The organism is Streptomyces sp. CC208A (assembly GCF_030010625.1).
In the GTDB taxonomy this organism is placed as follows: Bacteria; Actinomycetota; Actinomycetes; order Streptomycetales; family Streptomycetaceae; genus Streptomyces.
On record NZ_JASCXN010000026.1, the window covers coordinates 1 to 54,740 of the forward strand.

The 54,740-nt window shown below is 72.6% G+C and carries 56 protein-coding genes, 2 pseudogenes and 1 riboswitch (1 of these 59 running past the window's edge); of the genes and pseudogenes, 30 read left to right on the forward strand and 28 right to left on the reverse strand.

The features are described from left to right. The first annotated feature begins 214 nt into the window (after nt 1–214). On the forward strand, nt 215–1,108 hold the full coding sequence (locus QK442_RS25075; RefSeq protein ID WP_282696315.1) for an NAD(P)-dependent oxidoreductase: 894 nt from the start codon (nt 215–217) through the stop codon (nt 1,106–1,108). A gap of 18 nt (nt 1,109–1,126) precedes the next feature. On the opposite strand, the gene QK442_RS25080 is transcribed toward QK442_RS25075, so the two are convergent. The 4 genes from QK442_RS25080 to QK442_RS25095 are packed head-to-tail and all read right to left on the reverse strand — an operon-like array spanning nt 1,127 to nt 3,722. After that, entirely contained in the window at nt 1,127–1,594 is a 468-nt protein-coding gene (locus QK442_RS25080; protein ID WP_282696316.1) for a DUF1801 domain-containing protein, read from the reverse strand. 53 nt (nt 1,595–1,647) lie between these two features. After that, a complete protein-coding gene (locus tag QK442_RS25085) occupies nt 1,648–1,935 on the reverse strand; it encodes an AraC family transcriptional regulator (protein ID WP_282696317.1) in 288 nt (95 codons plus the stop codon). A gap of 21 nt (nt 1,936–1,956) precedes the next feature. Continuing rightward, entirely contained in the window at nt 1,957–2,367 is a 411-nt protein-coding gene (locus QK442_RS25090; protein ID WP_282696318.1) for a VOC family protein, read from the reverse strand. Between the two features lie 5 nt (nt 2,368–2,372). Next, a complete protein-coding gene (locus tag QK442_RS25095) occupies nt 2,373–3,722 on the reverse strand; it encodes a hypothetical protein (RefSeq protein ID WP_282696319.1) in 1,350 nt (449 codons plus the stop codon). 95 nt (nt 3,723–3,817) lie between these two features. Here QK442_RS25095 and QK442_RS25100 point away from each other — a divergent pair, with 95 nt between their 5' ends. Beyond that, nucleotides 3,818–4,792 carry a D-2-hydroxyacid dehydrogenase family protein gene (locus tag QK442_RS25100; protein WP_282696320.1) on the forward strand — a complete coding sequence of 325 codons (975 nt, stop codon included), beginning with the start codon at nt 3,818–3,820 and terminating at the stop codon, nt 4,790–4,792. On the opposite strand, the gene QK442_RS25105 is transcribed toward QK442_RS25100, so the two are convergent. Continuing rightward, nucleotides 4,789–5,145 carry a GntR family transcriptional regulator gene (locus QK442_RS25105; protein ID WP_282696322.1) on the reverse strand — a complete coding sequence of 119 codons (357 nt, stop codon included), beginning with the start codon at nt 5,143–5,145 and terminating at the stop codon, nt 4,789–4,791. The genes QK442_RS25100 and QK442_RS25105 overlap by 4 nt on opposite strands. Nucleotides 5,146–5,147: 2 nt before the next feature. Then, entirely contained in the window at nt 5,148–6,152 is a 1,005-nt protein-coding gene (locus QK442_RS25110; RefSeq protein WP_282696323.1) for a DUF1648 domain-containing protein, read from the reverse strand. A gap of 186 nt (nt 6,153–6,338) precedes the next feature. On the opposite strand from QK442_RS25110, the gene QK442_RS25115 reads away from it, so the two are divergent. Then, nucleotides 6,339–7,058 carry an ATP-binding cassette domain-containing protein gene (locus tag QK442_RS25115; protein WP_349239681.1) on the forward strand — a complete coding sequence of 240 codons (720 nt, stop codon included), beginning with the start codon at nt 6,339–6,341 and terminating at the stop codon, nt 7,056–7,058. Here the strand turns inward: QK442_RS25115 and cobN are convergent. Further along, nucleotides 7,055–10,720, reverse strand: coding sequence for a cobaltochelatase subunit CobN (cobN, locus tag QK442_RS25120; RefSeq protein WP_282696325.1), 3,666 nt, complete (start codon nt 10,718–10,720; stop codon nt 7,055–7,057). The genes QK442_RS25115 and cobN overlap by 4 nt on opposite strands. A gap of 59 nt (nt 10,721–10,779) precedes the next feature. After that, nucleotides 10,780–10,858: riboswitch (cobalamin riboswitch) on the reverse strand. A gap of 115 nt (nt 10,859–10,973) precedes the next feature. Between cobN and QK442_RS25125 the strand changes: the two genes are divergently transcribed. The 3 genes from QK442_RS25125 to QK442_RS25135 are packed head-to-tail and all read left to right on the forward strand — an operon-like array spanning nt 10,974 to nt 14,336. Next, nucleotides 10,974–12,197, forward strand: coding sequence for a cobalamin biosynthesis protein CobG (locus tag QK442_RS25125; protein WP_282696326.1), 1,224 nt, complete (start codon nt 10,974–10,976; stop codon nt 12,195–12,197). Between the two features lie 13 nt (nt 12,198–12,210). Then, a complete protein-coding gene (locus QK442_RS25130; protein WP_282696327.1) occupies nt 12,211–12,846 on the forward strand; it encodes a precorrin-8X methylmutase in 636 nt (211 codons plus the stop codon). Nucleotides 12,847–12,851: 5 nt separating this feature from the next. Further along, nucleotides 12,852–14,336, forward strand: coding sequence for a precorrin-2 C(20)-methyltransferase (locus QK442_RS25135; RefSeq protein ID WP_282696428.1), 1,485 nt, complete (start codon nt 12,852–12,854; stop codon nt 14,334–14,336). Nucleotides 14,337–14,575: 239 nt separating this feature from the next. Here QK442_RS25135 and QK442_RS25140 read toward each other — a convergent pair whose 3' ends face one another. The 3 genes from QK442_RS25140 to QK442_RS25150 form a co-directional block, all read right to left on the reverse strand. Next, nucleotides 14,576–14,881 carry a helix-turn-helix transcriptional regulator gene (locus QK442_RS25140; RefSeq protein ID WP_282696328.1) on the reverse strand — a complete coding sequence of 102 codons (306 nt, stop codon included), beginning with the start codon at nt 14,879–14,881 and terminating at the stop codon, nt 14,576–14,578. Then, nucleotides 14,878–15,276, reverse strand: a complete 399-nt coding sequence (locus QK442_RS25145; RefSeq protein WP_282696329.1) for a type II toxin-antitoxin system RelE/ParE family toxin — start codon at nt 15,274–15,276, stop codon at nt 14,878–14,880. The genes QK442_RS25140 and QK442_RS25145 overlap by 4 nt, the downstream gene beginning before the upstream one ends. 153 nt (nt 15,277–15,429) lie before the next feature. Continuing rightward, nucleotides 15,430–16,161, reverse strand: a complete 732-nt coding sequence (locus QK442_RS25150; RefSeq protein WP_282696330.1) for a cobalt-precorrin-6A reductase — start codon at nt 16,159–16,161, stop codon at nt 15,430–15,432. Between the two features lie 12 nt (nt 16,162–16,173). Between QK442_RS25150 and QK442_RS25155 the strand changes: the two genes are divergently transcribed. Then, nucleotides 16,174–17,292, forward strand: coding sequence for a cobalt-precorrin-5B (C(1))-methyltransferase (locus tag QK442_RS25155; RefSeq protein WP_282696331.1), 1,119 nt, complete (start codon nt 16,174–16,176; stop codon nt 17,290–17,292). A 330-nt stretch (nt 17,293–17,622) separates the two neighbouring features. On the opposite strand, the gene QK442_RS25160 is transcribed toward QK442_RS25155, so the two are convergent. Beyond that, nucleotides 17,623–17,829: a hypothetical protein gene (locus QK442_RS25160; RefSeq protein ID WP_282696332.1), complete on the reverse strand. Its 207-nt coding sequence runs from the start codon at nt 17,827–17,829 to the stop codon at nt 17,623–17,625. 175 nt (nt 17,830–18,004) lie between these two features. Between QK442_RS25160 and QK442_RS25165 the strand changes: the two genes are divergently transcribed. The 5 genes from QK442_RS25165 to QK442_RS25185 all read left to right on the forward strand — a co-directional run bounded on the left by QK442_RS25165 (nt 18,005) and on the right by QK442_RS25185 (nt 22,801). Further along, complete coding sequence (locus tag QK442_RS25165; RefSeq protein ID WP_282696333.1) at nt 18,005–19,252, forward strand: Twin-arginine translocation pathway signal; 1,248 nt, start codon at nt 18,005–18,007, stop codon at nt 19,250–19,252. 1 nt (nt 19,253) lies between these two features. Further along, entirely contained in the window at nt 19,254–19,574 is a 321-nt protein-coding gene (locus QK442_RS25170; protein WP_282696334.1) for a 4a-hydroxytetrahydrobiopterin dehydratase, read from the forward strand. 268 nt (nt 19,575–19,842) lie between these two features. Further along, nucleotides 19,843–20,982, forward strand: a complete 1,140-nt coding sequence (locus tag QK442_RS25175) for a tyrosine-type recombinase/integrase (RefSeq protein WP_282696335.1) — start codon at nt 19,843–19,845, stop codon at nt 20,980–20,982. Next, nucleotides 20,979–21,305 carry a helix-turn-helix transcriptional regulator gene (locus QK442_RS25180; RefSeq protein WP_282696336.1) on the forward strand — a complete coding sequence of 109 codons (327 nt, stop codon included), beginning with the start codon at nt 20,979–20,981 and terminating at the stop codon, nt 21,303–21,305. Before QK442_RS25175 ends, QK442_RS25180 begins: the two co-directional genes overlap by 4 nt. A gap of 227 nt (nt 21,306–21,532) precedes the next feature. Beyond that, a complete protein-coding gene (locus QK442_RS25185; RefSeq protein ID WP_282696337.1) occupies nt 21,533–22,801 on the forward strand; it encodes a hypothetical protein in 1,269 nt (422 codons plus the stop codon). 16 nt (nt 22,802–22,817) lie between these two features. Here the strand turns inward: QK442_RS25185 and QK442_RS25190 are convergent, their stop codons facing one another. From QK442_RS25190 to QK442_RS25225, 8 genes and pseudogenes are all read right to left on the reverse strand, one after another. Continuing rightward, nucleotides 22,818–23,456: an SMI1/KNR4 family protein gene (locus tag QK442_RS25190; RefSeq protein WP_282696338.1), complete on the reverse strand. Its 639-nt coding sequence runs from the start codon at nt 23,454–23,456 to the stop codon at nt 22,818–22,820. A 125-nt stretch (nt 23,457–23,581) separates the two neighbouring features. Continuing rightward, complete coding sequence (locus QK442_RS25195; RefSeq protein WP_282696429.1) at nt 23,582–24,823, reverse strand: helix-turn-helix transcriptional regulator; 1,242 nt, start codon at nt 24,821–24,823, stop codon at nt 23,582–23,584. A gap of 110 nt (nt 24,824–24,933) precedes the next feature. Beyond that, on the reverse strand, nt 24,934–25,293 hold the full coding sequence (locus QK442_RS25200; protein WP_282696339.1) for a transcriptional regulator: 360 nt from the start codon (nt 25,291–25,293) through the stop codon (nt 24,934–24,936). A 52-nt stretch (nt 25,294–25,345) separates the two neighbouring features. Beyond that, a pseudogene (locus QK442_RS25205) lies at nt 25,346–25,993 on the reverse strand (hypothetical protein). Nucleotides 25,994–26,038: 45 nt separating this feature from the next. After that, nucleotides 26,039–26,359 (reverse strand): type II toxin-antitoxin system prevent-host-death family antitoxin, encoded by a 321-nt coding sequence (locus QK442_RS25210; protein ID WP_282696340.1) that lies wholly within the window; start codon nt 26,357–26,359, stop codon nt 26,039–26,041. Between the two features lie 216 nt (nt 26,360–26,575). Next, nucleotides 26,576–27,325 (reverse strand): precorrin-4 C(11)-methyltransferase, encoded by a 750-nt coding sequence (gene cobM / locus QK442_RS25215; RefSeq protein WP_282696341.1) that lies wholly within the window; start codon nt 27,323–27,325, stop codon nt 26,576–26,578. Beyond that, nucleotides 27,322–28,569 carry a precorrin-6y C5,15-methyltransferase (decarboxylating) subunit CbiE gene (cbiE, locus tag QK442_RS25220; RefSeq protein ID WP_282696342.1) on the reverse strand — a complete coding sequence of 416 codons (1,248 nt, stop codon included), beginning with the start codon at nt 28,567–28,569 and terminating at the stop codon, nt 27,322–27,324. Before cbiE ends, cobM begins: the two co-directional genes overlap by 4 nt. An 82-nt stretch (nt 28,570–28,651) precedes the next feature. Continuing rightward, nucleotides 28,652–29,873: pseudogene (locus tag QK442_RS25225) on the reverse strand (transposase). 28 nt (nt 29,874–29,901) lie between these two features. Here QK442_RS25225 and QK442_RS25230 point away from each other — a divergent pair. Beyond that, on the forward strand, nt 29,902–30,138 hold the full coding sequence (locus QK442_RS25230; RefSeq protein WP_282696343.1) for an Arc family DNA-binding protein: 237 nt from the start codon (nt 29,902–29,904) through the stop codon (nt 30,136–30,138). 43 nt (nt 30,139–30,181) lie between these two features. Here QK442_RS25230 and QK442_RS25235 read toward each other — a convergent pair whose 3' ends face one another. Continuing rightward, a complete protein-coding gene (locus tag QK442_RS25235) occupies nt 30,182–30,322 on the reverse strand; it encodes a DUF6126 family protein (RefSeq protein ID WP_282696344.1) in 141 nt (46 codons plus the stop codon). Nucleotides 30,323–30,421: 99 nt separating this feature from the next. Here QK442_RS25235 and QK442_RS25240 point away from each other — a divergent pair, with 99 nt between their 5' ends. The 3 genes from QK442_RS25240 to QK442_RS25250 all read left to right on the forward strand — a co-directional run bounded on the left by QK442_RS25240 (nt 30,422) and on the right by QK442_RS25250 (nt 32,631). Further along, on the forward strand, nt 30,422–31,516 hold the full coding sequence (locus QK442_RS25240; RefSeq protein WP_282696430.1) for an LLM class flavin-dependent oxidoreductase: 1,095 nt from the start codon (nt 30,422–30,424) through the stop codon (nt 31,514–31,516). 2 nt (nt 31,517–31,518) lie between these two features. After that, complete coding sequence (locus tag QK442_RS25245; RefSeq protein ID WP_282696345.1) at nt 31,519–32,151, forward strand: FMN reductase; 633 nt, start codon at nt 31,519–31,521, stop codon at nt 32,149–32,151. Nucleotides 32,152–32,259: 108 nt separating this feature from the next. Further along, complete coding sequence (locus QK442_RS25250) at nt 32,260–32,631, forward strand: VOC family protein (RefSeq protein ID WP_282696346.1); 372 nt, start codon at nt 32,260–32,262, stop codon at nt 32,629–32,631. A 3-nt stretch (nt 32,632–32,634) separates the two neighbouring features. Here QK442_RS25250 and QK442_RS25255 read toward each other — a convergent pair whose 3' ends face one another. The 3 genes from QK442_RS25255 to QK442_RS25265 are packed head-to-tail and all read right to left on the reverse strand — an operon-like array spanning nt 32,635 to nt 34,947. Continuing rightward, nucleotides 32,635–33,498 (reverse strand): ABC transporter permease, encoded by an 864-nt coding sequence (locus QK442_RS25255; protein ID WP_282696347.1) that lies wholly within the window; start codon nt 33,496–33,498, stop codon nt 32,635–32,637. Beyond that, nucleotides 33,495–34,508, reverse strand: coding sequence for an ATP-binding cassette domain-containing protein (locus tag QK442_RS25260; RefSeq protein WP_282696348.1), 1,014 nt, complete (start codon nt 34,506–34,508; stop codon nt 33,495–33,497). The genes QK442_RS25255 and QK442_RS25260 overlap by 4 nt, the downstream gene beginning before the upstream one ends. 34 nt (nt 34,509–34,542) lie before the next feature. After that, a complete protein-coding gene (locus QK442_RS25265; RefSeq protein ID WP_282696349.1) occupies nt 34,543–34,947 on the reverse strand; it encodes a hypothetical protein in 405 nt (134 codons plus the stop codon). A gap of 154 nt (nt 34,948–35,101) precedes the next feature. On the opposite strand from QK442_RS25265, the gene QK442_RS25270 reads away from it, so the two are divergent. The 7 genes from QK442_RS25270 (at nt 35,102) to QK442_RS25300 (ending at nt 42,474) form a co-directional block, all read left to right on the forward strand. Further along, nucleotides 35,102–35,587 carry a hypothetical protein gene (locus QK442_RS25270; protein ID WP_282696350.1) on the forward strand — a complete coding sequence of 162 codons (486 nt, stop codon included), beginning with the start codon at nt 35,102–35,104 and terminating at the stop codon, nt 35,585–35,587. Beyond that, nucleotides 35,584–36,039, forward strand: a complete 456-nt coding sequence (locus QK442_RS25275) for a hypothetical protein (RefSeq protein ID WP_282696351.1) — start codon at nt 35,584–35,586, stop codon at nt 36,037–36,039. The genes QK442_RS25270 and QK442_RS25275 overlap by 4 nt, the downstream gene beginning before the upstream one ends. 20 nt (nt 36,040–36,059) lie before the next feature. Then, a complete protein-coding gene (locus tag QK442_RS25280) occupies nt 36,060–37,100 on the forward strand; it encodes an endonuclease/exonuclease/phosphatase family protein (RefSeq protein WP_282696352.1) in 1,041 nt (346 codons plus the stop codon). 17 nt (nt 37,101–37,117) lie between these two features. After that, on the forward strand, nt 37,118–37,354 hold the full coding sequence (locus QK442_RS25285; RefSeq protein ID WP_282696353.1) for a DUF2630 family protein: 237 nt from the start codon (nt 37,118–37,120) through the stop codon (nt 37,352–37,354). 356 nt (nt 37,355–37,710) lie between these two features. Further along, nucleotides 37,711–39,696, forward strand: a complete 1,986-nt coding sequence (locus QK442_RS25290) for an FUSC family protein (protein WP_282696354.1) — start codon at nt 37,711–37,713, stop codon at nt 39,694–39,696. Between the two features lie 272 nt (nt 39,697–39,968). After that, nucleotides 39,969–41,441 (forward strand): APC family permease, encoded by a 1,473-nt coding sequence (locus tag QK442_RS25295; protein WP_282696355.1) that lies wholly within the window; start codon nt 39,969–39,971, stop codon nt 41,439–41,441. Nucleotides 41,442–41,484: 43 nt separating this feature from the next. After that, nucleotides 41,485–42,474 carry a hypothetical protein gene (locus QK442_RS25300; protein WP_282696356.1) on the forward strand — a complete coding sequence of 330 codons (990 nt, stop codon included), beginning with the start codon at nt 41,485–41,487 and terminating at the stop codon, nt 42,472–42,474. Nucleotides 42,475–42,504: 30 nt separating this feature from the next. Here QK442_RS25300 and QK442_RS25305 read toward each other — a convergent pair whose 3' ends face one another. Next, the gene (locus tag QK442_RS25305) at nt 42,505–44,583 is read right to left on the reverse strand and encodes a PhoX family phosphatase (RefSeq protein ID WP_282696357.1); all 2,079 of its coding nucleotides are present in this window, start codon (nt 44,581–44,583) and stop codon (nt 42,505–42,507) included. A gap of 250 nt (nt 44,584–44,833) precedes the next feature. Here QK442_RS25305 and QK442_RS25310 point away from each other — a divergent pair, with 250 nt between their 5' ends. The 7 genes from QK442_RS25310 to QK442_RS25340 all read left to right on the forward strand — a co-directional run bounded on the left by QK442_RS25310 (nt 44,834) and on the right by QK442_RS25340 (nt 51,348). Next, nucleotides 44,834–46,489 (forward strand): VWA domain-containing protein, encoded by a 1,656-nt coding sequence (locus tag QK442_RS25310; RefSeq protein WP_282696358.1) that lies wholly within the window; start codon nt 44,834–44,836, stop codon nt 46,487–46,489. 78 nt (nt 46,490–46,567) lie between these two features. Further along, on the forward strand, nt 46,568–48,175 hold the full coding sequence (gene metG / locus QK442_RS25315) for a methionine--tRNA ligase (protein WP_282696359.1): 1,608 nt from the start codon (nt 46,568–46,570) through the stop codon (nt 48,173–48,175). A gap of 131 nt (nt 48,176–48,306) precedes the next feature. Further along, a complete protein-coding gene (locus tag QK442_RS25320; RefSeq protein WP_282696360.1) occupies nt 48,307–48,810 on the forward strand; it encodes a hypothetical protein in 504 nt (167 codons plus the stop codon). Nucleotides 48,811–48,887: 77 nt separating this feature from the next. Further along, nucleotides 48,888–49,247, forward strand: coding sequence for a hypothetical protein (locus tag QK442_RS25325; protein WP_282696361.1), 360 nt, complete (start codon nt 48,888–48,890; stop codon nt 49,245–49,247). Nucleotides 49,248–49,320: 73 nt separating this feature from the next. Continuing rightward, the gene (locus QK442_RS25330) at nt 49,321–49,569 is read left to right on the forward strand and encodes a hypothetical protein (protein WP_282696362.1); all 249 of its coding nucleotides are present in this window, start codon (nt 49,321–49,323) and stop codon (nt 49,567–49,569) included. Nucleotides 49,570–49,699: 130 nt separating this feature from the next. Further along, nucleotides 49,700–49,969: a hypothetical protein gene (locus QK442_RS25335; protein ID WP_282696363.1), complete on the forward strand. Its 270-nt coding sequence runs from the start codon at nt 49,700–49,702 to the stop codon at nt 49,967–49,969. A gap of 518 nt (nt 49,970–50,487) precedes the next feature. Beyond that, nucleotides 50,488–51,348 carry a helix-turn-helix domain-containing protein gene (locus QK442_RS25340; protein ID WP_282696364.1) on the forward strand — a complete coding sequence of 287 codons (861 nt, stop codon included), beginning with the start codon at nt 50,488–50,490 and terminating at the stop codon, nt 51,346–51,348. Between the two features lie 55 nt (nt 51,349–51,403). On the opposite strand, the gene QK442_RS25345 is transcribed toward QK442_RS25340, so the two are convergent. The 4 genes from QK442_RS25345 to QK442_RS25360 form a co-directional block, all read right to left on the reverse strand. After that, nucleotides 51,404–52,609, reverse strand: a complete 1,206-nt coding sequence (locus QK442_RS25345) for a M20/M25/M40 family metallo-hydrolase (protein ID WP_282696365.1) — start codon at nt 52,607–52,609, stop codon at nt 51,404–51,406. Between the two features lie 52 nt (nt 52,610–52,661). Beyond that, nucleotides 52,662–53,534: a DMT family transporter gene (locus QK442_RS25350; protein ID WP_282696431.1), complete on the reverse strand. Its 873-nt coding sequence runs from the start codon at nt 53,532–53,534 to the stop codon at nt 52,662–52,664. 165 nt (nt 53,535–53,699) lie between these two features. After that, nucleotides 53,700–53,858: a hypothetical protein gene (locus QK442_RS25355; RefSeq protein WP_282696366.1), complete on the reverse strand. Its 159-nt coding sequence runs from the start codon at nt 53,856–53,858 to the stop codon at nt 53,700–53,702. A 268-nt stretch (nt 53,859–54,126) separates the two neighbouring features. Next, nucleotides 54,127–54,740: the 3' portion of a helix-turn-helix transcriptional regulator gene (locus QK442_RS25360; RefSeq protein ID WP_282696367.1), read on the reverse strand. The gene runs 394 nt beyond the window's last position; only the last 614 of its 1,008 coding nucleotides appear in the window; its start codon lies off the right edge, out of view; the stop codon is at nt 54,127–54,129.

The following is a 54,740-nucleotide window of genomic DNA, read 5'->3' on the forward strand; positions in this document are numbered from 1 at the left end:
GACACAGCGCCCTCGATGACGCGACACCCTCGACGGCCGGACGGCGACGCACGGTACGCCTCCGGCCTCGGCGGTGCCGGTGCACGCGAACGGACGGGGTGGACCCTCCGGACACAGCGAATGTGACGCGGATCACTCCCGCACGGGCGGGGTGGCTGTCACGGACAGGGCTCCTGCCCGGTTCTCCGCTGCGTCACCCACCTGGAGGTCCCTCATGAGAATCCTGCTCGCCGGAGCCACCGGCGCCATCGGCCGTCCGCTGACCCGTGTCCTCGTCCGGGACGGGCACGAGGTGCTGGCGCTCGCCCGGTCGGAGGGGTCGGCGGCGGCGGTGCGGGCGCTGGGGGCGGTGCCCGTACGGGCGGACGCGCTCGACCGGGACGGGCTGCTGCGGGCGCTGGACGGGACGTCCGCCGACGCGGTGGTCCACCAGCTGACCGCGCTCAAGTCGCCCAAGCTGAAGCTCACCGCCGACGACCCCAGCAACGTGCTGCGCGAGCGCGGCACCGCGCACCTCCTGGAGGCGGCGGGGGTGCTCGGGGCCGGGCGGTTCGTCACCCAGTCGCTGGTCCTCGGCTACGGCTACCGCGACCACGGCGACCGCTTCCTCACCGAGGAGGATCCTTTCGGCGTGCGCGGCGGCACCGTCGCGGACCACGTGATCACCGGTCTCGTCGAGGCCGAGGACCGGCTCTTCGCCGCCGACCACGTGGCGGGCGTCGCGCTGCGGTACGGCGTCTTCTACGGGCCCGGCACCTGGTTCGACCCGACGCCCGCGGGCCGGCCCTTCCCCGTGCCCCTGGGCGGCGGCGGGACGATGTCGTGGGTCCACGTCGAGGACGCCGCCGAGGCGACGGCCGCCGCGATCGAGCGGGGCCGGGCGGGCGAGGCGTACAACATCGTCGACGACCGCCCCTCCACCTGGGGCGAGCTGGCCGCCGCCCGCGGCCGCCGGCTCGTGCTCCCCGGCCGCCTGCTTCGCCTGGCGGTCCCCTACCTCGGCGACCTCATGCTCGACACCCGTCTCCGCGTCTCGCACGCCAAGGCCACCCGCGAGCTCGGCTGGACCCCGCTCTTCCGGGACCACCGGGAGGGGATGCGGGCCTGACCGGCGGGGCGGGGCTCGTCAGGCGGTCGCCTTCGCGATGAGCGCCTCGATGCGGGCCTCGACCTCGGGGGTGAGGGCGGAGAGGGCGAAGGCGGTGGGCCACATGTCGCCGTCGTCGAGGGTGGCCGGGTCGTTGAAGCCGAGGGTGGCGTAACGGGCCTTGAACTTGGCGGCGCTCTGGAAGAAGAGGACGACCTTGCCGTCCTTGGCGTAGGCGGGCATGCCGTACCAGGTCTTGGGGGTCAGGCCGGGGGCGACCTTCTTGACGAGGGCGTGGACGCCCTCGGCGAGCACGCGGTCCTCGTCGGCCATCTCGGCGACCTTCGCGAGCAGGTCGGCCTCACCGTCGGCCTTGGCCGCGGCCTTGGAGCGGGTGCCGCGGGCCTTCGCGCCCTTCAGCTCCTTCGCGCGCTCCTTCATCGCCTCCCGCTCGTCCTCGGTGAAGCCGTCGTAGGACTTGGCGGTGCCGGTGCTCTTGGTGGCCATGTTCGTTCCCCTCGTTCGCGGTTCTTCCTGGTCTTTCCGTACTGCTCTCAACCCTAGGTTCCCGGTGTTCCCGTGTGCTTCTCGGAAACTGCCCGGCTGCCGACCGCCGCCGGCCGGCTCGTGCGGAGCGCCGTGACGAAGGCGTACGGGGTCGTGCCGTACGCCCGGGTGAACCTCCGGTGCAGCGTCTCCGCCGTCAGGCCCGCCTCCCGGGCCAGGGCCGGGACGTCCAGCGGGCTCGCGTACGTACGGTCGATGCGGTCGCGGACCCGGCGCAGGTCCTTCAGTTCCCGGAGCCGTACCGCCGCCGTGCGGGCGGCCGCCCATCCTGGCTGGCACATGTCTGCCCCTCCCCCTGGGTCTCAGCGCACTTCCTGGATGCGGATCAGGTTGCCCGCCGGGTCGCGGAAGGCGCAGTCGCGGACGCCGTACGGCTGCTGCGTCGGCTCCTGGACGACCTCGGCGCCTCCCGCGGAGACCTTCCCGAAGACGGCGTCGAGGTCGGGGGTGGCGAGCAGGATCCAGCCGTACGTGCCCTTGGCCATCATCTCGGTGATGGTGCGGCGCTCGTCCTCCGTGACGCCCGGGTCCACGGCCGGCGGGGCGAGCAGGATCGAGGTGCCGGGCTGTCCGGGCGGGCCGACGGTGATCCAGCGCGTCTTTCCCTGACCGACGTCGGAACGGACCTCGAAGCCGAGGACGTCACGGAAGAAGACGAGGGAGGCGTCGGGGTCCTCGTGCGGGAGGACGGTGGTGTGAATCGTGAGGTCCATACCGGTCAAGGTAGTTGGCCGGGGGGCGGGACGCTTCTCGAATCCTGACTTTCCCCCTCCCTTCTTTCCTCCCCCTCCCTTCTCGCCTCCCCCGCCAGGAAGTCCGTCACCGCCAGCGCGAACAGCAGCGCCAGCGCCAGGCCGGCCACGCCCCAGCCCGTCGGGTACGGCCACAGGACGAAGGCGAGGGCCGCGCCCGCCACCAGGATCCACACGATCCAGGTGTGGAAGCGGCGTACGAACCCGTCCACCGGGCCCAGCCGCATCCCCGCCCGGTCCGCCGTCGAGCGGGCCGCCCCGATGCCCGCGTGCCACATCCTGCGCGTCACGACCGCCGGGCGGCTCGGCCCGGACAGCCAGGCGGCCAGGGCGACGAGGACGCCGAGGACCGCGCAGACCCGGACCGAGACGCGCAGGAAGCGGACCAGGGTGTCGTAGACCGAGCCGGCGGCGGCCGGGGAGACCGAGGAGGGCAGGGCGTTGAGGTAGACCGTACGGAAGACGGTGAGCGCGACGCCGAGGAGCACGGCCGCCACCGCGAAGGCCAGCGCGGCGGCGACCAGCGCCCGGCGGCGGCGCACCGCGAGCAGCACCCCGCCGGCCACGAGCAGCACGGAGATCACCGGCAGCCACAGGCCCAGGGACTGGAGGAGCGCGAAACCGGTCTTCGCCTTCCCGATGTCGTCCGCCTTGAGGACGGTGAAGTCGGTGTGCACGTCGGGGATCTTCGCGGCGACGGTGAGCCCCGAGTCGACGAGACGCTGCTTGACCTGCGCGATCACCGGCGCCAGGTCGATCGTCACCGTGTCCGTCTCGATCTTCACCGCCCCGTCCTGGTCGCCCGTGAGCGCCCGGTCGAGGGAGGTGTGGACCGCCCGGTTGGCGTCGGTCCAGATCGTCTCGAAGGCCGGGGAGGCGACGACCTCCTGGGCCTTCTCCTGGACGAAGCTGCCGACCGCGCCCTCCAGGGCGCCGCCGAGCTTCCCCAGCGCCTTCTCAAGCCGTGGCCTGTCGGCGGGGGCCACGTCGTCGAGGAGCGCCGGGAGGTCGAGGTGCTCCGTGACGGCGTCGGACGCCCGCTTGGCGACGGCGGCCTGCACGTCCGCGTCGGAGGCGAGGGGCTTCACCGTCTGCACGTACCGGTCGGTGTCGCCCAGGAGGTCCGCGGTCCAGGCGGCGACCAGGGCCGGCGGCACGAGGAGACAGCCGATCACGATCAGCAGCCCGGCGACGAAGGAGCGGAAGCGGTGGTGCTCCCGGCGCGGCGCGCCCTTCCCCGTGCCCTCCTCCAGGGCCGCGATCCGGGCCCGGAGCGCGGTGAGTTCGTCGTCGGTCCCGCCGGCTGGTGCTCCCATGGGGACAGCCTGCGGGCGGGGCGGGGGTCCCGGCGTCCGGGGCGGGCCGAACGGGTGAGCACGCTCCCGGCGGCGGACTGCGCGATCATGCCGTCATGACTTCGCTGCCGCGCTGTGCCGTGCTCGACGACTACCAGGGTGCCGCCCTCGCCTCCGCCGACTGGAGTCCGCTCCACGGGCGCGTGGAGGTACGGGTGCTCCGCGACCATCTGACGGACCCGGACGAGCTCGTGGCCGCCGTGGCGGACTGCGAGATCCTGGTGGTCATGCGCGAGCGGACGCCGCTCGGCGCCGGGCTGCTCGGCCGGCTGCCCCGGCTGCGGCTCGTCGTCACCTCGGGGATGCGCAACGCCTCGATCGACCTGGCCGCCTGCCGGGAGCGCGGGATCACCGTCTGCGGCACCGCCAGCGGCTCCGAGCCGCCCGCCGAACTCGCCTGGGCGCTGATCCTGGGTCTCGTCCGGCACCTCCCGGAGGAGGCGCGGGCACTGCGCGAGGGCGGGCCGTGGCAGTCGACCGTCGGCGGCGACCTCGCGGGCCGCACCCTGGGCCTGCTCGGCCTGGGGAAGATCGGCGGCCGGGTCGCCGCCGTCGGCCGCGCCTTCGGCATGGACGTCCTCGCCTGGAGCCCGAACCTGACGGAGGAGCGGGTCGCCGAGCACGGGGACGGCGTACGGCTCGCGAAGGACAAGGCGGAGCTGTTCGCGGCGAGCGACGTCGTCTCGCTGCACCTGGTGCTCTCCGACCGCACCCGCGGCATCGTCGGCGAGCCGGAGCTGCGGGCGATGCGGCCGGGGGCGTACCTGGTCAACACCTCCCGGGCCGGGCTCGTGGACGGTACGGCGCTGCTGCGGGCGCTGCGCGAGCGCTGGTTCGCGGGGGCCGGGCTCGACGTGTACGAGACGGAACCGCTGCCGGCCGACGACCCCCTGCGCACCCTCCCGAACGTCCTCGCGCTGCCCCACCTCGGGTACGTCTCCGAGGCCAACTACGCCCGGTACTTCGGGCAGGCGGTGGAGGACATCGAGGCGTATCTGGCGGGCGGCCCCGTTCGCGTCCTGGCCCCCTAGCCCATGCTGGTACGGGCCAGGTCGAGGAACTCCTCCTCGGTGAGGCCCAGTTCGCGGGCCTCGGCGGCGGCCTCGCGGAGGCGGGTGACGAGGCGGGCGCGGTCGGGGGCGGCGGCGCCGGGGACGATGAGGGCGCCCCGGCCCCGGCGGAGTTCGATGAGGCCCTCCTCGCGCAGGCGCTGGTAGCCGCGGAGGACGGTGTGGACGTTGACGCCGAGGGAGTCGGCGAGTTCGCGGGCGGCCGGGAGGCGTTCGCCGGGGGCGGCGGTGCCGTCGGCGAGGGCGCCGCGGACGCAGGCGGCGATCTGGTCGCCGAGCGGGACGGAGGAGGCGGGGTCGACGCGGAAGAGCACGGTCAGAGCTTTCCACGAGGGTCGGGGTGGGTGTTCTCGGCGAGGGTGTTGAGGAGGGCGGCGGCCGTACGGGCGTCGGGGACGGTGACGGCGAACTCGCGGCCGTTGCCGCGGCGGACGACCAGGGCCTCGCCGGAGCGGAGGATCACACCGGTGCGGCGGGCGCGGATCCGGTAGCCCCAGCCGCCGAACTCGCCCATGGCGCGCACGTCCCGGGCGTCGGCGCCGGCGATCTCGGCGAGCGGCACGTGGACGCGGGGCCGGGGGACGAGCGTGGAGCGGACGGTGAGGCCGTGGCGGTCGACGGTGACCCGGACGCGGGCGAGGGCGAGCCCGGGGACGGCGATGGCGACGGCGACCAGGAGCAGCGGCCACGCGCCGAGGAACACGGCGAGGACACCGGCGGCGAGGAGCAGCAGGCCGAGGGCGGTGAGCGGGGCGGAGGCGGTGGCGCGGGACCAGCCGGCGACCTCCCCGGCGCCGAGGTCGAGGCGGGGCGCGTCCGGTTCGATGTCCGTGCCGTTCGCGGTGGCGTCCTCGGGCGGGACGAGCCGGGAGAGGGCGTGTCCGGCGAGGGCGAGGACGGCGCCGACGGCGAGGGCGACGGCGAGGTTCGAGAGCGGGGAGCGGACGTCGGCGGGGTCGGCCGCGTCGAGGTTGTCCCGCACGAGGAGGACGAACAGCGTGCCGAGCAGCCCGGCGGTCAGCCACGCGCCCCACAGGGCGCCGCGCTGGGTGAACACGGTCCAGGCGGCGCCGAGGACGAGCAGCGTTCCGGCGCAGACGGCGGCGAACGCGGTCCGGCCGGTGTAGTCGTCGGGCGCGCCGGTGCCGACGGTGAAGTGGGTGGCGAGCGGGTCGGGGAGCCGGTCGGCCCAGACGGCGATGAGCACCAGGCAGAGGGCGGCGGCGAGGACGAAGGGGAGCGCGGTGAGGACGCGGAGCCGGAGGGGGGCGTGGAGCTTCGGCCGGCTCGTCGCGCGGGATCCGGGTACGGCAGGGTTCATGGCAACCTCCTTGTTCGCACTCTACTAGAACAAGTGGCGTTTATGGACCCGCCCGACCCTCTCGACATCAAGCGAGACGAAACGTCTTGTCTTGTCAGCCCGACCGGCGTACCGTCAGACCGTCGAGAAGACGAGACGAACCGTCTCGCCATCTCGTCCCGTGTTCCCGACGACAGGAGATCGCCCTTGTTCCGTGCCCGACTCACCGAGGTCACCAAGCGCTACGACGACCGGTCCGGCCACCGCCGTACCGTCCTCGACCGGGTCTCGCTCACCGTCCGCTCCGGCGAGCGCCTGGGCGTCGTCGGGGACAACGGCTCCGGGAAGTCCACCCTGCTCCGGCTCCTCGCCGGTCTCGACACCGCCGACGCCGGCACCGTGGCCGTCGACGCCCCCGGCGGCCTCGGCCATCTCGCCCAGACCCTCGGCCTCCCCGCGACCGCGACCGTCGGCGACGCCGTCGACCACGCGCTCGCGGAGATACGGGAGCTGGAGCGGGAGATCCGCGAGGCCGAGACGGCCCTCACCCCCGAGGGGCTCGACCGGTACGCCGGGCTGCTCGCCGCCTACGAGGCGCGGGGCGGGGCCGGGGCCGACCGGCGGGTGGCGACCGTGCTGCGGCGGCTCGGGGAGACGGCGCCGCTCGACCGGGACCGGCCGCTGGGCACGCTCTCCGGCGGGCAGCGGGCCCGGCTCGCCCTCGCCGGCGTGCTGGCCGCCGACCCGGACCTGCTGCTCCTCGACGAACCGGCCAACCACCTGGCCCCCGGCCTCGTGGAGGAGATCGAGGCCGCGCTCGCCTCCTACCCGGGCACGCTGGTGGTCGTCGGCCACGACCGCCGCCTGCGCGGGGGCTTCCGGGGCCGCCGTCTCGAACTGGCCCCGGAAGCCCTGGCGAAGATCTAGTCCTCGCCCTCCAGGTCGCCCTCCGTCTCCAGGAACACCTGACGCAGGGCGGCCAGGGTCTCCGGGTCCGGCTTCTCCCACATGCCGCGCGACTCGGCCTCCAGGAGGCGCTCCGCGATGCCGTGCAGAGCCCAGGGGTTGGCCTCCTTCAGGAAGGCCTGGTTCGTCTCGTCGAGGACGTACTCCTGGGTGAGCTTGTCGTACATCCAGTCGGCGACGACACCGGTCGTGGCGTCGTAGCCGAAGAGGTAGTCGACGGTCGCGGCCAGCTCGAACGCGCCCTTGTACCCGTGGCGACGCATCGCCTCGATCCAGCGCGGGTTGACCACCCGGGCCCGGAAGACGCGGGAGGTCTCCTCCACCAGGGTGCGGGTGCGGACGGTCTCCGGGCGGGTCGAGTCGCCGATGTACGCCTCGGGGGCGGTGCCCCGCAGGGCGCGGACGGTCGCCACCATGCCGCCGTGGTACTGGAAGTAGTCGTCCGAGTCCGCGATGTCGTGCTCGCGGGTGTCGGTGTTCTTCGCCGCCACCGCGATCCGCTTGTACGCGGTCTCCATCTCGGCGCGCGCCGGGCGGCCTTCGAGCCCGCGCCCGTACGCGTACCCGCCCCACACCGTGTACACCTCGGCGAGGTCGGCGTCGGTGCGCCAGTCCCGCGAGTCGATCAGCTGGAGGATGCCCGCGCCGTACGTGCCGGGGCGGGAGCCGAAGATGCGGGTGGTGGCGCGCCGCTCGTCGCCGTGCTCGGCGAGGTCGGCCTGGGCGTGGGCCCGGACGTAGTTCCGGTCGGCGGGCTCGTCGAGCCCCGCGACCAGCCGGACGGCGTCGTCGAGGAGGCCGATGACGTGCGGGAACGCGTCCCGGAAGAAGCCGGAGATGCGCAGGGTGACGTCGACGCGCGGCCGGCCCAGCTCCTCCAGGGGGATGGGCTCCAGGCCGTTGACGCGGCGGGACGCCTCGTCCCAGCGGGGCCGGACGCCGAGCAGGGCCAGCGCCTCGGCGACGTCGTCGCCGGCGGTCCGCATCGCGCTCGTCCCCCACAGGGACAGGCCGACCGACGTCGGCCACTCGCCGTTGTCCTCGCGGTAGCGGGTCAGGAGGGAGTCGGCGAGCGCCTGGCCGGTCTCCCAGGCCAGCCGGGACGGCACGGCCTTCGGGTCGACGGAGTAGAAGTTCCGGCCGGTCGGCAGCACGTTGACCAGGCCGCGCAACGGCGAGCCGGACGGGCCTGCGGGCACGAAGCCGCCGTTCAGGGCGTGGACGGCGTGCGTCAGCTCGTCGGTGGTGGCGGCGAGGCGCGGCACGACCTGCTCGCAGGCGAAGCGGAGCACGTCGTGGACCTCGGAACCGTACGCGGCGGCGACGGACGCGACCGCGTCCACGTCCCACTCCGCCGCCTCCATCGCCTCGACCAGCGCGCGGGCCTTCGCCTCCGCCTCGTCGGCGGTCGTCCGGGTGGCGGCCGACTCGTCGAGGCCGAGCGCCTCGCGCAGACCGGGCAGCGCCTGCGTACCGCCCCAGATCTGGCGGGCACGCAGGATGGAGAGGACCAGGTTGACGCGCGCCTCGCCGACGGGCGCGTCACCGAGGACGTGCAGGCCGTCGCGGATCTGGGCGTCCTTGACCTCGCACAGCCAGCCGTCGACGTGCAGCAGGAAGTCGTCGAAGCCGTCGTCGTCGGGCCGCTCCTCCATGCCGAGGTCGTGGTCGAGCTTCGCGGCCTGGATCAGGGTCCAGATCTGGGCGCGGATCGCGGGCAGCTTCGCCGGGTCCATGGAGGAGATCTGCGCGTACTCGTCGAGCAGCTGCTCCAGGCGCGCGATGTCGCCGTACGAGTCGGCGCGGGCCATCGGCGGCACGAGGTGGTCGACGAGGGTGGCGTGGACGCGCCGCTTGGCCTGGGTGCCCTCGCCCGGGTCGTTGACGAGGAACGGGTAGACCAGCGGCAGGTCGCCGAGGGCGGCGTCGGGGCCGCAGGCGGCGGAGAGGCCCGCGTTCTTGCCGGGCAGCCACTCCAGGTTGCCGTGCTTGCCGAGGTGGACCATCGCGTCGGCGCCGAAGCCGCCGTCCTCCGCGCGGGCCGCGATCCAGCGGTAGGCGGCCAGGTAGTGGTGCGAGGGCGGCAGGTCGGGGTCGTGGTAGATCGCGATCGGGTTCTCGCCGAAACCGCGCGGCGGCTGGATGAGGATCAGCAGGTTCCCGCGCCGCAGGGCGGCGAGGACGATGTCGCCCTCCGGGTTCCGGGACCGGTCGAGGAACATCTCGCCGGGCGGCGGCCCCCAGTGCCGCTCGACCTGCTCGCGCAGCTCCTCGGGCAGCTGGGCGTACCAGCGCTTGTAGTCGGCGGCCGGGATGCGGACCGGGTTCTTCGCCAGCTGCTCCTCGGTGAGCCAGTCCTGGTCGTGGCCGCCGGCCTCGATGAGGGCGTGGATCAGCTCGTCGCCGTCGCCGGAGACAAGGCCGGGGAGCTCGGCCTCGGGACCGAAGTCGTACCCCTCCGCGATCAGCCGCTTCAGGAGCGCGACGGCGGAGGCGGGGGTGGCGAGACCGACCGCGTTGCCGATGCGGGAGTGCTTGGTCGGGTACGCGGAGAGGACGAGCGCGAGCTTCTTCTCGGCGTTCGGGATGTGCCGCAGGCGGGCGTGCCGGACGGCGATGCCGGCGACGCGGGCGGCGCGCTCGGCGTCGGCGACGTACGCGGGCAGGCCGTCGGCGTCGATCTCCTTGAAGGAGAACGGGACGGTGATCAGGCGCCCGTCGAACTCGGGGACGGCGACCTGGCTGGCCGCGTCCAGCGGCGAGAGCCCCTCGTCGTTCTCCTCCCAGGCGGAGCGCGCGCTGGTCAGGCAGAGCGCCTGGAGCACCGGCACGTCCAGCGCGGCGAGCGCCCCCGCGTCCCAGGCTTCCTCGCCCGCCCGTCGCCCACCACCACCCTCAACGGATGCGCTTCGCGCCAGCTCCATTTCACCGGCCTGCGCCTCGGCGGGCTTCGTCCCGCCGGCGGCGAGGACGGTGGTGACGATGGCGTCGGCCGTGCGGAGGGTGGCGATCAGCTCCGCCTCGGGCGCCCGCAGCGAGGCCACGTACAGCGGGAGCGCGCGGCCCCCGGCGTCCTCGATCGCGTCGCACAGGGCGCCGACGAAGGCGGTGTTCCCGCTCATGTGGTGGGCGCGGTAGTAGAGCACGGCGACGGTCGGGCCATCGGTGGCCTTCGGGGTGCGCTCCAGGGGTCCCCAGGTGGGCGCGGCGGCCGGGGCCTCGAAGCCGTGCCCGGTGAGCAGCACCGTGTCGGAGAGGAAGCGGGCCAGCTGCTCCAGGTTGGCGGGGCCGCCGTGGGCGAGGTAGGCGTGCGCCTCGGTGGCGACGCCGATCGGCACGGTGGAGGCGGCCATCAGCTGGGCGTCGGGGGCCTGTTCGCCGCTGAGGACGACGACCGGCTTCCCGGAGGCGAGGACCGCGTCGAGGCCCTCCTGCCAGGAGCGGACGCCGCCGAGGAGGCGGACGACGACGAGCTCGGCGCCGTCGAGCAGACCGTCGAGGTCGGCGAGCGGGAGCCGGGAGGGGTTGGCGAAGCGGTACGCGACCGGGCCCTCGGGCGCGGCGGCGTTGGCCGCGCGGGCGCTGAGCAGGTCGGTGTCGGAGTGCGACAGCAGCAGGAGCATGGTGAGCTCAGGCCCTTCCTCGGGGTTGTCCGCGCCCCGGGTGGTCGTGTGGTCGGCGGGAGTTCCTGACTCGCCCGTGCCGTCGCCGGTACGGGCTCACAGTGGCGGGACCGCGCCGGATTCTCACCGGGCTTCCTCCCCGGGGTCCTGGGACCCCATGCCGGTCAGCATCCTAAGTCGTGCCGCCGCCGGGCCCCAGAGCGCGCCGGAGTCGACCGGATCACACTCGGTGGCCGCCCGGTTCCCCGTGGGTATGCTCGCCGCCATGCCGCCCACCCCACCCACGGCGCCCGAACCGGGCGAAGCCCGCATACGGGACCGTGGCGACGCCTGTCCCGGAGCGCTGCGCCTGCACCCCGCCGACGACGGCCGCCTGGCCCGACTCCGCCTGCCCGCAGGAAGACTGACGCCACGTCAGGCCGAGGTCCTGGCCGGCGCGGCGGAGTCCCTGGGCGACGGGCGGATCAGCGTCACCTCGCGCGGCAACGCGGAGCTGCGCGGCCTCGGCGAGGGCTGCGGCACCGAGCTCGCCGCCCTCCTCGACGCGGCGGGCCTGCTGCCCTCGCCCACCCACGAACGGGTCCGCAACATCGTGGCCTCGCCCGCCGCCGGACTCGACGGACTCGGCCACGGCGACGCCCAGTTGTGGGCCCGGGAGCTGGACGCGGCCCTGTGCGCGGAGCCCCGCGCGGCCGCTCTCTCCGGCCGCTTCCTCTTCGCCCTCGACGACGGCCGCGGCGACGTCGCGGGACTCGGCGGCGATGTGACCTTGGTCGCAGCGCCGGACGGATCGGCGCTGCTGAGGGCGGGCGGGCGGGCCTTCCGCGTCGGAGCGGACCAGGCCCCCGCCGCCGCCGTGACCGCCGCCCTCGCGTTCCTCGAAGCCGCCGAGACGGCCGGGACCGGAGCCTGGCGCCCGAGGGAGCTTCCCGCCGGCCACGAGCCCGACTGGGCAGGGGCCCTGGCACGGGCGGCGATCGGCGCGGAGCCCGTAACCCCTCCTTCTCTCCCCCAGGGCCGGCCGCCCGCGCCGGGACCCCTCGGCGGGCACGCCCTGCACGTCCTCGCCCCGCTCGGCCGGCTCACCGCCGCCCAGCTGCGGGCCCTCGCCGACGGCGCCGCCGAGCTCCGGCTCACGCCGTGGCGGGGCGTGGTCGCCGTCGCGGACCCCGCCGGGCTCCCCGCCCTGGAGGCGCACGGCCTGATCACCCGCCCCGACGCCCCCGGTGCCGGGGTCACCGCGTGCACCGGCCGCCCCGGCTGCGCCAAGTCCCTCGCCGACGTCCGGGCCGACGCCCTCGCGGCGCCCCCGGGCCCGCTGCCGGTGCACTACTCCGGCTGCGAGCGCCGCTGCGGCCACCCGCACGGCACCTGGATCGAGGTCACCGCCCGGGACGCCGACACGTATCTGCTGGACGGCGCGCCCGTCCCCCGTACCGCCCTGCGCGAAGCCGTAGCGGCAGCCCGTACGAGATGAGTGAGAGCTGAGGATGTACGAGTACGAGAAAGACGGCGTCGAGATCTACCGCCGCTCCTTCGCCACGATCCGCGCCGAGGCGGACCTCACGGGCATGCCCGAGGACGTCGCCACGGTCGCCGTCCGCATGATCCACGCCTGCGGCATGACCGACCTCGTCCGGGACATCGCCTACTCCCCGGCGGTCGTCGCGAACGCCCGCGCCGCCCTCCGGGCCGGCGCCCCCATCCTCTGCGACGCGCAGATGGTCGCCTCCGGCGTCACCCGCAAGCGGCTGCCCGCCGACAACGAGGTGCTGTGCGCCCTCTCCGACCCGGCCGTGCCCGCGCTCGCCGCCGAACTCGGCACCACCCGCTCCGCCGCCGCCCTCGAACTGTGGCGGGACCGCCTCGAAGGCTCCGTCGTCGCCATCGGCAACGCCCCCACCGCCCTCTTCCACCTCCTGGAGATGATCGCGAAGGGCGCGCCGAAGCCGGCCGCCGTCCTCGGCATCCCCGTCGGCTTCATCGGCGCCGCCGAGTCCAAGGACGCCCTCGCCGCCAACCCCCTGGGCCTCGACTACCTGGTGGTCCGCGGCCGGCGCGGCGGCAGCGCCATCACCGCCGCCGCCCTCAACGCCCTCGCGCACGAACCGGAGATCCAGCAGTGACCGTTGTGAAGGGCAAGCTGTACGGAGTCGGCCTCGGCCCCGGCGATCCGGACCTCCTCACCCTCGCCGCCGTGAAGGCGATCGCCGAGGCCGACGTGATCGCCTACCACTCGGCCCGCCACGGCCGCTCGATAGCCCGCTCCATCGCGGCCGGGCACATCCGCGAGGACCACGTCGAGGAGCGGCTGATGTACCCGCTCACCGTGGAGACCACCGACCACCCCGGCGGCTACCGGGGCGCGCTCGACGACTTCTACGAGGAGGCCGCGGCCCGCCTCGCCGCCCACCTCGACGCGGGCCGCACGGTCGCCGTCCTCGCCGAGGGCGACCCGCTCTTCTACGGCTCCTACCAGCACATGCACAAGCGCCTCGCCGACCGCTACGACACGACCGTCATCCCCGGCGTGACCTCGGTGAGCGCGGCGGCGGCCCGGCTCGGCGAACCGCTGTGCGAGGCCGAGGAGGTCCTGACGATCGTCCCCGGCACCCTGCCGGAGGACGAGCTGACGGCCCGCCTCGCGGGCACCGACTCGGCGGTCGTGATGAAGCTCGGCCGCACCTTCCCCACCGTGCGCCGCGCCCTGGAACGAGCGGGCCGGCTCGATGACGCCCGGTACGTGGAGCGCGCGTTCATGGCGGGCGAGCGGACGGAGCGGCTCGCGGACGTCGACCCGTCGACGGTCCCGTACTTCTCGGTGGCCGTCCTGCCCTCCCGTATCGACCAGGAGAATCCCGTACGGGAACGGGGCGAGGTCACCGTCGTCGGCACCGGCCCGGCCGGCGCCCCCTGGCTGACCCCGGAATCGCGCGGCGCGCTCGTCAACGCCGACGTCCTCGTCGGCTACACCACCTACCTCGACCGCGTCCCGGTCCTGCGCCCCGGCCAGATCCGGCACGGCTCCGACAACAAGGTCGAGTCGGAGCGCGCCGAGTTCGCCCTCGACCTGGCCCGCCGCGGGCACAAGGTGGCGGTCGTCTCCGGCGGCGACCCGGGCGTCTTCGCCATGGCGACGGCCGTCCTGGAGGTCGCCTGCGAACCGGCGTACGCGGACGTTCCCGTACGGGTCCTCCCGGGGGTGACCGCCGCCAACGCGGCCGCCGCCGCCGCGGGCGCCCCCCTCGGCCACGACTACGCGACGATCTCCCTCTCCGACCGCCTCAAGCCCTGGGAGGTCATCGCGACCCGCCTCCGGGCGGCGGCCGAGGCCGACCTGGTCATCGCCCTCTACAACCCCGGCTCCAAGACCCGCACCCACCAGGTCGCCGCCGCCCGCGACCTCCTCCTGGAGCTCCGCTCCCCCGACACCCCGGTGGTCGTCGCCCGCGACGTCGGCGGCCCGGAGCAGTCGGTCCGGGTGGTGACGCTGAAGACCCTGGACCCGGCCGAGATCGACATGCGCACCCTCCTCCTCATCGGCTCCTCGCAGACCCGGGCGGTGGAGCGCGGCGACGGCAGGACGATCGCGTGGACGCCGAGGCGTTACGGCTGACGTCCCCGGACGCCCTCGCCAGAACTCCTGCTGCTCGACGCCGGGCGGCAGGAGGCAGGGGGTGTGGACGATGAGGGTGATCAGCTCGTCGTCCACGTCCCCGGCGCTGATGAAGAAGCGGTCCTTCGACTGCTTGGCATCACCAGGCCCGCAGGGTCCGTCGTCGGAACTCTCAGAGATCGTTTCCCGCGGCGGGAAAGCGTGCGCCCATCACCGCATCCCGCCGGTGGTCCTGCCTCCTACAGCTTCACCGAGAGGTTCCCCACCGTGGCGGTTATGGTCAGCTCGCCACCGATCGCGTGCAGATACGCGGCCATGGTCGAGGTGTCCAGGCGGGCGAGGCCCCGCTCGATCTGACTGACCCGCCCCTGGGTGACCCCCATGGCCCTGGCGACCTGCACCTGCGTGAGGCCCTGGGCCTTGCGGAGAGCGGCCAGTTCGTGCCCCCGCTCGGCGTCGACCATCTCCGCCTTGATGGCCTCGATGCGCTCGCGCTTCTCGGGGGTGATGTCGGCCGTCAGGTCGGCCATGGTGCCGAGTTTCATCTGCCCTGTCCCTCCTTCTTCTCCTGCTCCAGAGCCTCAAGGTAAGCCGTGTACTTGTCGTCCGCTTCCCTGATCGCTCTGGGATACCAGGCTGCCCACTGCCGCCCGGCCGCCTTGTTGCCCGCCACCAGGAAGATGGCCCGGCGTTCGGGGTCGAAGACGAACAGCATCCGGATGCTCACCGTGCCACCGCTGCGCGGACGCAGTTCCCTCATGTTCCGGTAGCGGCTTTTCTCGATCGCGCCGACCGTCGGGCGGCGGAGCGCCGGGCCCACTTCCTGAAGCCGTTCCAGAGCGGCCATGACATGGAGGTGACTGTCCGGGTCCTCCTTGGCGAGGGTCTTGATCCAGTCCAGCACGTCTTCGAAGAACCGCAGCTCGTAGGGTTCAGCCACCCCTAAAAATTAGCACTGACTAATACCGAGGGCAAGGTGCCGCGGTGTCACCGACGGCGGGTTGTCGCAGCTCCGCCATCCTGTCGTCCCCAGCCGGTGAACGGTGGCCATGCCTCCTTGAGCACAGCACGGGGCCACCTGTCGCGCGGAGCGTCATCCCAGCCCCCGCGCCCAGGCGGCCGCCTCCTCCGGATCCGCCGCCGTGGGTACGCCCTCCGGAACCGGCGGCCGCCGGACGACGACCACGGGGACACCGGCCTCGCGGGCGGCGGTGAGCTTGGGCGCGGTGGCAGAGCCCCCGGAATCCTTGGTCACCAGCACATCAACCCGATGACGCCGCAACAGCTCCCGCTCCCCCTCAAGGGAGAACGGCCCCCGATCCAACAGCACTTCGACCCGCTTGGGCATGGGAGCGTCCGGCGCGTCCACCGACCGCACGAGGAACCACTCGGGACGGTCGGCGAAGGCGGCGAGCCCCATCCGCCCGGTGGTGAGGAACACCCGGTCACCGAGCCCGCCGAGAGCGGCGGCGGCCTCCTCCAGGGACCCCACGTCCCGCCAGTCGTCCCCCTCCCCCGGGACCCACCCGGGGCGGCGCAGCGCCAGCAGGGGAACATGGGCGGTGGCGGCCGCCCGGGCCGCGTTGAAGCTGATCCGCTCGGCGAAGGGATGGGTGGCGTCGATGACCGCGTCCACGGCGTGCTCCCGCACCCACGCCGCAAGCCCGTCCGCCCCGCCGAACCCCCCGACCCGCACCTCCCCGTCGGGCAGCCGCGGCGAGGCCACCCGCCCGGCGAGCGAGCTCGTCACCCGGACCCGCCGGTCCGCCAGCAGCCCGGCCAGGACGCGGGCCTCGGTGGTCCCTCCGAGAATGAGTACGTGCATAGGAGCTCTTTCGTGAGTACCGGCGGCGGGCGCGAGGCCCAACTCAAGCACACCGGTCTGCGCCCCGGCTGGACGACCGGCGCCTGCGCGACGGCCGCGACGACCGCCGCGTACACGGCCCTGCTCACCGGCGACTTCCCGGACCCGGTGACGATCACCCTCCCGAAGGGCCAGACCCCGTCCTTCGCCCTGACGACGGAGTCCCTGACCGGGGACGCGGCGATGGCGGCGGTGGTGAAGGACGCGGGCGACGACCCGGACGTCACCCACGGCGCGGTGATCCGCGCGACGGTACGCCGCCTGGCGCCGGGCTCGGGCGTGGTCTTCCGCGCGGGCGAGGGCGTAGGAACGGTCACTCTCCCCGGCCTCCCCCTGGAGGTGGGGGAACCGGCCATCAACCCGGTCCCGCGCCAGATGATGCGCGAGCACGTGGCGAAGGTGGCGGAGGCGCACGGGGCCCCCGGAGACGTGGAGGTCACGATCTCCGTCGACAACGGCGCGGAGATCGCCCGCTCCACCTGGAACCCCCGCATCGGCATCCTCGGCGGCCTGTCGATCCTCGGCACGACCGGCATCGTCGTCCCCTACTCCTGCTCGGCCTGGATCGACTCCATCCGCCGAGGCGTCGACGTGGCCCGCGCGGCCGGCCTCACCCACGTGGCGGGCTGTACGGGCTCCACCTCCGAACGCACGGTGACGGAGACGTACGACCTCCCGGCCCTGGCCCTCCTCGACATGGGCGACTTCGCGGGCGCAGTCCTCAAATACATCCGCCGCCACCCGGTGGACCGCCTGACCATCTGCGGCGGCTTCGCCAAACTCTCCAAGCTGGCCGCCGGCCACCTGGACCTCCACTCGGCCCGCTCGCAGGTCGACAAGGGCTTCCTGGCGGAGCTGGCCCGCGAGGCGGGCGCGGACGAGCCCCTGGCGGAGCAGATCGCCACCGCCAACACGGGCCTGGCCGCCCTCCGCCTCTGCGAGGCGGCCGGCATCCCCCTGGGCGACCGGGTGGCCACCCGAGCCCGCGACGAGGCCCTGACGGTCCTGCGCGGCGCCCCGGTCACGGTCGACGTCATCGCCATCGACCGCGCGGGCACGATCGTGGGCCGTTCGGAACCGGCGGGGCCGTAGCTCCCATAGACCCGCGGGCAGGGTCTAGTACCGCCGGGCGCGCTTGCTCCGGGGCACACCGGTATCGCTCTGGGCAGACTGGCACTGAGCGAGCGTCTGGTGGCGGCAGAGAGTGGGACGGGCTCCGCTCGTGGAGAACGGGGCGAACTCGTCAGCGTCGCCGCTGATCGTCTGTTCGCAGCGCTGGCACACCTTCATCGTGCTTCCTTTTCTCGTGGCAGGAGCAGTCGCAGCGACGGGCGCGGACGATGACGATGCCCTCGACGATCACTTCTGCCGTCCGGCAGGCCCCATGGACTCCGAACCGGCATTCCGGCACCAGGACTTCGGTCACCGCGCACCTCCGGCCGGGTGCTTCTTGCAGGCTCGGGGGAACCACTGGGTGGACCATCCGGCGCGCCGGTAGCGGCGCGGGCCGAGGTCGACGACGTGACCGGCGGCGAGGGTGACACCGCACCACACACAGTCCTGGCCACGCTGCTGCCGCTGCGTCAACGTGCCGAAACGGGGCAGCTGTACGTCTCCGAGATCTGCCATGACCATCCTTGCCTCCCTCCGTCGGGGGCTTTCCTGCGGTTCGCCGTACGCCCCGGTGGCTGTGGGTCGATGATGTGCGGGCACCCGTCCGCACAGACAGGCCATCGAGTGGCCACGTACGGCCATGTCGCGGCCACGGCCCCGAGGGACCGCGATGACACCTCACACTGGCGGCATGACCCGCAATGACGCCCTCCGCGCCGCGAGACTCCGTGTCGGCTGGCGGTCGGCGGAGATGGCCGCCACGCAACTCACGGCGTGCGGGCGGCGGTTCCTCGACGATCCCCACTTCAACGTCAGCCCAAGAACCTGGCGCAGGTGGGAAGGGTCCCGTCCGGGCTGGCCCTCGGAAGAGACCGCGCTCGTCCTCCACGACGTCCTCGGGCGCTGGCCCGAGCAGCTCGGGTTCACCCCGCCACCGGGCTGGATCCGACCCGAGCACCACGAAGAGACCAGCATGCAGACCGCCGCCTTCCTGGCCGTCACCGCCCCAGCGCTGGTCCCCGGGCCTCTCTCCACACAGCAGGTCGACCCCGCGCTCATCGACTACTTCCAGTCCCAGTTGGAGGGGCACTACCGCGCGGACATGCTCCTCGGACCTCACGACCTCATCGGCACACTGGGGCCGCAGTATCAGCTCATCGACAAGCTGACCCGCTCGGCGACCGGCGAGACCCGCCGGGGTCTGCTCCGCGTCGGCGCCGCCTATGCCGCGTTGATCGGCTGGCTCTACCAGGACGCCGGCGACCTCAGTGCTGCCGCGTTCTGGCGAGGCATCACGCAGGAGACTGCTCTCCGCGCTCGCGACCCGCGTCTCATCGGCTACGCCATGGTGAACTCGGCCCAGGTGAGAACCGACCTCGGTGACGGCGCCGGTGTCGTCGACCTGTGCGAGGCCGCCCTCGCCGACGACCAGGTGGTGCCGAAGATCCAGGTCATGGCCATGCAGCAGCAGGCCCACGGGGCGAGCCTCCTCCGGCACCAGGACCGGGCCGAGGTCGACCGGCTCATCGACTCGGCCGACAGGCTGCTGCCACAGGTCGACGACGACCTGCCGTGGGGCAACGCGTGCAGGCGGACACCCGGCTACCTGGAGGTTCAGCGGGCCACCTGCTACGGCCGTCTCGGTCTCGGTACCGAAGCGAGCCGCCTGTGGGAGCAGGTCCTGGCCGTGGTGCCCGCGAGCGCGCGGCGGGACCGGGGCGTGTACATGGCCCGGCACGCCACCGCCGCCGCGACCGCGCGGCAGCCGGAGCAGGCCGTGGAGATCGCACGGAAGGTGGTGACCATCGCGGTGGAGACCGGATCGGCGAGGATGCGGCGGGAGTTGACCGCGCTGGAGCGGGTCATGCGGCCGTGGCACGATGCGCCGGTGGGCCGGGACCTGGCCGAGGTCCTGGCGCCGGTGACGGAGGGGAGTTGACGTGTCGGACGAGAAGACGCCGTTGTCGGAGGGCGAGATCGAGGCGGCGCTCGCGAGTGTGCCGGGCTGGCGACGGGAGGGCGACGAGATCACCCGGAGCTTTGGGATCCGCTACCACGGCGGAGTCGCGATGATCGTGCACGTCGCCGACGTCGAGCGGCTGATCAGCCACCACGCCGACATCGACCTGCGGTGGGGACGCATCCGGTTCGGGATCACCACCCACGACGCGGGCCACCGACTGACCGCAGCCGACTTCGACCTGGCACGCCGCATCGACGCCATCGCCGCAGCCCATCTCGCCGAGCCGCTGGACGACTGAGTCCGGAGAGGACGAGACGTTCGTCAGGATTCCGGACCGCATAAATCCAGTGATCCGAGCGGAAGTGCCGTGAATTGCATCAGGTGCGACGACTCACCTCTCGCTGGTAGGGGCGCCTGAACAGGCAGGCATCGGCTTGTCGCAGCCCGGAGCCACCGCAGATCTGCCCTGACCACAGGTCGGCTGCCCGCGTGACCTGCGGCAACCCTGCTCGTTCTCATCTAATGAACGATTCATTCGCCCTTCTCGCAGTGTGTAGGGGGTTGGCGTGGGCGGTTCCACATGGAACGTGCCGGGGGCGGCACCGTCGCTGTTCATCGTGGGCGGTGCTCCGCTCCTGCACCCGGAGACCCAGGTCTTCGAGGGCATGCTGGCGGGGTGGCGTGATCAGCAGCTGGCCCGGAATCTGAGCAAGGACACGATCGCGGACCGGCTCCTCGCGGTACGGCGGTTCCAGCGCTTCACCAGCGAGTGGCCGTGGACGTGGCGCCCTACGGATGTTGAGGAGTACACCGCCCACCTGCGGAGCGACGGTAGGGAACGGTCCCACTCCACGATCCGCGGCTATCACGGTCACGTCCGCATGTTCCTGGAGTACGTCGCCGACCCTCGCTACGAGTGGACAGCGGTCAGCGAGCGTCTCTTCGGCAGCCATCCAGCCCAGGTGTTCTTCGAGTGGAACACCGCCGTGCACGCCGCCGAGTACGAAGGCCGGCCCGGCCGCCGTGCTCTGACCAAGGCCGAACTTCAGCGCTTCTTCGACTACGCCGACGACCAGGTGGCAGCCGCCCGAACCTCGGGCCGCAAGGGCTGGCTCCCGGCCATGCGAGACGCGACCGCGATGAAGGCCACCTACGCCTGGGGGCTGCGTCGTCGTGAGGTGATCAAGCTCGATCTCGCGGACTTTGGACACAATCCGCACGCTCCTGAGTTCGGCGACCTTGGCGTGGTCTACGTCCGTTGGGGCAAGGCGTCCAAGGGCTCCGCTCCCAAACGCCGCAGCGTGCTGACCGTCTTTCCCTGGTCGGTGAAGGTGATGGAGCAATGGATCGGCAGCTACCGCACCGTGTTCGACACCGCCGCGAAGAGCGACGCCCTCTGGCCGAGTGAACGGTCACCGCGCCTGGACATGGGGGCTCTTGGAGACCGGTTCGCCGCCTACCGGGATGCACTGGGGCTGCCGCAGGAGCTGACGCTGCACTGCTTGCGCCACTCCTACGTGACGCACCTGATCGAAGCCGGCTACGACCCGCTGTTCGTCCAGCAGCAGGTCGGGCATTCCTACGCGTCCACCACCGCGCTCTACACCTCCGTGTCGTCGGACTTTCGCACCCGCACGCTGCGCAAAGTCCTGGACGGCACGATCGGTCGAGCGATCAGCACCGCGACCGGGGAAGGACCGCGATGATCAGGCGACTCGGCTACCACTGGCACCTGCGACGGATCATGGCCGCGCACAACATCTGGAAGACCACCGAACTCATCCCCCTCCTGCGCGAGCGCGGCATCAACCTGTCCACCGCACAGGTCTACCGCCTGGTCACCGACCGGCCCGAGCGCCTCTCTCTGCCGGTCCTGGCGGCGCTCTGCGACATCCTCGCCTGCTCGCCCGCCGACCTCATCGAACCGTACGTCGAAGCAGACCGGCGCAAGCGAACGGCTGGTGAGGCGGCCGTCATCGAGATCAATGCCGACTTTCGTCCCGAGCGCGCTCGCATCATCGAGGACTGACCATGCCCGCACCCCGGAAGTACACCTCCGATCCGAGCAGGTACCCATCCTGTGTGCGTTGCGGCTCCTGCTACCCCGCCAGTCGCCACTGGCCCGAGGGCATCGTCTGCTTCTACTGCGTGCGCGCGGCCCGCAACCGCCAGGGAACCTGCGCTGCCTGCGGTCACGAGGGCATTCTCCCGGGGCTCGACGCCGAAGCGCGACCGCTCTGCGTCCGCTGCTGCGACGTGCCGCTCGACGTGCGATGCAAGCGATGCGGCGAGGAGAACCTGGCCAGCGATTCCAATGTCTGTTGGCGGTGCCTGCTCACGGACAGGATCAACAAGCTCCTGGCGGGTCCGGACGGGGAGATACCCGAGAGGCTGCGGCCGCTCGCGGAGGCGATCACAGGGATGCCCCGTCCGAACAGCGGATGGGCCTGGATCCACATGAACCGGCGCGTGCCAGAACTTCTACGCGGTCTGGCAGTTGGGGAGATCGAGCTCAGCCACGACGCACTCGACTCACTGCCGCGATCCAGAACGATCGAATACCTGCGGGGTCTGCTCGTCGCTCACAACTGCCTTCCTTGGCGCGACGAGCACCTGATCGCTTACGGCCGTTGGCTCACCTCGAAGCTCGACACGATCCCCGATGCTGATCACCGGCGCCTCATCGAGCGCTACACGCGGTGGCACGTGATGCGGCGTCTACGACGAGACGACTCCGACCAACAACCCGTAACTGCCAACGCCTTCCTGCGTGCCAAGCAGCACACGACCGTCGCCATCCAGTTCCTTCAATGGCTCGGCGACCGCGGAAGGAGCTTGGACGAGTGCAGTCAGCATGACGTCGATGCCTGGTTCGGTAACGGCACCAGCACGCGCGGGCACGCGAACAACTTTCTCTACTGGGCCCTCAAGCAGCGGCTGGTCAGCAAGCTCGCCGTTCCCTGGGCGCCTCACGGCAACGGCCCTCTCGCGAGCGAGAAGGACCATGTCGAAGCGCTCCGCGCTCTGCTTCTCCATGAGACCCTGCCGGCAGCCCACCGGGCCATCGGCATCATGCTCGTCCTCTTCGGACAACCCCTCGCCAGGGTCGTGACGATGCGCATGGACGACTTCCGTGAAGGCCCGAACGGGCTGGAGGTGAAGCTCGGCAGAGACTGGATCGACGTTCCGGAGGCGGCAGCCGCCGTGATCCGGGTTCATCTCGCTTCTCGCCCTGGCCTGAGCACGGCCGCGAATCCGGACTGCCCGTTGGTGTTTCCCGGACGTATGCCCGGGCGGACGATGCACGTCTACAGCGTTGCGACGATTCTCCGTGCATCCGGGATCCCGGCCATGGCCACGCGCTCCAGAGCCTGGATCCAGATGGTCCGCGAAGCCCCGCCGGCCGTCCTGGCAGACGCCCTGGGCGTGACCCCTCAGACGGCGATGCGCTACGCCGAACGCGCTGGAACGGACTACCTGGGCTACGCGGCCCTGCGAAGTCCCCGGGGACCCGAAGGCGCTTGAGGGAAGCGCCTCCAGGTCAGGAGGTGGCCCAGGCTTCGGCACGCCAGGCCGGCAGCTCCTTGTCCAGCCACTCCTCGACGGTCCTACGCCAAGGATCCGAAGGATCGCTGTCAGCGACGTCGGCCCAGGCGTCTTCCGCCGTGTCGGGGTCGATGAACAGGCTGTCGAGGTAGGCGTCGAAGTTGTCGGCGACCTTCGTGAAGACATGGTTGCCCAGATACCCCGGCCAAGCGATGGCGTGGACGAACGCATGGAGCTGGCCATGAGTGGCCGGGTTCAGGTCCAGGAAGAGGGTGTCGCTGCCGCCGTTGCGGGCGATGGGCAGCAGGCCAGTCAGGGGCACGTTCTCGGCGAGCCACCCGTCGCGACTGCGCCGGTACTCGCCCAGAAGAGTGCCCCAGCCGTACTCACCGGCGTCGTCACGGCCCAACTGATAGAGGCCGTCGAAGCCCTGCACTGGTTCGGGTTCACAAGCCGGGAGGCGGACCGAATAGTCCAGCTTCTCCCCGCCGGCGGCTTCCAGGAACGAGCGGTACGCGGGTGGCAGGGGCAGCCCGATCTCCCGCTCCAGCGCGGCGCACTCGCCTGGGTCGAACGGCCTGAACGGACCGCCCACCAGGCGACCCCGATACCAACGTGAGAGCTCCTCGGACACGGACGGATTGTCGCACCCCGCTACGACATCCCCGAGGGTCTATTCACCCCTCACCAACAGCCGTCCTTACCAACACGTGGGATGCCACCTGGCGGCCGCCGCCTCCGAGCCGGGCCGTACATGAATCAGGAGAACAGGCCCTGGTCATCAAGGTGGAAACGGCTCGACATGCCGCGCAACTGCTGGCGGGTGGAGGCCCGTTCGGCGTACACGATCTTTCGCAGGGTGGCTCTGGCGATGGGGTGGTTGCGGACGAGCTGTGGTGCCAGGCCCTCGGCCTTGCGGAGTTCGGTCAGTGCGCGGTGGCGGTCGCCGTCCCACAGGTAGGCCCGTGCGAGGTCCATGTGGTGGTGTCCCTGGCGGGAGTTGGGCAGGGCTTCGATCGGGCCGGGGTCGGCCTGGTGGTTGAGGGCCAGGGCCCGGCGCTGGTCACTCATCTCCAGGGCGACGCTGATGCCGTGGATCGTGACGTTCCCGGAAGAGAAGGTGAGGGAGTGCCGGTCGTCGAACGGCTCGCCGCCCGTGGCGTCGGCGCGGTCGGCGGCCTGCCGGGCGAGGCCGATGCGGTGCTCGGTCTCGGCCCTGTTGTTCGCCCGCGCCGCCGAGACGGCCGCCCGGAGCTGGATGGAGCCCCAGGCCCGCAGGGCGCGGGGCTCTCCGCGCTCGTACTCGGTCTCGATGCCGGCCAGCGCCTTGTCCGCGAGCGCGAGGGCGTCGGACCAGTCGGCGGTGGCCCACATGTCCCAGACGCGCATCCAGTCGGCGACGGCGGGAAGGACCGGATCACCCGACAGCCGTGACGCCCAGGCGGCCCGCTCGCACGCGGTGGCGACCAGCTCGGGGTGGCCGAGCGCATGGGCGGAGGTGTGGGCGAACTTGCAGCACACGGCGTAGATCCCGAACGCCTCCTCCTGCTCACGCCCATGGGACCGGTCGGCAAGGGCGTGAGCCTCGCGCAGGAGGTCCGGCAGGCTCCGCAGGATCGCCACGTGGGCGGCCGCGTCCCGCAGCCGGTGGAGACCCCTCATGTCCGCCCACAGCTCGGCCGAGGGGCGCGGAGTGCCGTCGAACACGGGGGTGAGATCGTAGCGACGGAGTTCGCGCAGGATCGACGCGGCCGCCGGCTGCCACTGCTCGTCGCTCGGACTGCCCAGGTAGGGACGGGAGATCAGATCGTTGGGATGGTAGTGCAGCGCGGCCGCGATCATGTTGATCAGACTGGTCCGGTCCAGCTCGATCCGGCCCGCCTCGACCTTCGACACCCACGCCTGCGACTTGCGAACGGCCTGGCCGAGGTCGGCCTGCGCCATGCCGAGGCCGAGTCGGCGCCGTTTGATCCGGCGGCCGATGGCCTCCTGTTCCTCCAGCTCGTACGCCGTACGGGAACGGTACCGGCGACCAGAGGCCCGCGTGAGCCCCTTCCCATCGCCTTCCGGGGCCCGGACCGCAGGTGGGCGGCGGGGCAGACCGGTGAGGCTCACCTCGCGCGTCCGGCCGTGATGGCGGGCGCGGGTGCCAGTTCACGGAAAGCCTCCTCCCAGACGACCCGCAGGTCCTTGCTGACGAGGGTGCGCAGCACGGGCCACATCTCGACGAGCAGGTCCCGGTTGAGGTGGCGTACGAGGTCGTCGCGGCCGCCCTCGGCCAGGACAGTGCGGTAGCAGCTCATCCGCAGCCGGGGCCGGTCGAGGTCGTACTCCGTCAGCCCCGACCACGCCAGGTGCAGCGGCAGCCGCACCCGCCCCCGGTCGGGGCCCCGCAGCGCGGAGAGGTCGGCGGGGAGCCGCCGTGCAAACCGCTCGCGCCGGAGCTCGGAGACGGTCGTCTGTCGTGCCATACCTGGTTGTCTCCGCGCTCGGCCATCCCGGGCGAAACACGCGCCGCTGCCGTCAGGCCGTCGGGTAGCCCGTCTCCGCGAGGTCCTCCGCCAGGTCCGCGAGCGTCAGGTCCGGGTTCAGGGCCGTGACGACCTCTTGGGTCAGCGGGCGGAGGGACAGGACGTGGCGGGCGGCTTCGACGGGGACCTCGGTCTCGTAGTAGTACGAGGCCCACTCCGCGTACGCCTCCGCCGAGCGGTCGACGAGCAGCTCGAAGAGGGTGTCGGAGCCGTCGGGCTCGCCGTCGCCCCCGGCGGGGAAGGTGATCGTGCCGGTGCGTCAGGCGGTGTCCGTGGCCGCGCGCCACAGGCACGCGGTGACGGCCGGCGGGCCGTCGGCGTCGGCCTCGGAGACGTACGGGCGGAAGGCCTCCGGTACGGAGTCGAGGACGCCCGGCCACACCTCGGGGTCGTCCCCGTGCGCCCAGGGGCTCATGACCGACTCGTGCGCGAAGCCCTCCGCGTACGCTCCGGCTGGGGAGAAGACGATCCGGTACTCGTCGCCCTGTCCGTCCCGCATCGTCGCGGTGTCCTCGGCGAAGGAGTAGTACCGCGACTCCCACTCGGGGCTCACTATCGCCTCCAGCAGTGCGAGCCCCCGGCAGTGGTCGCGCAGTTCCCCGATGCCCGGCAGTGCCCGGGCCACGTCCTCGACGGTCATGGGCCCATTGGAGCGCACGGCACTGACAGCCGACGGCGGGCCTCGTCACGTGGCTTCCCCCGCGCGCTCCTTCCGGGCGTCGCGGCGGCGCTTGTGCTCGGCGTCGAGTGCGGCCAGCTCGGCGCGGGCGGCGGCCAGTTCGGCCTCCGTGACCGGGCCGTACTCCTCCTCCAGCCAGTCGACCAGTTCCCGGAGCCGGTCGCGGTCACGCTCGCGCCGCAGGCGCAGCACCTCCGCGTCGTCTCCCGCCGGCACCACTCGCGCCACGGCGACGCCGTTCCTGGTCACCGTGACGGTCTCGCCCGCGACGGCCGCAGCCAGGATCTGCGGCGCCTTCCGGTGGAACTCCTCGGTCGTGATCTCCATGGCGTCCATGGTGCTCCACGTCGACGTGCGGGTCCCCCACCCCGAACCTAGGCTCGACAGCGCAGGAATCCCCGGCAGTCCCCCACGGAACAAGGAGGAATCCCCATGGCGAAGCGCGGCAACAAGAAGCGGGCCCGCAAGAAGAAGAAGGCGAACCACGGCAAGCGGCCCAACGCCTGAGGCGCCGGGCCGCCGGCCGCCTGGCCGCCGGGGCCGTCAGCAGGTGTGGCGGTCCCGGGCCGGGTCGTAGAGGTGGCTGTCGCGGAACTCGGAGGCGGCCAGGGTGCGGCCCACGACGATCACGGCGGTCTTCGTGATGCCGGCCTCCTTCACCTGGTCGGCGATGTCCGCGAGGGTGCCGCGCAGGACGATCTCGTCGGGGCGGCTGGCCATGGCGACGACGGCGGCGGGGCAGTCCTCGCCGTAGTGGGGGACGAGTTCGGAGACGATCCGGTCGGCGTAGCGGGCGCCGAGGTGGAGGACGAGCAGGGCGCCGCTGCGGCCGAGGGTGGCCAGGTCCTCGCCCTCCGGCATGGGGGTGGCCTGCTGGGCGATGCGGGTGAGGATGACCGTCTGGCCGACCGTGGGGACCGTGAGCTCGCGCTTGAGGGCGGCGGCGGCCGCCGCGAAGGCCGGGACGCCGGGGACGACCTCGTACGGGATGCCGGCCGCGTCGAGGCGGCGCATCTGCTCGGCCATGGCGCTGAAGACGGACGGGTCGCCGGAGTGGAGCCGGGCCACGTCCAGGCCGGCTTCGTGCGCGGCGGTGATCTCCTCGACGATCTCGTCCAGGTGCATCTTCGCCGTGTCGACCAGCCGCGCGTCCGGCGGGCACTCGGCGAGGAGCTCGCGGGGGACCAGGGAGCCCGCGTAGAGGCAGACTCCGCAGGCCGCGAGGGTCCTCGCGCCGCGCACGGTGATGAGGTCGGCGGCGCCGGGGCCCGCGCCGATGAAGTAGACGGTCATGAGTCGGTGGAACCCTTCGTTACGGACCATTGGGTGACCGGCATCGCCGCGCGCCAGCCGGTGAAGCCGCCCACGGGGACGGCGGCGGAGACCGCCAGTCGGATCAGTTCGCCACCGTGGCGGCCGTACCACCGGGCCAGCAGCGCCTCGGACTCCAGCGTCACCGTGTTCGCGACGAGCCGGCCGCCGGGCGGCAGCGCGGCCCAGCAGGCGTCGAGCAGGCCGGGGGCGGTGAGGCCGCCGCCGACGAAGACCGCGTCGGGGGCGGGGAGTCCGGCGAGCGCCTCGGGGGCCGGGCCTGTGACCACGCGGAGGGCGGGTACGCCGAGGGCCGCGGCGTTGCGGGCGATGCGGGCGGCCCGTTCCCCGGAGCGTTCCACGGCGATCGCCCGGCAGTCGCGGTGGGTCCGCATCCATTCGACGCCGATGGAGCCGGAGCCGCCGCCGACGTCCCAGAGGAGTTCCCCGGGGGCGGGCGCCAGCGCGGCGAGCGTGGCGGCGCGGACGTACCGCTTGGTGAGCTGGCCGTCGTGCTCGTACGCCTCGTCGGGCAGGCCGGGCGTGGCGCCGAGCCGCAGGGTGCCGGGGTCGCGGACGCAGTCGAGGGCGAGGACGTGCAGGGCGTCGGTGCGCTCGTACGGCCAGTCGGCGGCGGTTCCGTCGAGGATCCGCTCGGCGGGGCCGCCGAGCTGTTCCAGGACCCGGATCCGGGTGCCGCCCCAGCCCGCCTCGCGCAGCAGCGCCGCGACCCGGGCGGGGGTCTCGGGGCCCTCGCCGAGGAGGAGGACCCTGCGGCCGGGGTGGAGGGCGGCGCGCAGCGCGTCGAGCGGCCTGGCCACGAGCGAGACCGTCTCGACGGCCTCCAGGGGCCAGCCGAGGCGGGCGCAGGCGTACGAGACGGAGGACGGGTGCGGGTGGACGTCGAGCCTGTGGGCCCCGATCGTCTCCGCGAGCGTGCGGGCGATGCCGTAGAAGGAGGGGTCACCGCTGGCGAGGACGGCGAGCGCGCGGCCCTCGTGGGCGGCGAGGAGGCCGGGGACGGCGGGGCGGAGCGGGGACGGCCAGGCGATCCGTTCGCCGGGGCAGGCGTCCTCGGGGAGGAGGTCCAGCTGCCGGGGGGCGCCGATCAGCACCTCGGCGGCGCGCAGGACGCTGCGGGAGGTCTCGGGGAGCCCGTCCCAGCCGTCCGCGCCGATTCCGACGACCGACACCGCCGCTGCCGATACCGATATCGCACCGTTCACGTCCGGGACTCTACTTGAGACCTCCCCTCCCTTAAGGGAGGGGATTCCTCCCCTCTCCAGGGCTGATGTGGGGATTTCTGGCTCAGACCGCCACCGGGGCCGGCGGCCCCAGCGGTCTTACGTCCTCGACACCAGCCGGGTTGAGACCAGCCCGGACCAGCATCACGTGCGCGGAGTTCTTGTCTCGCGGGGAGGAGACTCCGCATCGTGTGCAGGTGTAGGTGCGCATTCCCAGCGGCAGTGCGTGCTTGGCTCTCGCTCCGCAGTGCGCGCAGTCCATCGTGGTGTGCGCGGGGTGTACCAGGTACACGGTCCTGGCGTGTTTGCGGCCCATCTCGATCAGGGCCGTCTTCGTCACGCCGATGGCGGCGTCGGCGGCCTTCTTGGCCATGGTGGACTTGGCGAGGAACTTCGGCCTGAAGTCCTCGACCGCGAGGGCGTCGTGGTCGCGCACGACTTTCTTGGCCCACTTGCGGCCGGTGTCCTGGCGCTGGCGGGCCACCTTCTTGTGCAGCTTGGCGACCTGCCTCTTCGCCGCCTTGTAGCCCTTGGAGCCGGGCTTGCCCTTCGCGGGTTTCCTGCGGGACATCATCCGCTGGTAGCGGGCGAGCCTGGCCGCGGCGTTCCTACCGTGCTGGGCGTGGGGCAGGTCGTGGGCATCGGAGGTGGTGGTGGCGGTCTCCCTCACGCCCCAGTCGATGCCGATCACCGCGCCGGTCTCGGGGAGCGGCTGCACCTCGGCCGGGACGACGAAGGAGCAGTACCAGTGCCCGACGTTGTCTTGATAGACCCGCACACTGGAAGGCACGACCGGAAGGTCCCGCGACCACACCACGGTCAGCGCGATGCCACCTGCCAGGTGCAGTTTCCCGTCCTTGAGACGGAAACCACGCCGGGTGTAGTTCAGGGACGGCAGTGCCTCGCGCTTCTTCTTGTACTTCGGCATCCCGGCGCGCTGCCGCAGAGGCAGGCGTTCCTTGATGTCCTTCTGCGCCTTGGCGCGGGACTTCCCGAAGTCACGGATGAGCTGCTGCTGGGGGACGCTGGAGCCTTCACGCAGCCACGCGTTCGCCCCGCGCGCCTCGGTCAGCATGTTGTCGAGCTGCGCCGGACCGCAGGTCCGCGCCTTCGGGGCGCTTGTTGTTCCACTGGTGGATCTGCTGGGACTTGGCGACGCACTCGTTCCAGATCCAGCGGCACCGGCCCCACTCGCCCATCAGCGCGGTGCGGGCGGCGGACGACACACGCAGCCGGAACGTCCACCGGGCGCACCCGGCGTCCTCGGCTACTCGCGTCACCATCATGGCTACACCGTAGCTACACTATGCAGCCATGGTCAACTTCAACGTCCGCTTCCCCGACGACCTACACGCTCGCGTGCGCGCCCAGGCGGCTGCCGACCGACGGTCCATCAACTCTGAGATCCTGCACCTCATCGAGGTCGGGCTCGCCAACGCCGGAGCGGAAGCCAAATCACCCGACGGCGCCCCGGCTCCCTCTGCCCCGCCACGCGGGGAGCCGGATTCCTCCCCCTCTCGAAAGCGGGGACCTTCTCCAGTCGCAAAATGAGGGTCACAGGGGCGGCGTGCGGAGGCCCTGCACTTCCGGGCGATCACTTCTGAGCGTTCTGCCCCACGCAGAAGAGCAGCCAGACGAAGCCCGCGAAGGCGTGCGTGGCGAAGACGTAGACGAAGACGCGGAGCATCACGCCCCGCTCCTTCCAGCTTTCGTTGTCGTGCGTCTTCTCCGTCATGCCGTCCAGGGTACGGGCGGAATAGGGCGAGCGGTGGCACCGTTGGACTCGATGATTAAAGATTCAACCAACAGCCAGGAACCGCGAGAGGTGACCACGATGCAGTTCGGGATCTTCACCGTCGGCGACGTGACGACCGACCCCACCACCGGCCGCACCCCCACCGAGCACGAGCGGATCAAGAACACCGTCGCCATCGCGCTCAAGGCCGAGGAGGTCGGACTCGACGTCTTCGCGACCGGTGAGCACCACAACCCGCCGTTCGTCCCGTCCTCCCCCACCACCCTCCTCGGGCACATCGCCGCCCGCACGGAGAACCTGATCCTCTCCACCTCCACCACCCTCATCACCACCAACGACCCGGTGAAGATCGCCGAGGACTACGCGACCCTCCAGCACCTCGCCGACGGCCGCGTCGACCTGATGACGGGCCGCGGCAACACCGGCCCGGTCTACCCGTGGTTCGGGCAGGACATCCGGCAGGGCATCCCGCTCGCCATCGAGAACTACGCGCTCCTCCACAAGCTGTGGAGGGAGGACGTGGTCGACTGGGAGGGCACGTTCCGCACCGCCCTCCAGGGCTTCACCTCCACCCCGCGCCCGCTCGACGGCGTCCCGCCGTTCGTCTGGCACGGCTCCATCCGCTCCCCGGAGATCGCCGAACAGGCCGCGTACTACGGCGACGGCTTCTTCGCCAACCACATCTTCTGGCCCAGGCAGCACACCGAGAAGATGGTCCGCCTCTACCGCCAGCGGTACGCCCACTACGGCCACGGCACCCCCGAGCAGGCGATCGTCGGCCTCGGCGGCCAGGTCTTCATGCGGAAGAACTCTCAGGACGCGGTACGGGAGTTCCGCCCGTACTTCGACAACGCGCCGGTCTACGGCCACGGCCCCTCCCTGGAGGAGTTCAGCAGCCAGACCCCGCTGACCGTCGGCTCCCCGCAGGAGGTCGTCGAGCGCACGCTCTCCTTCCGCGAGTACGTCGGCGACTACCAGCGCCAGCTCTTCCTGATCGACCACGCCGGACTGCCGCTGAAGACGGTCCTGGAACAGCTCGACCTCCTCGGCGAAGAGGTCGTCCCGGTCCTGCGCAAGGAGTTCGAGAGCCTGCGCCCGGCCGGCGTACCGGCCACCGCCCCCCTCCACCCCGCCGTCACCACGAAGACCGTCACCGCGCAGAAGGAGTCCTGACCATGCGTACGCTGAAGCTGGTCGCCGTCTCGGCCGGGCTCAGCAGCCCCTCCTCCACCCGGCTGCTCGCCGACCGGCTCGCCCAGGCCGCCCGCCACCGCCTCGCCGAGCAGGAGTACGCGGTCGACGTCGAGGTCGTCGAACTCCGCGACCTCGCCGTCGACATCGCGAACAACCTCGTCACCGGCTTCCCGTCGGAACGGCTCCAGGGCGCGATCGACACGGTGACGGGCGCGGACGGCGTCATCGCGGTGACGCCCGTCTTCACCGCCTCCTACAGCGGCCTCTTCAAGTCCTTCTTCGACCTGATCGACCCGGCCGCCCTGACCGGTACGCCGGTCCTCATCGCCGCGACCGGCGGCACCGCCCGCCACTCCCTCGTCCTCGACCACGCCCTCCGCCCCCTCTTCGCCTACCTCCGCGCCCAGACCGCCCCCACCGCCGTCTACGCGGCCTCGGAGGACTGGGGCACCGGCGGCGACGCCTACACGGAGGGCCTGCCGTCCCGGATCACCCGGGCCGGCGAGGAGTTCGCGACCCTGGTCGCGACGACGGCCGACCGCAGGTCCGGGGAGACCGACACGGAGGAGATCGTCCCCTTCGAGAAGCAGCTGGCCGACCTGCGGCTGGACTGAGGCGAACCGAGGGCGGAAGCTCGTCAGGCAGGGAGGAAGGTCAAGGGCATACGTACGGAGGGACCTCTCCGCCGTGCGGAGCCCCCCGCCCCGGCGCAGGATGCCCTCATGGACATCAAACTCGAACTGGTCGGCGTCCCGGTCACCGACGTCGACCGTGCCAAGGCCTTCTACGAGCAGGTCGGTTTCCACGCGGACCACGACGTGACCGTCAACGAGGAGATCCGCTTCGTGCAGATGACCCCGCCCGGCTCGGCCTGCTCGATCGCCTTCGGGAAGGGGATCACCGAGATGGCGCCGGGTTCCCTCGACAACATGCAGGTCGTCGTCGACGACATCGAGCGCGCCCACGCCGACCTGACCGCGCGCGGGATCGGCGTCGGCGCGATCGATGACCAGCCGTGGGGATCCTTCGTGTACTTCACCGACCCGGACGGCAACCGGTGGGCCGTCCAGCAGAAGACGCCCCGGAGGCAGTAGGTCTCACTTGCGGTTGTAGAGCCGCATCGTCACCGCACCGAACACCGCCACGAACAGCGCCGACCACCCCAGCGTCCAGGCGATGTCCGCCGCCGGCCAGTTCCCGGCCATCAACTCCCTTACGGACGTCGCCAGATGGGTGACCGGGCTGTTGTTGACGAAGGCCTGGAGCCAGCCCGGCATGGTCCTCGGGTCGACGAAGACGTTGGAGAGGAAGGTCAGCGGGAAGATCACCATCATGCTGACGCCCATGACGGACTTCTCGCTGCGCAGCAGCAGGCCGAACATGGTCCAGATCCACGAGAAGGCGAACGAGAAGACCAGCAGCAGCGCCACCCCGAGCAGCACGCCCACCACCCCTCCGTCGGGGCGGTAGCCGATGGCGAGGCCGACGCACATCATCACGGCGGAGGCGATCAGGTAGCGCACGACGTCGCCGAGGAGGTAGCCGACCATCGGGGCGGGCCGCCAGATCGGCAGGGTGCGGAAGCGGTCGAAGACGCCCTTCTCGATGTCGGTGTTGACCGAGACGCCGGTGTACATCGTGATCATCACGACCGACATCACGAGGATGCCGGGCAGCAGGAACTGGATGTACGCCGAGACCGAGCCGGCCAGCGCGCCCCCGAAGAGGTACGTGTACATCAGCACCATCATGATCGGGAACGCGGTCACGTCGAAGAGCTGCTCCGGCACGTGCTTGATCTTCAGCAGGGCCCGCCGGCCGAAGGTGAGCGAGGCGGAGAGCGCGCTGGGGCGGGGCGGACGGGTCCGGCCGACGAACAGGGCGGCGAGCTCGTCGGGGCGGGGGGCGGCGAACTCGGTGCCGGTGTCCGTGGGCGTGTCGGTGGACGTCGTGGAGCTCATGCGGGTGGTCCCTTCCCTGCGTCCCTCCCTGCGTCCCTGTCGGTGAGGGCGAGGAACACCTCGTCGAGGCTGGGCTGGCCGAGCGCGAAGTTGTCGACGGTGATCCCGGCGCGGGCCAGCGCGGCGAGGGCGCGGGCGGCCTGTTCGGCGGCGCCGAGGTCGGAGCCGCCGTCCGTACCGCCGTGCGTGCCGTGGCCGTCGACGGTGGCGGTGAGCGCGACGGGGTCGGGGTCGAGCTGGACGGTGGCGTTCAGGGCCGTGGCGAGGACCCGTTCGGCCTCTGTCCGCTGCTCCGGGTCCCGGAGGCGTACGTGGACCGAGCCCGAGCCCACCGAGGCCTTCAGCTCGCCCTTCGTGCCCTCCGCGATCACCTTCCCGTGGTCGATGACGGCGATCCGGGAGGCGAGCTGGTCGGCCTCGTCGAGGTACTGGGTGGTGAGCAGGACGGTGGTGCCCTGGGCGACGACGGCGCGGACGATGCCCCAGACCTGGTTGCGGCTGCGCGGGTCGAGGCCGGTGGTCGGTTCGTCGAGGAAGAGCAGGTCGGGGGTGTTGAGGATGGACGCGGCGATGTCGATGCGGCGCCGCATGCCGCCCGAGTAGTTCTTGACCTGCCGGCCGGCCGCGTCCGCGAGCCCGAACGCGGCGAGCAGCTGCTCGGAGCGGTCGCGGGCGGCGGGGCGGGAGTGGCCGAGGAGGCGGGCGAGGAGGACGAGGTTCTCGGTGCCGGTGAGGTCCTCGTCGACGGAGGCGTACTGGCCGGTGAGGCTGACCCGGCCGCGTACCGTGTCGGCCTCCTTGACGACGTCGTGCCCGAAGACCCGGGCACGGCCGCCGTCGGGGCGCAGCAGGGTGGCGAGCATCTTCACGGCGGTGGTCTTGCCGGCGCCGTTCGGCCCGAGGACGCCGTAGACGGTGCCGGCGGGGACGCGGAGGTCGATGCCGTCGACGGCCCGGGTGCTCCCGAAGACCTTGACGAGCCCTTCGGTCTCGATGGCGAGCCCGCTCATCCCTCCGCCTCCTGGGACACCTGGGACCCCGGCGTCAGTACGGCGCCGGGTGACCCTCCGCGTCCTCGTGCGTGTAGAAGAGGTAGAACGCCGCCGCGCCCACGCCCACGCCGACGATCAGCCCCAGGACGCTCGCCGAGAGGATGCTCGCCCCGGACAGGCTGTAGAGGAAGCCGATCGCGCCGCCGGCCACCGCTCCCCACGCCGTGCCGCGCGCCTCGCGCGGCAGCAGGTGCCCGTAGGTGCGGAGCGCGTACACCGCGCCCGCCACGGCGATCGCGGAGATGATGCCGAGCCAGAGCTGGCCCCAGGTGAGCGCGCCGCCGTGCCGCGAGATGACCGGGGCGTAGAGGCCGTAGGCGATGCCGATGAGGGCGGGGAGGACGGCGCCGTGCAGGTGCACGGAGCGCCGTGCGGGTACGGCTGCGTGTGCGGCCATGGCAGGAGCTCCTTCGTCTCGCCCCCCTGCTGCTGCACCCTCCAGGGCACACCAGCAGCCCGCGCCCCGCAAGTGGATCAGCGGATCACCGCTTCTCACCCGGACGGCTCAGCCAGAACGGCCGAAAGGGGGCGAACACTCCCACGATGAGGCCATGAGCCAGAACAGCGCACCCCCGCCCCCGCCCCCGCCTCCGCCCCCGCCCACGGCCCCCCAGAGGTCGTCCACCAGCGAGGCCTGGGCCTCCGGCGGCACGCTCTTCGCCGGTGTCCTCATGCTCGTCACCGGCTTCATCGACGTCTTCCAGGGCATCGCCGGGATCGCCGAGGACGACGTCTACACCCGCGTCGGCGACTACGTCTTCAAGTTCGACCTGACCGCCTGGGGCTGGATCCACCTGATCCTCGGCGTCATCCTCGCCATCGCCGGCTACGGGATCCTCAAGGGCGCCGAGTGGGGCCGGGTGGCCGGCATCGCCCTGGCGTCCCTCAACATCCTCGCCCAGTTCCTCTTCCTGCCCTACCAGCCGTGGTGGGCGCTGTTCTCCATGGCCGTCTCGATCTTCGTGATCTGGGCCCTGGCCACGGACGACGCGTACGGCCCCGGCGAACGGTACGGAGGGAAGGAGGCGCACCGATGACCTCCCGAGCCCGCATGCGCCGGGCGGGCGGGGCGCTGTTCCTCGCCCTCGCCGTGACCGGCGCCGCCACCGGGTGCGACGCCGCCAAGGAGACCGCCGGGGACATCGTCTCCTCGGCGAGCGCCGCCGTCGCCTCGGCCGTACAGGCCGCGCAGGCGAAGATGGACGAGGTCAAGGACGGGGTGAACGCGACCGGCGACGTCCGGGCCGGGCCGACCTCGACCGACGGGGACCGCACGGTCGCCACGATCACCGCCACCAACCCCCAGGACAAGACCGCCGACTACACGGTCATGGTCACCTTCCGGGACGACGGCGGGAACCTCCTCGACGCGGTCGTCCTCTCCATCGACGACGTCGGAGCCGGAGCCTCCAAGTCCGGTACGGCGCGCAGCAATCGGACGCTGGACGGGGCGACGAAGGCGGAGATCTCCCAGGCCCTGCGACACTGAGATCCTGCGACACTGAGGAAGTGGACCGAGCCACCGCGATCGACACGAGTACGAGTACGAATACGGGTACGGCTGCCGTCCTACCGCGCCCTCCCCTGCGGCCCAGGCTCCGCACCCGCGCGGCCGCCTGGGCCGCAGGGCCGCTCCTGGTGGTCCCGGCGGTCGTGGCCGGCTGCCGGGCGCTCGGCACCGACGGGGTCACGCCCCTCCCCCAGCTCCTCTCCTTCCTGCCCTGGCTGACCGTCCCCGCCGGGCTCGGGCTGCTGTGCGCGGGCCTCGCCCGCCGCCGGGGTCTCGCGTTCCTCGCGGTGCTCGTCCTCGCCGGGACGGCGTGGACGTCGCTGCCGTACACGCCGCTCACCGGCGTCACCCACGGCCTGCCGGTCGCCCGGGTCCGGGTCGTCGCGGCGAACGTCGAGTTCGGGCAGGGCACCGGCGCCCTGATCGACCTGGCGCGCAGGGAGGGGCCCCAGGTCCTGTACGTCTCCGAGTGCGACCCCGGCTGCGGGCGCGCCCTCGTCGCGGCGCTGTCCGGGCGGTTGCCGTACCAGGTGGCCGTCGAGGCGGAGGGCTCCGCCGGTTCGGTCCTCCTCAGCGCGTATCCGCTGCGGGACCGGGCCGTCGTGCCCTCGGTGATGGGGATGCCGGGCGCCACCGCGGACATCGCGGGGCGGGCGGTACGGCTCCAGCTCGCGCACCCCATGCCGCCCGTCCCGGGCCAGGTCCGGCTCTGGAAGGACGAGCTCGGCCGGCTCCGGGACGCCGTCGCCGCCCGCCCCGCCGACGAGGCGCTGATCCTGGCCGGCGACTTCAACGCCTCCCAGGACCACGCCGCCTTCCGGTCCGTCGTCTCCGCCGGCCCCCTCCTCGACGCGGCCCGCACCACCGGGGCCTCCCGCGTCCCGACCTGGCCGGCCGAAGGCCCCCTGCCGCCGTACGTCCAGATCGACCACGTCCTGAGCACCTCCGACCTCTATCCCGTCGCCACCCGCTTCCTCCCGCTGCCCGGCAGCGACCACCGGGCCGTCCTCGCCGACCTCGACCTGCACGACGGGCGCTGATCGGCCACGCTGGGAGCATGGACAACGAGCAGATCCTCGACGACATCGGAGCGCTCGTGGAGGAGGAACGCGCCCTCCGCAGCCGCACCGGCGGCCTCCTCCCCGAGGAGCTCCAGCGCCTCGCGGAACTGGAGGTCCGCCTCGACCAGTGCTGGGACCTGCTGCGGCAGCGCCGCGCGAAAGCGGAGTTCGGCGAGGACCCGGACACGGCGACCCTCCGCCCCGCCGCGGAAGTCGAGTCCTACCGCAACTGACCGGGGGCTGCGCCCCCGCCCCCCAGCTGCGGGCTGTGCCCAAGCCCGATGTCGGCGGGCCGGTTCCGCGCCGTGTGGGCAGGCGTTCCGCAGGGGCGGAACGGGTGGGCACACCCACGGTGCGGCCGCGCGTGTGCGGGGCGTTCAGGCGCGGGAGCCTAGGCCCGGCGAAGGGCACCGTTCCGTTGTGCCCCCTCCCCCAAGGGCTACGTCCGGGGGGGGACCCCCAGCCCCAGCGGAACGATTGCCCACAACGGAGCGGCGAAGCCGCAACGGGGCGCGGGCGCAGCCCGCAGGTGCGGGGCCCGCATGGGCCGGACCCGCATGGGCCGGGCCCCGCGCGTAAGTTAGGCCGCATGGAGCGAAGCCGTGGCCGGAGGGCGAAGGCACTCGCGGCGCCCCCCGCGTGGTTGACCGCCGGGCTCCGGCCCGCGCCCGTGCCCGTCCCCTGGCCCGCCGTCGCCCGCGCGGCCCTCGCCCTCTCCGCGCCCCTCGCCGTGGGGCTCGCGGCGGGCCGCCCCGCCGAGGGCGCGCTCGTCTCGATGGGCGCGCTCTCGGGTGTCATCGGGGACACGGCCGACGCGTACCGGATGCGGGTCTTCAACATCGCCGTCCCGCAGCTCTTCGGCGCCCTCGGCGTCACGCTCGGGACGCTCGTCTTCGGGCACGGCTGGCTCGCGGTCGCGACGCTGACGCTCGTGGCGCTCGCCTCCGGGATGATCTCCTCGATCGGCGCGGTCGCCTCCGCCTCGGGGCTGCTGCTCCTGCTCAACGCGGTCATCGGCGCGGGCCTCCCCCTGCCCGACCCGTGGTGGAAGGCGCCGCTCCTGCTGTTCCTCGGCGGTCTCGTCGTCCTGGTGCTCACGCTCCTCGGCTGGCCGCTGCGCCGCGCCGCGCCCGAGCGGGCCGCGGTGGCGGCCACGTACCGTACGGTCGCCGAGCTGTACGAGGCCGCGGGCACCGACGCGTACCAGGAGAAGCGGCACGCGGTCACCGCCTCCCTCAACCAGGCGTACGACCTGATCCTGGCCCGCCGCGCCCGCGAGCACGGGCGCACCTCCTCGCTGGCCCGGCTGCTCGCCCAGCTCAACGTGCTCGTCCCGCTCCTGGAGGCCGCGCCCGCCGCCGACCTGCGGGCGCGGGCGTACGGGCCGCTGCCGCCGGCCGTCGCCGCGACCGTCCGCGCGCTCGCCGACTCCGTCGAGACCGGCCGCACCGAGCAGCCCGAGCTCGTACTCCCTCCGGCGGTCCGGCCCTCGGAGAAGGCCGTCGCGCACGCCCTCCGGCACGCCGCCACCGTCGTCCACGAGGCCGAGCCCGACCCTCCCCCGAGGTCTTCGACCAGGGGGCACCCCCACGTCGACGACCGGCTCGGCCGCCCCGCCGCCCTCACCGTCCGGGTCCGCCGCGCCGCCCGCACGATGCTGCTCTCCGCGCCGGCCTGGCGGTACGGGCTCCGTCTCGCGCTCTGCATCGGGCTCGCGCAGGTCTTCGTCTCGCTGATCCCGGTGCCCCGCTCGTACTGGGTGGCGCTCACCGTCACCTTCGTGATGAAGCCCGACTTCGGCTCGGTCTTCTCGCGCGCGGTGCTGCGTGCCGTCGGCACCTGCCTGGGTCTGGTCTCCGCGGCGCTGGTGCTCGCCGAGGTGCCGCGCGGCTGGTGGGACGTGCCGGTGATGGCGGTGCTCGCCGCGCTCGTCCCGGCCTTCTCCGCGAAGGGGTACGCCTTCCAGACCGCCGCCGTCACGCCGGTCGTCCTGCTGCTCTCCGACGCCCTCAACCAGCAGGGTTTCGACCTCGTCCTGCCCCGCCTGTACGACTCGCTCATCGGCTGCGCCATCGCGCTGGTCGCCGGGTACCTGCTGTGGCCGGAGTCCTGGCACAGCCGGATCGGGGACCGGCTCGCCGACGCGGTCGCGGACGCCGCCGCGTACGTCGACCGCGCCTTCGCCCCCGAGGCGGGGGCGGGCCGGGCGCGGGCGCGCCGCAAGCTGTACCGGGACCTGTCGGCGGTCCGCTCCGAGTTCCAGCGGGCCCTCACCGAGCCGCCGCCCGCCGGTACCCGCGCCGCCGCCTGGTGGCCGCTCGCCATCGCCGTCGAGCGGATCGTGGACGCCACCACCGCCGCCCGCATCCGCGTCGCGCACGGCGCCCCTCCGCCGGACCCGGCGGAGGTGACGGCGGTGGCGCGGGAGTTGAGGGAGCTCGCCGAGGGGCTGCGTGCCACCGACACCCTCGTCGCGGTCCGCGCCGAGCTGCCCGGCGACGACGACGGCGTCCTCGCCCCGCTCCGTCAGGAGGTGCGCGCGGCCCGCGCCATCGCCGGTCCCGAGCTGCGGTAAACCCGTTCTGAGCCGATACGCCGGGCGCGGGGAGAAACTTACCGGCGGTCACGGAAGCGAACCCTCCTACCACCGTTACCGGATCCCACCCGGGCGACTACGATGCGCTCGACCGCCCCCGCCGTGATCAGGGCCCCCACCCCTGCCCGCGTCCGATCCGGGGCGGCCGACCGGCTCGCCGAGCGGGCCACTTCGCCCTGCCCACCCAGCCCCCTCCCTCCCTCCGCCGTCCGGAACCCCCCACCCGCTCCCAGGACTCCGAGGACACCGTCATGCGCACGACCACCAGCAGAGGGCTCCAGCCCAATGTCCTCGGCACCTTCGACACGATCGTGATGGCCGTCGCCGGCAGCGCCCCCGCGTACTCGCTCGCCGCGACCACCGCCGTGCTCTTCGGCGCCGTCGGGCTCGCCGGGCCCGCCGCGCTGCTCTACTGCGCGATACCCATGCTCGGCATCGTCCTCGCCTACGCCCGGCTCGGCCGGATCGACGTCAACGCGGGCGCCGGCTACTCGTGGGTGGGCCGCACCCTCCACCCCTTCCTCGGTTTCCTCTCCGGCTGGGCGCTCGTCTTCTCCGCCACCGTCTTCATGGTCGCGGGCTCGCTGCCCGCCGGGGCCCTCACCCTCGCCCTCTTCGACGAGGGCCTGGCCGCCTCGACGCCGCTCGCCGCGGCCGTCGGCGCCTGCTGGTTCCTGCTGATGCTCGGCGTGGTCCTGGGCGGCATCCGGCTCACCGTACGGGCCCAACTCCTCATGTCCGGCGTGGAGATGGCGATCCTGCTGGCCTTCGTGCTCGCGGCGGTCGCGCACCGGGGGCGGGCGGTCGCCTTCGACTGGTCCTGGTTCGGCTTCGGTCACTTCCACGGGCCCGAGGGCTTCGCCGCGGGCGCGCTGATCGCCGCCTTCTACTACTGGGGCTGGGACGTCACCAGCAACCTCAGCGAGGAGACCCGGAACAGCAAGCGCACGGCCGGGTTCGCCGCGCTGGTCGGCGTCGGCTCCGTCTTCCTCCTCTTCGAGGTCTTCACGGTCGCGGTGAACGTGCTGCTGCCCGCCGACCGGATCCTGGACGCCGGCCCGAACGTGCTCGCCGTCCTCGGCCAGGAGATCTGGCCCGGCGTCGGCGGGAAGCTGCTCGTCGTCGCGGTGCTCCTGTCCACGGTCGCGACCCTGGAGACCACCCTGCTCCAGGTGACCCGTTCGCTCTTCGCGATGGGCCGCGACCGGACCCTGCCCGCCTCCCTCGGCCTCGTCCACCGCCGCTGGAACACGCCGTGGGTCGCGGTCGCGGCCGTCGGCGTCGCCGCGCTCGTCCTCTTCGGCGCCGCGGCCGCCGCGGGCAGCGTCCAGCGGATCCTGCGGGACGCGGTCGCCGCGATCGGCCTCCAGATCGCCTTCTACTACGGCCTGGCCGGCATCGCCGCCGTCGTCGCCTACAAAACCCTGCTGCTGCGGTCACTGAAGAACTTCCTGCTCGGCGGGGTGTGGCCGCTGTTCGGCTCCGCGTTCATGCTGTGGGCCTTCGTCGAGTCGCTCGGCGAACTGTCCACCACCGCCCTCGCCATCGGTCTCGGCGGACTCGCCCTGGGCCTCGTCCCGATGACGGTGTACCGGCTCAAGGGCAGCGGCTACTACCGCCCCGCCCGCCTGGACGCGGCCCGCGCGCTCGCCGCGGCGGGCGAGTCGGCGCCGACGGTCCCAGCCGCCCGCGCACGGGACAAGAGCTACGCCACGGACTTCTGACCCCCATTGAGCGACTGAACGATTTCCACCGAAGGAGGTCCCCATGGGCGTACGCCGACGCGCCCTCAGGCGGTCCCGCGCGGAGCGGTTCACGCCCGACTTCGACCCGGACTTCGGTGACCGCGCGCTGACGGAGGCCCGCCACGACATCGTGATCGGCCGCTGGCAGGGCGTACGGGACCTGCTCGCCGCGACCGGTGACGACTGGGCCCGCCGCACCCACCGGATCCGGCTGCTCTCGCACGCCGCCGCGGGCAGCTCGACCGTCGAGACCTGGCGGGCCGCCGAGCCCGACAGTCCGGACGCGGCCGTGCTGCGGGCGGCGACGGAGGTGGTACGGGTCTTCGACGCGGCCATCGCCGCGGGCCGGGGCGCGGCCGTCGACCGGGCCCGCGTCGACGCCGCCGTCGACGCCTGCCGGGGCGCGGCGGAGGCGGCGCCCGCCGACCCGATGCCGTGGGTGTCGCTGCTCTCGGTGGCCCGGCTGTACGAGGGCGGGGTGCCGCGTCGCGAACTGCGCTACTGGTTCGACGAGTTGCGGCGCCGCGACCCGTACAACACCGAAGGGCACGTGCAGGTCCTGCGCTACCTCTCGGCGCGCTGGCACGGCACCCACGGCTCCATGTACGACTTCGCGCGCGACGCGGCGGGGGTGGCGCCGCCCGGTTCGGCGCTTCCGGTCCTGGTGCAGGTGGCGCGGGTGGAGGAGTACCGCTACATCGCGGACGGGGCGCTGGGCCGCGGCCCGGTGCGCGGTTTCGACCAGCACTGGAAGCACGAGCTGGCGGTGACCGAGCTGCGGCGCACGTACGAGCGCTGGATCGGCGGCCGCGACCGCTCCCGTCCGGTCGTCCCGGAAGAGGTCGGCGACCTCAACTTCCTCGCACACGCGGCCTGTTACGCGGGCCAGGTGGAGCTGGCGCGGGAGCTGATGGGGCTGCTCGGGACGCGGGCGGCGTGGGTGCCGTGGGCGTACACGGGCGACCCGGCGGAGCAGTTCACCCGCTTCCGGGAGGGCCTGGGGACCGGCTGACGGGCCCTCCCGGAGCGGGTGTCAGGCGTCTCAGACGCCGATGTCGCGGCCGTCGACCCGCCAGACGGCGACGACGGACGGGCGGACGATCTTCCCGGGGCCGTCGGGCCAGGCGGAGGCCGGGTTCTCGACGGAGGCGCCGTCGATCTCGCCCGGGTGCTGCACGGCGACGAGGACGCGGCGGTCCTGGATGATCGGGCCGCAGGTCTCGGCGCCGCGCGGCACGGTCAGGAACTGCTTCAGCTCACCGCGGCGCTCGCCGTGGGTGGCGACGCCGAAGAGGCCGTCGTGCGAGCCGAGGGCGTTGCCGTCGGTGGAGATCCACAGGTTGCCGTGCGGGTCGAAGGCCACGTTGTCCGGGCAGGAGATCGGGGAGACCTTGTCCTTCGGGTAGCCGGCGAAGTAGGTGGCCGGGTCCTCCGGGTCGCCCGCGACGAGGAAGAGCCGCCAGGCGAAGCCGTCGGAGGTCGGGTCGTCCCAGTGCTCGGCGAGCTCCAGGACCTGCCCGTGCTTGTTCTTGTTCCGCGGGTTGGCCTCGTCGACGCCCGGGTTGCCGTCCGTGCCGCGCCTGGAGTTGTTGGTGAGGGCGACGTAGACGCGGCCGGAGCGCGGCGAGGGCTCGACGTCCTCGGGGCGGTCCATCTTCGTCGCGCCGACCTTGTCACCGGCGAGGCGGGTGAAGACGAACACCTCCTCGGCGGTCATGCCGGGCACGTGCGAGACGGCGCCCTCCGGTCCGGCCGTGGCCAGCGGGATCCAGGTGCCGGAACCGTCGAACTCGCCGTCGTTCGGGAGCTTGCCGGTGCCGTCGATCTCGGCGGCCGGGGAGTCGCCGGTCAGCTTGGCGACGTACAGGGTGCCCTCGTCGAGGAGGGTGAGGTTGTGGGCGCGGGCCCGACGCGAGCCGCCCTTCATCATCCGCTTCGACGACACGAACTTGTAGAAGTAGTCGAACCGCTCGTCGTCGCCCATGTAGACGACGGGCCGGCCGTCGGCGGTGAGCCGGGGCTGCGCCGCCTCGTGCTTGAACCGGCCGAGCGCGGTGCGCTTGCGGGGCGTGGAGTCGGGGTCGTACGGGTCGAGCTCGACGACCCAGCCGAAGCGGTGGGCCTCGTTCGGCTCCTGCGCGAGGTCGAAGCGCTTGTCGAACCGCTCCCACTTGCGCTCGGTGGCGCCGCCGCCGATGCCGTACCGCTTGTCGGTGGCGGAGGAGCCGTTGGCGAAGTACTGGTTGAAGTTCTCCTCGCCGGACAGGATCGTGCCCCACGGGGTGGTGCCGCCGGCGCAGTTGTTGAGCGTGCCGAGGACGGTACGGCCCTTCGGGTCGGCGGAGGTCCGCACGAGGGCGTGCCCGGCGACGGGCCCGGTGAGCTCGAACGGGCTGGAGGTGTGGAGGCGCCGGTTGAGGTGGTGCCGGGTGACCGGGGTGAGCTTGCCGGTACGCCGCTCCTCCTGCACCACGACGACGGAGAGGCCGTGCGCGGCCCAGGCGACCTCGACCTGCTCGCGGGTCGGGTTCGCGTCGTCGTAGCCCCGGAACATCAGGAACTCGTCGGTGTACTCGTGGTTGGCGACGAGCACCTGCCGCCCCGGCTCCCCGCGCAGCGGGAGGAGGGAGAGGAAGTCGTTGTTGTACCCGAACTGCCCCGTCTGCGCCGCGGCGGTCTGGTTCTCCGGGTCGAAGGCGGGCGCGCCGCGGAGGATCGGCTCACCCCACCGGATGACGACGTTCTGCGCGTACCCGGCGGGAACGGTGACCTGGTCGGCGGTGTTGGGCGCGACGGGCGAGAACCGGAGCCCCCGGGCCCCGTCGCCCTTGGGCGCGCGCCCGTGCCCGTGCCCGTGCCCGTTGCCGGGGTGCGCCTGCGCCTCCTGCGCTCCGCCGAGCACCAGCGAGCCCCCGGCGGCGGAGGCGACCGTCACGACGGCGGCGGCACGGAGCGCGGACCGGCGGGACAGCACGCCGGCTATGACGTCGCCGACGTACTCGTTGTCGCTGGTGTTGGGCACCTCGTGGAAGCAGGCGTCACCGCAGCGGAACCGGCAGGTGAGGGCGGAACGCCCGCCGCCGTGCGGGTTGGTGCTGATCAGCGGCAGCAGTTTGCGCACTGGGTCCTCCTCCGGCGCAGCACTGCGCCGCCGTGGTGTGCCGACAGGGTGTCGGGAATCCGTTCGGCCGTGACGGTATGTGCGCACATCTGCACGGGGACGGACACGGAGTGAACGCCGGATGAATGAGCGGCAACCGTGACCGACGGGGTCCCGGGAACCGGAGGACGTGGCCGCTAACCTTACGTGTCCGCCCTGGCCAGGGATGAAGGACGCATACCGCATCCAACTCATGCGAAAGGGTTCGCCCATGGGTATTCGGAGCTTGCTGCGCAAGGTATTCGGCCGCGACCGCGAAGAAGCCGAGACCCCCTCCGTCCCGTCCCAGTCCCGCGAACCCCACACCGCGGCCCCGGCATCCCAGACCCCGGAGACCGCCGCTTCGGAGGCCCCGGCCCCCGAAGCAGCCGCCCGGGAAGCCGCCGACGCCCTGGTGGCCGCCGCCTTCGACAACCCCCAGATCCCCAAGGCCCGCACGTCCGCGACGGTGGACGCGGAGGCGGACACGGCTGCCGCCGAGCCGGCGAAGGCCGAGGAGCCGACCGCGAGCGCGGACGCGGGTACACAGGCCACGGAGGCGGCTGCCGCCGAGGCGCCCGCGCCTGAGGCAGACACGGAGGCGGACGCGACGCCCGAAGCGGAGGCCGAGGCGCCCGCGCCTGAGGCGGACACGGAGGCGGACGCGGCACCTGAGGCGGACGCGGCGGTGGCTGCGCCCGAGGCGCAGGCGAAGGCCGAAGCGCCCGAGCCTGCTGCGGACACGGAGGCGGACGCGACGCCCGAAGCGGAGGCCGAGGTGTCCCCGGCGCCCGCCGAGGCGGAGCCGCAGGCGACCGCCGAAGCCGCGCCGAGCACCGAAACCGCCACCGGCGACGCCGAGCCGGAGGCGAAGGCCGAGGCCGACGCAGCTCCTGCACCGACCACCGACGCCCCCGCCGGAGCGGAGCCCCAGACGGCGACCACCGAGGCGGAGCCGGCACCGACTGCCGAAACCGGCACCGCCGCCGAGGCCGAGCCGGAAGCCGAGGCGGCGGAGCCGCGGGCGGGCGCGGACGCCCCCACCGCCGCCGAGCCGACGCCGAGCGCCGAAACCGGCACCGCCGGCACGGCCGAGCCGGAGACCGACGCGGCGGAGCCGCAGGCGGGCGCCGCCCCGGAGTCGGAGCCGAGCGCCGAGGCCGAGGCGGCCACGCCTCAGCCCGTCGCCGCGCGGGCGGACGGCGGCGACACCGTCACCGAGGCCCAGAAGCCGGCCGTGTCGCTCGCGCGGGTCAAGGCGGCGGCGCCGCAGCTCGCCGAGGCGTACAAGGCCGCGGGGGCGGTGCTGCGGAAGGCGGGGCTCGGCGGGGCCCGGGCTCGGGTGTATCTCGTCGTGGACCGGTCCGGGTCGATGCGCGGGTACTTCAAGGACGGGTCGGTGCAGCGCCTCGCCGAGCAGGCCGTCGCGCTCGCCGCGCACCTGGACGAGGAGGCGACGGTCACGACCGTGTTCTTCTCGACCGACGTCGACGGGGTCGTCGACCTCGCGCCCGCCGACCTCACCTCCACCCGCGTCGAGGAGATCAACGCCGGTCTCGGCCGCCTGGGGCGGACGAACTACCACCGGGCCGTCGAGGAGGTCCTCGCCCGCCACGAGAAGGCCGACCCGGACCGCCCGGCACTGGTGATCTTCCAGACGGACGGCGCTCCCGAGTCCCGTACCGCCGCCACCCAGGCCCTGGCCGAGGCGGCCGGCCGCCCGGTGCACTGGCGGTTCACGGCCTGGGGTGAGGAGGACGGCAAGGCCTTCGACTACCTGCGGAAGCTCACCGCGGACCGGACCGCGACGCACTTCGCGGGCCCGACGCCGGCCGAGACCCCGCACGCGGAGTTCTACCGGGGCGTCCTCGCGGGCCTGGACCTGTAGATCGACGCCCCGCCGGCCACCCCGCCCCCTGCTTATTCGATGTGAGTGGATCTTCGGACGCCCGTTAGGATTTCGACCATGGCGGCCACTGGATCCGAGAAGCAGGGGGCGAAGGCGTTCTACGTCACGACCCCCATCTACTACGTCAACGACGCTCCTCACCTGGGCCACGCCTACACGACCGTCGCAGGCGACGTGCTCACGCGCTGGCACCGTCAGCGCGGCGAGAAGGTGTGGTACCTCACCGGCACGGACGAGCACGGTCAGAAGATCATGCGCACGGCCGAGGCGAACGACGTCACGCCCCAGGCCTGGTGCGACAAGCTCGTCGAGGAGGCGTGGAAGCCCCTCTGGGAGCACCTGAACATCGCGAACGACGACTTCATCCGCACCACCCAGAAGCGTCACACCGACCGCGTCCAGGAGTTCGTGCAGGACCTGTACGACAAGGGCGAGATCTACAAGGGCGGCTACGAGGGCCCGTACTGCGTCGGCTGCGAGGAGTTCAAGCTCCCCGGCGACCTCGTCGAGGCGGAGGACGGCACGAAGCTGTGCCCCGTCCACAAGAGGCCGGTGGAGATCCTCAAGGAGGAGAACTACTTCTTCAAGCTGAGCGAGTACGGCCCGAAGCTGCTGGAGTTCTACGAGGCGAACCCGGACTTCATCCAGCCGGAGTCGGCCCGCAACGAGGTCCTGAACTTCGTCAAGCAGGGCCTTGAGGACCTCTCGATCTCCCGCTCGACCTTCGACTGGGGCATCCCGGTCCCGTGGGACGGCGAGCACGTGATCTACGTGTGGATCGACGCGCTCCTGAACTACGCGACGGCGGTCGGCTACAACGAGAACCCGGCGAAGTTCGACGAGACCTTCCCGGCGAACGTGCACCTGATCGGCAAGGACATCCTCCGCTTCCACGCCGTGATCTGGCCGGCGATGCTGATGGCGCAGGGCCTCCCGGTGCCGGGCAGGGTCGCGGCGAACGGCTGGCTGATGGTCGGCGGCGAGAAGATGTCGAAGTCGAACCTGACCGGCATCAAGCCGCAGGACCTGACCTCGCACTTCGGCGTGGACGCGTACCGCTGGTACTTCCTGCGGGCCATCGCCTTCGGCCAGGACGGCTCCTTCTCGTGGGAGGACTTCTCCGCCCGCTACACCTCCGAGCTGGCCAACGACTACGGCAACCTCGCCTCCCGCGTGGCCGCGATGGTCGGCAAGTACTTCGGCGGGGAGCTGCCGGCCTCCACGGCCGACGGCGACGCCGAGAAGGCCGTCCACGAGGGCCTGACGAAGGCGGTCGCCACCGCCGACGCCAGGATCGGCGAGGAGCTGGACTTCCAGGGCGGCATCCTGGCGGTCTTCGACTTCGTGAAGCAGGTCAACGGCTACATCACGGAGCAGGAGCCGTGGAAGGTCGCGAAGGACGACTCTCCGGAGGGCAAGGCCCGCCTGGCGACGATCCTCTACACGGCCGCCGAGTCCCTCCGCGCCGCCGCCGTCCTCCTCAACCCGGTGATGCCCGAGTCCTCCCAGAAGCTGTGGGACTCCCTCGGCGCCGAGCCGTCCCTGGGCGCCCTCGCCGACCAGCGGGTCCAGGACGCGGCCCGCTGGGGCCAGCTCCCGGCGGGCGCCACGGTGACGAAGGGCGCGGTCCTCTTCCCGCGTCTGGAGGACCCGAAGAAGGACTGACGCCCCGCCCGTCTCCCGAAGGCCGCCGCCCCACCCGGGCCGGCGGCCTTCGCCGTTCTCGAAGGACTTCCTCTCGACTTTCATGTAAACAACAGTTCCCAGGACCGAGCCTCGTAAACTACAGTTGTCACATGACGTACGCAGAGGAGATCCCCGAGGAAGAACTGACCGGCCTGGAGTCGGCGCTCCACGCAGCCCTGACCCCCCTGGCCTCCTCCCTCCGCGCCCGCGCGACCGGCCGGCCGGAGGAGGGCATGTGGAAGGGAGAGCCGGTGGACGTCGCGCTCTCCGTCCTGGCCGCCTGGAAGGTCGTCGACCAGGAGGTCAAGCGCCTCACCGCGATCGCGGCCGGCACGGCGGGGGCGTACGGCGCGAGCTACGAGCAGCTGGGCGCCGTCTGGGGCATCACCCGCCAGGGCGCCCGCAAGAAGTGGCCCGACGCGGTGAGCCGCCCGGCGCCGGGCTCCGTCGCGCTCGACCTCTTCGGCGGCCGTGCGGAGCTGTCCCCGGCCGACGACGCCTGGACGTGGACGGCGACGGCCGCCGACGGCACGAGAACCGACGGCGCCACCGCCCCCACGAAGGAGGAGGCGGCGGCCCTCGCGGGCGCGTTCCTGAAGGAGCACACCCGCTGAGGCGGCGCCGGTGTGGGGGCCGCCGAGGCGGGGTATCCCGGGCTCGGCGACGCGGAGCGGGCTGACGAGGGGCGGCGATGAGTCGGGGGAACCTGGACAAGGGCTGCCTGGCGGTCGGGCTGGTCCTCCTGCCCTTCCTCCTGGGACTCGGGTACGTGCTGGTGGTGGCGGCCTGGCGGCTCGGGCGCTACCTCTGGACCACCGGCGGGCCACGGCTCGCCGAGGGCGATCCGGCGGCGTGGACGGTCGCCGGCATGGTCCTCTTCTTCGTCGCGGTAGTGGCCCTCATCCACTGGGACGCGGGCCGGAACGGCGGACCGAACCCCCGCCCCGGACGGGCGGTCCACCAGGGCGAGGACTGGTACTGGGAGCCCGATCCGACCGAGCCCCCGCCGAAGCCGAAGCCCGGCCCCGAGCACCCGCCTCCCCGTGGCTAGGGCTGCGCGCGGAGCGCCGGGCGGGGAGCGAGAGGGCTGACGCCTTTCCGATCGTCGCCACGGCGGCCGCCCCGTGCCCCATGGCGCCGACGCCGACCCCTCCGATCCCCCGCTGATCCTTCTGGAGCCGCCCGGGGTGTCACAGGCCGCGCGTTTCCTCACGACCGTCTCCTTCGACGAGCTGTGGAACGTCGTCGGTGCCGGGTTCGGCGCCCTCGGCCGGACCAGGCGGGAGCACCTCGAACACCACCGGGACCTCCAGGCGTTCTACGGGCGGGCGGCTTCGGCCGGCCACGTCGTGGTCAAAGCGGTGTGGGCTTGAGGCAGTTGGTCCTCACTCGGCCGTGGCCGGGTCACTCGGGCGGGTGATCATGCCGGAAGCATGTGTGGGAGGGGGCCTGTCCTCCTTACCTTCGGCACGGCATCGACCACCGACCGAAGGGACGACTCCCATGGGCCACGACGTGTCCGACACCTTTCGCAGCGCCTTGCCCGTCGTCTGGGTCGACGTGATCCCCGACCTCCGCAAGATGAACCAGATCGTGGTCAGGGGCATGGACTCGCTGATCGTCATGGGCGTCGCCGTCCTGATCCGAGAGCACCCCGTCGGCGTCCCCCTCACCGTCGACGGCCTGGTGCGCCGGGCCCACCCCGACGAGCGGACCGACATCATCCGGGCCCTCCACACGCTGGAGAAGCTCGGCGCCCTCTACCGCCCCTGACCTGCGCCGTTCACCGGGTCCTCGGCGTCCGTCCCACCGGCGTCCGGCGGACCGGACGCCGGTCGCAAGGGAGATCAAATACCCAAAGAACCAGGGAGGATTACTCCCACCCACCCACCCTTGCGCGAGCGCGAGCGTGTGGTCACCCAGGAGAGTGAATATGCCAACTCGGCGTAGTTTGCGGTGGGTTGCCTGCCCTACGCTCTGCTCCAGCCGACTGTTCGCAAACATACGTCGGCCCTCGCCGGGATGGCCGTCCCAATGCGAGGGCCTACCAACTAGGAAGAAAGCCCTTCCCGATGGATACTCTCCAGCGTAGTCCGCGCCTGCCCGTGGCGTCCCGCTCCCACGCCAAAGACCACTCTTCCCGGGGTTCTTACGCCGGGGTCATCCACGAACACACCCCGCACAAGCGCGATTTCGTGGTGCTCGGGAACCACTTTGTCCGGCACCGGTCGCTCACCGCTCAGGCGCGGGGGATCGGTGCCTTCATCCAGTCGCTCCCCGAAGGCGCCCCGGTGGACATCAACACCCTCGCGCAGCACTTCCCGGAGGGCCGGACCAGCATCGCGAAGGCCCTGCGCGAGCTGGAGGCGCACGGCTACCTCCGCCGCACGGTGATCCGCATGCCGAACGGCCGCCTGGTCACCCAGACCGTCTGCTGCAACCAGCCGGCCGCCGCGCCCACCACCGACCGCCGCAGCCGCCCGCAGCAGCCCGAGCCCGACCCCGTACAGGAACCGAAGCCCGAGCCCGACCCCGTACAGGAGTCCGTACCGGTTCCGACCCCCGGCCCGGAGGCCGTACGGGAGCCGGAGCGCGCCCCCGCGCCCGAGCCCGTACGAGAGCCGGAACCCGGCCCCGTACCGCCGCCCGCACCCGCGGCCCGCCCCGGCCACCGCCCCCTCCCGCCCGTCCCCCAACCGGGTTTCCACGCGCAGGAGCTCCTCCGCATCGCGCTCGATGTCGTCCTCGGGCTGCGGGAGGCCGATCCCCGGCTCTACTTCTCCGCCGCCGACGCCGAGCACCTCGCCCCCGGTGTCGGCGCCTGGATCGAGCGCGGGGCGTCGCCGGAGAGCATTCGGCACGCCCTGACGACGGAGCTTCCCGATCCCCTCCTCCGGCCCGCCGCGCTCCTCGCCCACCGCCTGAGCGTCCACCTGCCCCCGCTGCCGAGCGTCCCTCCGCCGTCCGCGCCCCGGCCGATCCAGTACTGCGAGACCTGCCACAACTGCTTCCGGGGCGCACCGGCGGACCGCTGCCCCCGCTGCGGCGGCGCCGCCTCGGAGCCGTCGGAGTACGTCCCCGAGACCGAGGAACAACGACGGCGGTACGGGTGGGGCTCCCGCGCGCGGACGATGCCCCCGGACACAAGGTGAACCCGTGCCCCGCCGGGCAGGGGCCGACGGGGCAACCGGGGACTCGGTCGGGCGGTCAGGCCGCCACCAGGGTCTTGGACAGGAGCTGCGGGAGCATGGACTCGCCCGTGCGGATCACCGCGTCCAGGAGGGCCTGGGTGCCGAGGATCAGGTGCTCGTCGGCCGTGTGCTCGCGGTTGGAGTGCGAGAAGCCGCCCGTGGAGGGGACGAAGAGCATCGCGGTGGGCAGCCGGGTGGAGATCACCGAGGCGTCGTGTCCCGCGTACGACACCAGCGGCGCGCACCGGTCGGTGCGCCGGCGGCACACCTCCTCCACCATGCCGTACACCTGCTCGTCGAAGACGGCGGCGGGCTTCGCGCTGGTGCGCTCCAGATCCGCGACGCACTCCTCCTCCCTGGCCACGAGGAACAGGAAGTCCGTCAGGGAACGCTCGATCGCGTCCAGCGCCTCCTCCGTGCGGGCGCGTACCTCCAGTTCCACGCGGGCCGCGCCGGGTACGACGTTGGCGGCGGCCGGGTCGAAGGCGATGACCCCCGCGTTGCCGATGGAGGCCGGGTCGGCGTCCTGGCAGATGCCCTTGAGCTCGGCCGCGACCCTGGTCGCCACGCGGCCCGCGTCCTGCCGGAGTTCGAACGGGGTCGTCCCCGCGTGGTTGGCCTGGCCGGTCACCGTGATGGTGTAGCGGCGCACGCCGACGATGCCGGTGACGGGCGACAGGTCGAGGCCCGCGCGTTCCATGCGGGGACCCTGCTCGACGTGGAGCTCGATGTAGGCGAACAGGTCCTCGGCGTGCGGGTCCCTGGTGAGCGCGGTGGAGCCGGTCAGCCCGCCCCTGCTGCCCTCCATGACGCCCTCCTCGTCGAACCACGCCACCGTCTCCACGTGGTCGGCCATGGGGTGGTCGTGCTCGTGGAGGGTGCGCAGCACCTCCATGGCGGCGATCACGCCGTACGCGCCGTCGAGATGGCCGGCCGCGGGCACCGTGTCGGAGTGGGAGCCGATCAGCAGCCACGGCCCCGAGGTGTTGAGACGGCGGGAGAACACGTTGCCGGTGTCGTCGTAGTAGGCGTGCAGGCCGGTGACGCGCATGGTCTTGTCGATCCAGTCACGGGCGGCCATGTCGGCGTCGTTCCCGGCGATCCGGTGGATCGCGCCGTCGGCTCCGGCACCGATCTGGGCGAGGCGGTTGAGGTCCTTCAGGAGGCGGTCGCTGTCGATCTGCGGCTGAAGGGAGTGGGTGGAGTGGGTGGAGGCGGGCACGGTCTTCTCCAGGTAGGTCGAGGGAGGAAACAGGTCGGTGGCTGGTGGTCCGCTAGCGGCGGGACGAGGAGAGCGCGACTCCCGCGATGATCAGGCCCATGCAGGCGAACTGGGCCACCGTGGACGTCTCGCCGATGGTCAGGAAGGCGAGGATCGCGACGCACACGGGCTGGAGGTAGTAGATGACCCCGGCCCGGGTCGCGCCGATCAGCTCCACCGCCTTGTTCCACACGAAGAACGCCAGCGCCGACGACGCGACACCGATGTAGCCCAGCGCCGACAGACTGCTGCCCGTCGGGGTGAACCCGCCTTCCACCGCCAGCGAGACGGCCTGCGCGGGCACGAGCATGACCAGGCCGAACAGGACCGTCGCGGCCAGGAACACCACCGCGGGGATCTCCTTCGGCTTGCGCTTGAGCAGCGCGGAGTAACCGGCGAAGGTGCACATGGCGGCGACCATCCACAGGTCACCGACCGCGAAGTCGAGGCCCAGCAGCGCCGTGACACTGCCCTTGGAGACCAGCGCCACCACGCCCACCAGGGCCAGCAGCATCCCGAGGACGCGGATCCGGGACAGGCGCTCCCCGCCGAACGCGGCGAACACCGCGATCAGTACGGGGGAGGCGGCGGCTATCAGGGCCAGGTTGGTGGCCGAGGTGGTCTGCCCCGCGATGTAGATGAGGGTGTTGAACAGGGTCATCCCCAGCAGGCCGACCACCGTGATGTACCCGGCGTGCGCCCGGATCGCCCGGCGGTGCTCCCAGAGCCCCCGGGCGGCGAACGGGGCCAGGGCCAGCAGAGCGATGGTCCAGCGCCAGAACGCGGTCTGGACCGGCGGGATCGTGTCGGACAGGGCGCGGGCGATGACGAAGTTCCCGGACCAGATGAGGGTCGCCGCCCCCGCCAGGAGCGGGCCGAGCCACACGGCGGCCCGCTTGGCGGTGCTCGCCGGCGGGGCGGGGGCGGGGGTGGGGGTGGGGGTGGAGGTGGGGAGGGTGGTCGGTGTGACGCTGGTGGTGGTCACCGGGGTCGCTGCTCCTTCGGTGGGTGTCGGGACGGTTCGGTGGTGGTGGCCGCGTGGGGTGGCGGCTCAGCTCCAGCCCGCGCTGTCCCCTGTGTCGGCACCGGTTGCCTGAACGGTGGTCGCCGTGGGCCGGGCGTCGGTCTGTACGGCTCCGGCGGCGCCCGTCAGTACGGCGACCAGCGCGGCGACAGAAGCGACGAAAAGGGCGGCGAACGGGCGGAACATGGGCATACTCCTGCACGGCTGTGGGCGGTCGAGGTCAAGGAATGTCCGCCCGGCCGTCCCGCTCCGCTCGGTTCGGTGAGCTCGTGGCCGGGCAGGACCTACGTTGCCGTGCCGGCGGAGGCGCCCGGAAGGGATCAGGGCAGGCAGCATGTGCCCCGGCAGGCTCATGCCTGCCCGCGACCGGCAGCCCCGCCACCGACAGCCCGTCACCGACAGCCCGTCACCGGCAGCCCCGCGACCCGCCACCCCGCGCCCGTCCGCCCCCGGCTCACCGCCCCAGCCAGCCCCGCCTCTCCGCCAGCATTCCCGCCTCGAACCGTGACCGCGCCCCCAGCCGCTGCATCAGCGAGGCCATCATCCGCCGCGCGGTGCGCACGCCGATGCCCAGGTGCCGGGCGGCCACCTCGTCCGTCATGCCCTGCCCGAGCAGCTTGAGCATCTGGCGCTCCTGCCCGGTCACCTCCTCCTCGCTCCGCTCCTGTTCCCGCTCCCGTCCCCGGTCCCCGTCCGTGCCGAACGGCGCCGCGTGCTCCCACACCGCCTCGTGCAGGGCCGTCAGGGCCGTGATGACCCCGGGACCGGAGAACTGCACCGCGCCGGCCGCGGTGTTGGCCGGGTCGACGGGCAGCAGCGCGGCCGTGTCGTCGAACAGCACCATGCGGATCGGCAGCACGGGCACGGTACGTACCTGGCCTCCGGACTCGGTCAGCCACCGCGCGTACCGGAAGGTGTCCTGGTCGTTGCGTACGGAGTCCTGGTACAGGGTGCGCATCGCCACCCCGCGCCCGAGCAGGGCCGCGTCGAGAGGCTTGGATGCCTCCAGCTGTGCGCGCGGCTGGGCTCCGCCCGGGTGGAAGGAGAGCAGCAGCCGCCGGCAGGAGT

What these genes read in the sequence shown, in the direction of transcription:
- QK442_RS25150 (WP_282696330.1), bottom strand. Translation starts at nt 16,161, where the DNA reads ATGCACGTACTCATTCTCGGAGGGACCACCGAGGCCCGCGTCCTGGCC.
- QK442_RS25355 (WP_282696366.1), bottom strand. Translation starts at nt 53,858, where the DNA reads ATGTTCCGCCCGTTCGCCGCCCTTTTCGTCGCTTCTGTCGCCGCGCTG.
- QK442_RS25080 (WP_282696316.1), bottom strand. Translation starts at nt 1,594, where the DNA reads ATGGCCACCAAGAGCACCGGCACCGCCAAGTCCTACGACGGCTTCACC.
- QK442_RS25110 (WP_282696323.1), bottom strand. Translation starts at nt 6,152, where the DNA reads ATGAACCCTGCCGTACCCGGATCCCGCGCGACGAGCCGGCCGAAGCTC.
- QK442_RS25290 (WP_282696354.1), top strand. Translation starts at nt 37,711, where the DNA reads ATGGAGCGAAGCCGTGGCCGGAGGGCGAAGGCACTCGCGGCGCCCCCC.
- QK442_RS25285 (WP_282696353.1), top strand. Translation starts at nt 37,118, where the DNA reads ATGGACAACGAGCAGATCCTCGACGACATCGGAGCGCTCGTGGAGGAG.
- QK442_RS25300 (WP_282696356.1), top strand. Translation starts at nt 41,485, where the DNA reads ATGGGCGTACGCCGACGCGCCCTCAGGCGGTCCCGCGCGGAGCGGTTC.
- QK442_RS25320 (WP_282696360.1), top strand. Translation starts at nt 48,307, where the DNA reads ATGACGTACGCAGAGGAGATCCCCGAGGAAGAACTGACCGGCCTGGAG.
- QK442_RS25140 (WP_282696328.1), bottom strand. Translation starts at nt 14,881, where the DNA reads ATGAAACTCGGCACCATGGCCGACCTGACGGCCGACATCACCCCCGAG.
- QK442_RS25230 (WP_282696343.1), top strand. Translation starts at nt 29,902, where the DNA reads ATGGTCAACTTCAACGTCCGCTTCCCCGACGACCTACACGCTCGCGTG.
- QK442_RS25310 (WP_282696358.1), top strand. Translation starts at nt 44,834, where the DNA reads ATGGGTATTCGGAGCTTGCTGCGCAAGGTATTCGGCCGCGACCGCGAA.
- cobM (WP_282696341.1), bottom strand. Translation starts at nt 27,325, where the DNA reads ATGACCGTCTACTTCATCGGCGCGGGCCCCGGCGCCGCCGACCTCATC.
- QK442_RS25090 (WP_282696318.1), bottom strand. Translation starts at nt 2,367, where the DNA reads ATGGACCTCACGATTCACACCACCGTCCTCCCGCACGAGGACCCCGAC.
- QK442_RS25160 (WP_282696332.1), bottom strand. Translation starts at nt 17,829, where the DNA reads ATGGCAGATCTCGGAGACGTACAGCTGCCCCGTTTCGGCACGTTGACG.
- QK442_RS25335 (WP_282696363.1), top strand. Translation starts at nt 49,700, where the DNA reads ATGGGCCACGACGTGTCCGACACCTTTCGCAGCGCCTTGCCCGTCGTC.
- QK442_RS25270 (WP_282696350.1), top strand. Translation starts at nt 35,102, where the DNA reads ATGAGCCAGAACAGCGCACCCCCGCCCCCGCCCCCGCCTCCGCCCCCG.
- QK442_RS25095 (WP_282696319.1), bottom strand. Translation starts at nt 3,722, where the DNA reads ATGGGAGCACCAGCCGGCGGGACCGACGACGAACTCACCGCGCTCCGG.
- QK442_RS25265 (WP_282696349.1), bottom strand. Translation starts at nt 34,947, where the DNA reads ATGGCCGCACACGCAGCCGTACCCGCACGGCGCTCCGTGCACCTGCAC.
- QK442_RS25240 (WP_282696430.1), top strand. Translation starts at nt 30,422, where the DNA reads ATGCAGTTCGGGATCTTCACCGTCGGCGACGTGACGACCGACCCCACC.
- metG (WP_282696359.1), top strand. Translation starts at nt 46,568, where the DNA reads ATGGCGGCCACTGGATCCGAGAAGCAGGGGGCGAAGGCGTTCTACGTC.
- QK442_RS25255 (WP_282696347.1), bottom strand. Translation starts at nt 33,498, where the DNA reads ATGAGCTCCACGACGTCCACCGACACGCCCACGGACACCGGCACCGAG.
- QK442_RS25260 (WP_282696348.1), bottom strand. Translation starts at nt 34,508, where the DNA reads ATGAGCGGGCTCGCCATCGAGACCGAAGGGCTCGTCAAGGTCTTCGGG.
- QK442_RS25165 (WP_282696333.1), top strand. Translation starts at nt 18,005, where the DNA reads ATGACCCGCAATGACGCCCTCCGCGCCGCGAGACTCCGTGTCGGCTGG.
- QK442_RS25085 (WP_282696317.1), bottom strand. Translation starts at nt 1,935, where the DNA reads ATGTGCCAGCCAGGATGGGCGGCCGCCCGCACGGCGGCGGTACGGCTC.
- QK442_RS25275 (WP_282696351.1), top strand. Translation starts at nt 35,584, where the DNA reads ATGACCTCCCGAGCCCGCATGCGCCGGGCGGGCGGGGCGCTGTTCCTC.
- QK442_RS25075 (WP_282696315.1), top strand. Translation starts at nt 215, where the DNA reads ATGAGAATCCTGCTCGCCGGAGCCACCGGCGCCATCGGCCGTCCGCTG.
- QK442_RS25235 (WP_282696344.1), bottom strand. Translation starts at nt 30,322, where the DNA reads ATGACGGAGAAGACGCACGACAACGAAAGCTGGAAGGAGCGGGGCGTG.
- QK442_RS25210 (WP_282696340.1), bottom strand. Translation starts at nt 26,359, where the DNA reads ATGGAGATCACGACCGAGGAGTTCCACCGGAAGGCGCCGCAGATCCTG.
- QK442_RS25200 (WP_282696339.1), bottom strand. Translation starts at nt 25,293, where the DNA reads ATGGCACGACAGACGACCGTCTCCGAGCTCCGGCGCGAGCGGTTTGCA.
- QK442_RS25125 (WP_282696326.1), top strand. Translation starts at nt 10,974, where the DNA reads ATGCTCGCCGCCATGCCGCCCACCCCACCCACGGCGCCCGAACCGGGC.
- QK442_RS25180 (WP_282696336.1), top strand. Translation starts at nt 20,979, where the DNA reads ATGATCAGGCGACTCGGCTACCACTGGCACCTGCGACGGATCATGGCC.
- cobN (WP_282696325.1), bottom strand. Translation starts at nt 10,720, where the DNA reads ATGCTCCTGCTGCTGTCGCACTCCGACACCGACCTGCTCAGCGCCCGC.
- QK442_RS25325 (WP_282696361.1), top strand. Translation starts at nt 48,888, where the DNA reads ATGAGTCGGGGGAACCTGGACAAGGGCTGCCTGGCGGTCGGGCTGGTC.
- QK442_RS25100 (WP_282696320.1), top strand. Translation starts at nt 3,818, where the DNA reads ATGACTTCGCTGCCGCGCTGTGCCGTGCTCGACGACTACCAGGGTGCC.
- QK442_RS25245 (WP_282696345.1), top strand. Translation starts at nt 31,519, where the DNA reads ATGCGTACGCTGAAGCTGGTCGCCGTCTCGGCCGGGCTCAGCAGCCCC.
- QK442_RS25130 (WP_282696327.1), top strand. Translation starts at nt 12,211, where the DNA reads ATGTACGAGTACGAGAAAGACGGCGTCGAGATCTACCGCCGCTCCTTC.
- QK442_RS25250 (WP_282696346.1), top strand. Translation starts at nt 32,260, where the DNA reads ATGGACATCAAACTCGAACTGGTCGGCGTCCCGGTCACCGACGTCGAC.
- QK442_RS25295 (WP_282696355.1), top strand. Translation starts at nt 39,969, where the DNA reads ATGCGCACGACCACCAGCAGAGGGCTCCAGCCCAATGTCCTCGGCACC.